At 41.1% G+C, this 57671-nt stretch carries 62 protein-coding genes and 3 pseudogenes (2 of these 65 cut by a window edge); 49 read left to right on the top strand and 16 right to left on the bottom strand.

What is annotated here, in order from left to right; translation table 11 throughout:
• The 6 genes from BLL40_RS00525 to BLL40_RS00500 all read left to right on the top strand — a co-directional run.
• Window positions 1–2106, top strand: partial view of a dynamin family protein gene (locus BLL40_RS00525; RefSeq protein WP_073709962.1) — the 3' portion only. The gene continues 1524 nt to the left of window position 1, outside the view; only the last 2106 of its 3630 coding nucleotides appear in the window; the start codon falls outside the window, past its left edge; it ends in the stop codon at window positions 2104–2106.
• Window positions 2084–2299 carry a hypothetical protein gene (locus BLL40_RS00520; protein WP_245797868.1) on the top strand — a complete coding sequence of 72 codons (216 nt, stop codon included), beginning with the start codon at window positions 2084–2086 and terminating at the stop codon, window positions 2297–2299. The genes BLL40_RS00525 and BLL40_RS00520 overlap by 23 nt, the downstream gene beginning before the upstream one ends.
• Window positions 2277–3125, top strand: a complete 849-nt coding sequence (locus BLL40_RS00515) for a sulfurtransferase (protein ID WP_073709961.1) — start codon at window positions 2277–2279, stop codon at window positions 3123–3125. Before BLL40_RS00520 ends, BLL40_RS00515 begins: the two co-directional genes overlap by 23 nt.
• A gap of 170 nt (window positions 3126–3295) precedes the next feature.
• A complete protein-coding gene (locus tag BLL40_RS00510) occupies window positions 3296–3619 on the top strand; it encodes a metal-sensitive transcriptional regulator (protein WP_073710360.1) in 324 nt (107 codons plus the stop codon).
• A 28-nt stretch (window positions 3620–3647) separates the two neighbouring features.
• A complete protein-coding gene (gene copZ, locus BLL40_RS00505) occupies window positions 3648–3854 on the top strand; it encodes a copper chaperone CopZ (protein ID WP_073709960.1) in 207 nt (68 codons plus the stop codon).
• A gap of 208 nt (window positions 3855–4062) precedes the next feature.
• Complete coding sequence (locus tag BLL40_RS00500; protein WP_245797874.1) at window positions 4063–6468, top strand: heavy metal translocating P-type ATPase; 2406 nt, start codon at window positions 4063–4065, stop codon at window positions 6466–6468.
• 186 nt (window positions 6469–6654) lie between these two features.
• Here BLL40_RS00500 and BLL40_RS00495 read toward each other — a convergent pair whose 3' ends face one another.
• Window positions 6655–7629 (bottom strand): aromatic ring-hydroxylating oxygenase subunit alpha, encoded by a 975-nt coding sequence (locus BLL40_RS00495; RefSeq protein ID WP_073709958.1) that lies wholly within the window; start codon window positions 7627–7629, stop codon window positions 6655–6657.
• A gap of 186 nt (window positions 7630–7815) precedes the next feature.
• Between BLL40_RS00495 and BLL40_RS00490 the strand changes: the two genes are divergently transcribed.
• From BLL40_RS00490 to arsC, 4 genes are all read left to right on the top strand, one after another.
• Window positions 7816–9123 carry a uracil-xanthine permease family protein gene (locus BLL40_RS00490; RefSeq protein WP_073709957.1) on the top strand — a complete coding sequence of 436 codons (1308 nt, stop codon included), beginning with the start codon at window positions 7816–7818 and terminating at the stop codon, window positions 9121–9123.
• 665 nt (window positions 9124–9788) lie between these two features.
• Window positions 9789–10136 carry an ArsR/SmtB family transcription factor gene (locus tag BLL40_RS00485; RefSeq protein WP_073709956.1) on the top strand — a complete coding sequence of 116 codons (348 nt, stop codon included), beginning with the start codon at window positions 9789–9791 and terminating at the stop codon, window positions 10134–10136.
• A 15-nt stretch (window positions 10137–10151) separates the two neighbouring features.
• The gene (locus tag BLL40_RS00480) at window positions 10152–11450 is read left to right on the top strand and encodes an arsenic transporter (protein ID WP_073709955.1); all 1299 of its coding nucleotides are present in this window, start codon (window positions 10152–10154) and stop codon (window positions 11448–11450) included.
• Window positions 11451–11491: 41 nt separating this feature from the next.
• Window positions 11492–11911, top strand: coding sequence for an arsenate reductase (thioredoxin) (gene arsC / locus BLL40_RS00475; protein WP_073709954.1), 420 nt, complete (start codon window positions 11492–11494; stop codon window positions 11909–11911).
• A gap of 82 nt (window positions 11912–11993) precedes the next feature.
• Here the strand turns inward: arsC and BLL40_RS00470 are convergent, their stop codons facing one another.
• The 3 genes from BLL40_RS00470 to BLL40_RS00460 form a co-directional block, all read right to left on the bottom strand.
• On the bottom strand, window positions 11994–14105 hold the full coding sequence (locus tag BLL40_RS00470; RefSeq protein WP_073709953.1) for a heavy metal translocating P-type ATPase: 2112 nt from the start codon (window positions 14103–14105) through the stop codon (window positions 11994–11996).
• Between the two features lie 5 nt (window positions 14106–14110).
• The gene (locus tag BLL40_RS00465; protein ID WP_073709952.1) at window positions 14111–14482 is read right to left on the bottom strand and encodes an ArsR/SmtB family transcription factor; all 372 of its coding nucleotides are present in this window, start codon (window positions 14480–14482) and stop codon (window positions 14111–14113) included.
• Window positions 14483–14702: 220 nt separating this feature from the next.
• Window positions 14703–15338, bottom strand: a complete 636-nt coding sequence (locus tag BLL40_RS00460; RefSeq protein ID WP_073709951.1) for a ZIP family metal transporter — start codon at window positions 15336–15338, stop codon at window positions 14703–14705.
• Between the two features lie 112 nt (window positions 15339–15450).
• On the opposite strand from BLL40_RS00460, the gene BLL40_RS00455 reads away from it, so the two are divergent.
• Genes BLL40_RS00455 through BLL40_RS00445 form a run of 3 tightly spaced genes read left to right on the top strand, consistent with a single transcriptional unit; the run spans window position 15451 to window position 17631 of the window.
• Window positions 15451–16500, top strand: coding sequence for a flavin-containing monooxygenase (locus tag BLL40_RS00455; RefSeq protein ID WP_073709950.1), 1050 nt, complete (start codon window positions 15451–15453; stop codon window positions 16498–16500).
• Window positions 16497–17189, top strand: a complete 693-nt coding sequence (locus tag BLL40_RS00450; RefSeq protein ID WP_073709949.1) for a DsbA family protein — start codon at window positions 16497–16499, stop codon at window positions 17187–17189. The genes BLL40_RS00455 and BLL40_RS00450 overlap by 4 nt, the downstream gene beginning before the upstream one ends.
• Window positions 17179–17631, top strand: coding sequence for a disulfide oxidoreductase (locus BLL40_RS00445; RefSeq protein ID WP_073709948.1), 453 nt, complete (start codon window positions 17179–17181; stop codon window positions 17629–17631). The genes BLL40_RS00450 and BLL40_RS00445 overlap by 11 nt, the downstream gene beginning before the upstream one ends.
• A 176-nt stretch (window positions 17632–17807) precedes the next feature.
• Here the strand turns inward: BLL40_RS00445 and BLL40_RS00440 are convergent.
• Both BLL40_RS00440 and BLL40_RS00435 read right to left on the bottom strand, forming a co-directional pair.
• Window positions 17808–17915: pseudogene (locus BLL40_RS00440) on the bottom strand (twin-arginine translocase TatA/TatE family subunit); the annotation flags it as partial.
• A complete protein-coding gene (locus BLL40_RS00435; RefSeq protein WP_245797867.1) occupies window positions 17894–18118 on the bottom strand; it encodes a ZIP family metal transporter in 225 nt (74 codons plus the stop codon). The gene BLL40_RS00435 and the pseudogene BLL40_RS00440, both read right to left, overlap by 22 nt.
• Window positions 18119–18611: 493 nt before the next feature.
• On the opposite strand from BLL40_RS00435, the gene BLL40_RS00430 reads away from it, so the two are divergent.
• Window positions 18612–18938, top strand: a complete 327-nt coding sequence (locus BLL40_RS00430; RefSeq protein ID WP_073709946.1) for a YnfA family protein — start codon at window positions 18612–18614, stop codon at window positions 18936–18938.
• A 56-nt stretch (window positions 18939–18994) separates the two neighbouring features.
• Here BLL40_RS00430 and modB read toward each other — a convergent pair whose 3' ends face one another.
• Window positions 18995–19675 carry a molybdate ABC transporter permease subunit gene (modB, locus tag BLL40_RS00425; protein ID WP_083566143.1) on the bottom strand — a complete coding sequence of 227 codons (681 nt, stop codon included), beginning with the start codon at window positions 19673–19675 and terminating at the stop codon, window positions 18995–18997.
• Window positions 19656–20474, bottom strand: coding sequence for a molybdate ABC transporter substrate-binding protein (gene modA, locus BLL40_RS00420; protein WP_073709945.1), 819 nt, complete (start codon window positions 20472–20474; stop codon window positions 19656–19658). The genes modB and modA overlap by 20 nt, the downstream gene beginning before the upstream one ends.
• Window positions 20475–20696: 222 nt before the next feature.
• On the opposite strand from modA, the gene tnpA reads away from it, so the two are divergent.
• The 3 genes from tnpA (at window position 20697) to BLL40_RS00405 (ending at window position 23605) form a co-directional block, all read left to right on the top strand.
• Complete coding sequence (gene tnpA, locus BLL40_RS00415; RefSeq protein WP_073709944.1) at window positions 20697–21095, top strand: IS200/IS605 family transposase; 399 nt, start codon at window positions 20697–20699, stop codon at window positions 21093–21095.
• 11 nt (window positions 21096–21106) lie between these two features.
• Entirely contained in the window at window positions 21107–22219 is a 1113-nt protein-coding gene (locus BLL40_RS00410) for an RNA-guided endonuclease TnpB family protein (RefSeq protein WP_073709943.1), read from the top strand.
• Between the two features lie 621 nt (window positions 22220–22840).
• Window positions 22841–23605 (top strand): carbon-nitrogen hydrolase family protein, encoded by a 765-nt coding sequence (locus tag BLL40_RS00405; protein WP_073709942.1) that lies wholly within the window; start codon window positions 22841–22843, stop codon window positions 23603–23605.
• Between the two features lie 273 nt (window positions 23606–23878).
• On the opposite strand, the gene BLL40_RS00400 is transcribed toward BLL40_RS00405, so the two are convergent.
• Entirely contained in the window at window positions 23879–25144 is a 1266-nt protein-coding gene (locus tag BLL40_RS00400; RefSeq protein WP_073709941.1) for a cation:dicarboxylate symporter family transporter, read from the bottom strand.
• A 308-nt stretch (window positions 25145–25452) separates the two neighbouring features.
• On the opposite strand from BLL40_RS00400, the gene BLL40_RS00395 reads away from it, so the two are divergent.
• The 4 genes from BLL40_RS00395 to BLL40_RS00380 all read left to right on the top strand — a co-directional run bounded on the left by BLL40_RS00395 (window position 25453) and on the right by BLL40_RS00380 (window position 29548).
• On the top strand, window positions 25453–26682 hold the full coding sequence (locus tag BLL40_RS00395) for a sensor histidine kinase (protein ID WP_073710358.1): 1230 nt from the start codon (window positions 25453–25455) through the stop codon (window positions 26680–26682).
• A gap of 4 nt (window positions 26683–26686) precedes the next feature.
• Window positions 26687–27613, top strand: a complete 927-nt coding sequence (locus BLL40_RS00390; protein WP_073709940.1) for a response regulator — start codon at window positions 26687–26689, stop codon at window positions 27611–27613.
• A gap of 153 nt (window positions 27614–27766) precedes the next feature.
• Window positions 27767–29029 (top strand): DUF445 domain-containing protein, encoded by a 1263-nt coding sequence (locus BLL40_RS00385; protein WP_073709939.1) that lies wholly within the window; start codon window positions 27767–27769, stop codon window positions 29027–29029.
• Between the two features lie 168 nt (window positions 29030–29197).
• Window positions 29198–29548 carry a YhjD family protein gene (locus tag BLL40_RS00380; protein WP_073709938.1) on the top strand — a complete coding sequence of 117 codons (351 nt, stop codon included), beginning with the start codon at window positions 29198–29200 and terminating at the stop codon, window positions 29546–29548.
• Window positions 29549–29553: 5 nt separating this feature from the next.
• Here BLL40_RS00380 and BLL40_RS00375 read toward each other — a convergent pair whose 3' ends face one another.
• A complete protein-coding gene (locus tag BLL40_RS00375; RefSeq protein WP_073709937.1) occupies window positions 29554–30435 on the bottom strand; it encodes a 5'-3' exonuclease in 882 nt (293 codons plus the stop codon).
• Between the two features lie 407 nt (window positions 30436–30842).
• Between BLL40_RS00375 and BLL40_RS00370 the strand changes: the two are divergent.
• Window positions 30843–30989 (top strand): annotated as a pseudogene (locus tag BLL40_RS00370) (GGDEF domain-containing protein); the annotation flags it as partial.
• A gap of 191 nt (window positions 30990–31180) precedes the next feature.
• On the opposite strand, the gene BLL40_RS00365 reads toward BLL40_RS00370, so the two are convergent.
• On the bottom strand, window positions 31181–31567 hold the full coding sequence (locus BLL40_RS00365) for a ribonuclease HI family protein (RefSeq protein ID WP_073709936.1): 387 nt from the start codon (window positions 31565–31567) through the stop codon (window positions 31181–31183).
• 48 nt (window positions 31568–31615) lie between these two features.
• On the opposite strand from BLL40_RS00365, the gene BLL40_RS00360 reads away from it, so the two are divergent.
• The 12 genes from BLL40_RS00360 to BLL40_RS00305 all read left to right on the top strand — a co-directional run bounded on the left by BLL40_RS00360 (window position 31616) and on the right by BLL40_RS00305 (window position 40847).
• Window positions 31616–32272, top strand: coding sequence for a reverse transcriptase-like protein (locus BLL40_RS00360; protein ID WP_073709935.1), 657 nt, complete (start codon window positions 31616–31618; stop codon window positions 32270–32272).
• 20 nt (window positions 32273–32292) lie between these two features.
• Complete coding sequence (locus BLL40_RS00355) at window positions 32293–32469, top strand: zinc-finger domain-containing protein (protein ID WP_073709934.1); 177 nt, start codon at window positions 32293–32295, stop codon at window positions 32467–32469.
• Between the two features lie 90 nt (window positions 32470–32559).
• Entirely contained in the window at window positions 32560–32979 is a 420-nt protein-coding gene (gene mntR, locus BLL40_RS00350; RefSeq protein WP_073709933.1) for a transcriptional regulator MntR, read from the top strand.
• A 50-nt stretch (window positions 32980–33029) separates the two neighbouring features.
• Window positions 33030–34154, top strand: coding sequence for a conserved virulence factor C family protein (locus tag BLL40_RS00345; protein WP_073709932.1), 1125 nt, complete (start codon window positions 33030–33032; stop codon window positions 34152–34154).
• 19 nt (window positions 34155–34173) lie between these two features.
• Window positions 34174–34605, top strand: coding sequence for a BrxA/BrxB family bacilliredoxin (locus BLL40_RS00340; protein WP_073709931.1), 432 nt, complete (start codon window positions 34174–34176; stop codon window positions 34603–34605).
• On the top strand, window positions 34602–35387 hold the full coding sequence (locus BLL40_RS00335) for a class I SAM-dependent methyltransferase (protein ID WP_073709930.1): 786 nt from the start codon (window positions 34602–34604) through the stop codon (window positions 35385–35387). Before BLL40_RS00340 ends, BLL40_RS00335 begins: the two co-directional genes overlap by 4 nt.
• Window positions 35380–36333, top strand: coding sequence for a thymidylate synthase (locus BLL40_RS00330; RefSeq protein ID WP_073709929.1), 954 nt, complete (start codon window positions 35380–35382; stop codon window positions 36331–36333). Before BLL40_RS00335 ends, BLL40_RS00330 begins: the two co-directional genes overlap by 8 nt.
• A gap of 14 nt (window positions 36334–36347) precedes the next feature.
• Entirely contained in the window at window positions 36348–36833 is a 486-nt protein-coding gene (locus BLL40_RS00325; protein ID WP_073709928.1) for a dihydrofolate reductase, read from the top strand.
• Window positions 36834–37125: 292 nt separating this feature from the next.
• Window positions 37126–38106 (top strand): ABC transporter substrate-binding protein, encoded by a 981-nt coding sequence (locus BLL40_RS00320; RefSeq protein ID WP_073709927.1) that lies wholly within the window; start codon window positions 37126–37128, stop codon window positions 38104–38106.
• A 53-nt stretch (window positions 38107–38159) separates the two neighbouring features.
• The gene (locus tag BLL40_RS00315; RefSeq protein WP_073709926.1) at window positions 38160–39086 is read left to right on the top strand and encodes an ABC transporter permease; all 927 of its coding nucleotides are present in this window, start codon (window positions 38160–38162) and stop codon (window positions 39084–39086) included.
• A 1-nt stretch (window position 39087) separates the two neighbouring features.
• The gene (locus tag BLL40_RS00310) at window positions 39088–39873 is read left to right on the top strand and encodes an ABC transporter ATP-binding protein (protein WP_425429387.1); all 786 of its coding nucleotides are present in this window, start codon (window positions 39088–39090) and stop codon (window positions 39871–39873) included.
• A gap of 125 nt (window positions 39874–39998) precedes the next feature.
• Window positions 39999–40847 (top strand): DegV family protein, encoded by an 849-nt coding sequence (locus BLL40_RS00305; RefSeq protein ID WP_073709924.1) that lies wholly within the window; start codon window positions 39999–40001, stop codon window positions 40845–40847.
• Window positions 40848–40949: 102 nt separating this feature from the next.
• On the opposite strand, the gene BLL40_RS00300 is transcribed toward BLL40_RS00305, so the two are convergent.
• On the bottom strand, window positions 40950–41438 hold the full coding sequence (locus tag BLL40_RS00300) for a PCYCGC motif-containing (lipo)protein (protein WP_073709923.1): 489 nt from the start codon (window positions 41436–41438) through the stop codon (window positions 40950–40952).
• Window positions 41439–41565: 127 nt separating this feature from the next.
• Between BLL40_RS00300 and BLL40_RS00295 the strand changes: the two genes are divergently transcribed.
• The 14 genes and pseudogenes from BLL40_RS00295 (at window position 41566) to BLL40_RS00230 (ending at window position 51708) form a co-directional block, all read left to right on the top strand.
• Window positions 41566–42342, top strand: a complete 777-nt coding sequence (locus tag BLL40_RS00295) for an SGNH/GDSL hydrolase family protein (RefSeq protein ID WP_073709922.1) — start codon at window positions 41566–41568, stop codon at window positions 42340–42342.
• Window positions 42339–42917, top strand: a complete 579-nt coding sequence (locus tag BLL40_RS00290) for a YpmS family protein (protein WP_159434162.1) — start codon at window positions 42339–42341, stop codon at window positions 42915–42917. The genes BLL40_RS00295 and BLL40_RS00290 overlap by 4 nt, the downstream gene beginning before the upstream one ends.
• Before the next feature lie 11 nt (window positions 42918–42928).
• On the top strand, window positions 42929–43453 hold the full coding sequence (gene msrA / locus BLL40_RS00285) for a peptide-methionine (S)-S-oxide reductase MsrA (RefSeq protein ID WP_073709920.1): 525 nt from the start codon (window positions 42929–42931) through the stop codon (window positions 43451–43453).
• On the top strand, window positions 43450–43875 hold the full coding sequence (gene msrB, locus BLL40_RS00280) for a peptide-methionine (R)-S-oxide reductase MsrB (RefSeq protein ID WP_073709919.1): 426 nt from the start codon (window positions 43450–43452) through the stop codon (window positions 43873–43875). The genes msrA and msrB overlap by 4 nt, the downstream gene beginning before the upstream one ends.
• Before the next feature lie 24 nt (window positions 43876–43899).
• Window positions 43900–44127: a YozE family protein gene (locus BLL40_RS00275; protein ID WP_073709918.1), complete on the top strand. Its 228-nt coding sequence runs from the start codon at window positions 43900–43902 to the stop codon at window positions 44125–44127.
• 60 nt (window positions 44128–44187) lie between these two features.
• Entirely contained in the window at window positions 44188–44949 is a 762-nt protein-coding gene (locus BLL40_RS00270) for a sporulation protein (protein WP_073709917.1), read from the top strand.
• 67 nt (window positions 44950–45016) lie between these two features.
• Window positions 45017–45724 carry a purine-nucleoside phosphorylase gene (gene deoD / locus BLL40_RS00265; RefSeq protein WP_073709916.1) on the top strand — a complete coding sequence of 236 codons (708 nt, stop codon included), beginning with the start codon at window positions 45017–45019 and terminating at the stop codon, window positions 45722–45724.
• Complete coding sequence (locus BLL40_RS00260) at window positions 45721–46485, top strand: M15 family metallopeptidase (protein WP_073709915.1); 765 nt, start codon at window positions 45721–45723, stop codon at window positions 46483–46485. The genes deoD and BLL40_RS00260 overlap by 4 nt, the downstream gene beginning before the upstream one ends.
• Before the next feature lie 136 nt (window positions 46486–46621).
• Window positions 46622–48070, top strand: a complete 1449-nt coding sequence (locus BLL40_RS00255) for a lmo1851 family serine protease (RefSeq protein ID WP_073709914.1) — start codon at window positions 46622–46624, stop codon at window positions 48068–48070.
• Window positions 48071–48310: 240 nt separating this feature from the next.
• Window positions 48311–48553 carry a hypothetical protein gene (locus BLL40_RS00250; protein WP_073709913.1) on the top strand — a complete coding sequence of 81 codons (243 nt, stop codon included), beginning with the start codon at window positions 48311–48313 and terminating at the stop codon, window positions 48551–48553.
• A 47-nt stretch (window positions 48554–48600) separates the two neighbouring features.
• Window positions 48601–48936, top strand: coding sequence for a rhodanese-like domain-containing protein (locus tag BLL40_RS00245; RefSeq protein ID WP_073709912.1), 336 nt, complete (start codon window positions 48601–48603; stop codon window positions 48934–48936).
• A 94-nt stretch (window positions 48937–49030) separates the two neighbouring features.
• The gene (locus BLL40_RS00240) at window positions 49031–49801 is read left to right on the top strand and encodes an SDR family oxidoreductase (protein ID WP_073709911.1); all 771 of its coding nucleotides are present in this window, start codon (window positions 49031–49033) and stop codon (window positions 49799–49801) included.
• A gap of 252 nt (window positions 49802–50053) precedes the next feature.
• A pseudogene (locus tag BLL40_RS17675) lies at window positions 50054–50334 on the top strand (transposase); the annotation flags it as partial.
• Between the two features lie 57 nt (window positions 50335–50391).
• The gene (locus tag BLL40_RS00230; protein ID WP_073709909.1) at window positions 50392–51708 is read left to right on the top strand and encodes a TrkH family potassium uptake protein; all 1317 of its coding nucleotides are present in this window, start codon (window positions 50392–50394) and stop codon (window positions 51706–51708) included.
• A 103-nt stretch (window positions 51709–51811) separates the two neighbouring features.
• On the opposite strand, the gene BLL40_RS00225 is transcribed toward BLL40_RS00230, so the two are convergent.
• On the bottom strand, window positions 51812–53167 hold the full coding sequence (locus BLL40_RS00225; protein WP_073709908.1) for an MATE family efflux transporter: 1356 nt from the start codon (window positions 53165–53167) through the stop codon (window positions 51812–51814).
• Window positions 53168–53370: 203 nt separating this feature from the next.
• Here BLL40_RS00225 and BLL40_RS00220 point away from each other — a divergent pair, with 203 nt between their 5' ends.
• Window positions 53371–54585 carry a polysaccharide deacetylase family protein gene (locus BLL40_RS00220; RefSeq protein WP_073709907.1) on the top strand — a complete coding sequence of 405 codons (1215 nt, stop codon included), beginning with the start codon at window positions 53371–53373 and terminating at the stop codon, window positions 54583–54585.
• Between the two features lie 92 nt (window positions 54586–54677).
• Here the strand turns inward: BLL40_RS00220 and BLL40_RS00215 are convergent, their stop codons facing one another.
• The 3 genes from BLL40_RS00215 to BLL40_RS00205 all read right to left on the bottom strand — a co-directional run.
• Window positions 54678–56006 carry a globin-coupled sensor protein gene (locus BLL40_RS00215; RefSeq protein ID WP_073709906.1) on the bottom strand — a complete coding sequence of 443 codons (1329 nt, stop codon included), beginning with the start codon at window positions 56004–56006 and terminating at the stop codon, window positions 54678–54680.
• Between the two features lie 253 nt (window positions 56007–56259).
• Entirely contained in the window at window positions 56260–56997 is a 738-nt protein-coding gene (locus BLL40_RS00210) for a YwqG family protein (protein WP_073709905.1), read from the bottom strand.
• 435 nt (window positions 56998–57432) lie between these two features.
• On the bottom strand, window positions 57433–57671 hold the end of the coding sequence (locus tag BLL40_RS00205; protein ID WP_245797866.1) for a hypothetical protein. The gene runs 394 nt beyond the window's last position; the window shows 239 of its 633 coding nt (coding positions 395–633); the start codon falls outside the window, past its right edge; it ends in the stop codon at window positions 57433–57435.

Here is a 57671-nt window from a genome sequence, read left to right as displayed (position 1 = left end):
GCAAAAGAAAAACTTGCATCGCTTGAATTTGCGCGCAATATACGTGAAAATGAGCTGAAAGAAACATTGCTCATAGAAGATACGGATATCCCGCCTGTGATGGATGAGCTAATAGAAAAATGGCAGGTGGAGGCAGAAAATATAGCAGTTTACACGGGGCAGGAAGATATGGAAGAAGTGCGAAAAGAAGAGCAGCAGGCTATTGATATGGAACCGGTACAGGAGACGGCATTTATGGATGCAGCTTCTACGGTGAAAAGGCTGCGTCATCTTGCAGGCCGTTTAAACGGTGTGCCCGGTTTTGGCCGGTTTATTGAAGGAGCGATACAAAAAGCGGAGCGTCTTGAAAACAGAACGTATACAATTGCGCTATTCGGCGCGTTTTCAGCAGGTAAATCGTCGTTTGCGAATGCGCTGCTTGGCGAAAAAGTACTGCCAGTATCACCGAATCCAACGACAGCTGCCGTTAACCGGATTCATCCCGTAGCAGAAGGGAAAAAACATCGCACGGCAGATGTCCATTTAAAGACGGGCTTCATGATGCTTGCTGATGTGAACGTGTCACTTGGACTGTTTGGCCTCAGTGCGTCTTCGCTTCGTGAAGCATATCAAATGGTGCCAGGTGTGTTGGATTCGAATGAAGGTGAAGGGAAAGAAAAAATACATTTATCTTTTTTACGTGCATTTTATGCGGGCTTCCATGATTACGAAAGCCAGTCAGATGAGACGATAAATGTTGATCTGACAACATTTAAACAATATGTCGCCAATGAACAAAAAAGCTGTTTTGTGGATTCGATTGATTTGTATTACGACTGTGATTTTACCCGTCTAGGCATTACACTTGTGGACACACCGGGAGCTGATTCGATTAACGCCCGCCATACGGGTGTCGCATTTGAATACATTAAAAATTCCGATGCGATTTTGTTTGTCACGTATTACAATCATGCGTTTTCAAAAGCAGACCGGGAATTTCTTATCCAGCTAGGCCGTGTAAAAGAGGCGTTTGAGCTAGACAAAATGTTCTTTATTATTAACGCGATTGACTTAGCGGCAAATGAAGACGAACTGAATGAAGTGAAATCGTATGTACGTGAGCAGCTGCTTCAATATGGCATCCGTTTCCCGCGTCTTCATGGCGTATCAAGTATGCTTGCGGTCGAAGAAGCGACGCGCGGTGAATGGAGTCACCCACAGTCGGGCATGAAGCAATTTAAAGAACCGTTTCACGCATTTTTATTAAATGACCTTGCGTCAATGGCGGTTCAGTCGGCGGAAGCGGAAGTGGAACGGGGCGTCTTGCAGTTAGAAAAATTAATTGAAACAGCGAAAGACAACCGTGATAATCGAACGCAAAAGAAAGCGGAACTGGAAGACAAGTGGAGCCGGATGGCTGTTGCAATCGACAGTGAGAATACAGATGTCGAGAAAAAGCGGATGACCCAGGAACTCGATGAACTTGTGTATTACATTAAACAGCGTGTCTTTTATCGTTTCTCCGACTTTTTCAAAGAATCATTTAATCCGGCTACGTTGAGTGGACAGGGCGATGTAAAAGGGTCTTTGCAAAAAGCGTTGGAAGAACTGCTTGAATCCGTTGGGTATGATCTTGCTCAAGAAATGCGGGCGACCTCCATTCGCGTTGAAAATCACGGTGTGAAATTGCTTCATGAAAAGCAGGCGCGTTTAGTGAATAAAGCATCGTTGATTGAGCCGGAATTGCTTTTATCCCATTTGGATGCACAGAAACTCGCCGTGCCGGATTTTGATCCAGCCTTTACAGAGGTATCGCGAGAACCTTTTGCAAAGCCGCTTTCATTATTTAAAAATGCTCGTGCGTTTTTTGAAAAAAATGAGAAGCAGGTGATGATGAAGGAACTGCAAACAATGATCGAAGAACTGGCAGATCTGTATTTAGCCAGTCAAAAAAATGCGCTTCAAACGAGTGCATTCTTGTTCATGGAGAAGGGAACAGATGAAGTGAAAAAAGCCGCTTCATTAGACGTGAATGAACAGTTTACAGCGTGGCTTGATGTGCTAGAACATAGTGAAAATATTGAGGAGTGGGAGCGGATTTTACGTGACATCCAATCTGCTTCATAATACACGCTTTCATGCATGTGCAACGTGTTGTCATTTCGAGGCGGTGAAAACACCTGCCAATATGATGTATAGATGCCGCCGGCTCGGGTTCGAAACGAATCCGAGCTACCGGTTTAACTGCTGGGATCCAAAAGACAATGTGAGGAAATTAATGGAAAAGGAACAGGTGAATGAACATGATCGTAACGGCTGAATGGCTCCACGAACAGCTTGAAAATAGAAATGTTATCCTTTTTGACTGCCGGTTCAACCTGGCAGATCCGGCGGAAGGAGCGGAATTATATGAACGAAGCCACGTGCCAGGTGCTTTTTATGCACATCTTGACGATCGCCTCTCTGGAGAAAAAGGAGCAGAAGGAGGGCGTCATCCATTACCGGATATGAGCGAATTTACACTTTTTTTAGAAAACTGTGGTGTGTCTAATGACTCCACCGTTGTGGCATATGACGACGGCGTGTCGATGTTCGCTGGCCGTCTCTGGTGGCTGCTTAAATACGCGGGTCATGACGATGTACATATTTTAGACGGTGGATTTTCCGAATGGGTAGAAAAAGGGTACCAAATCACGACGGAAATGCCGATCCGACGCCCGGCTTCGTTTCAATTAAACGTGCAGGATGGCATGCGTGCATCCATTGAAGAAGTAAAACATGCATCTGAAACAGGTTCATCCTTACTGATTGATTCCCGTGCTCCAGAGCGTTACCTCGGTGAAATAGAACCGCTTGATCGTGTACCAGGCCATATTCCCGGCGCGATCAACCGTTTTTTTGCGGAAGGATTGGAAGGGACAAAGTGGAAAACGAAAGAAGAGCAGGCATCCCGATTTGAACATATTCGTAAAGATGAACCAGTTATTGTATACTGCGGCTCAGGTGTTTCAGCAACACCGAATGTACTAGCTTTGCAAATGGCAGGGTATAAGAATGTTAAATTGTATCCAGGGAGCTACAGTGAATGGTCAAGCGATACGTCACGTCCAGTTGAGACAAAAGAAAGAGGCATTGTTGATAAATAAAAAAGCAAATTTTAACCGTTCAGGTTTATTGGACGGTTCTTTTGTATATAGTAGTAAAAATAATAAATTTTTATCATCTAAAAAATCTGCGATAAATTTAAACAAAATACTATATATACATTAGGGGGGTATGGTAAACTATATGTAAGGGAGGTGGCAACGTGAAAGTAATGGAGATTCAAAATTGTGATAGGCCCCGCATGACTGGTTCTGATCGAAAGAGCCACCATTCTGAAAAAATAAAAAAAAATTTAGTGACGCGGCTCAATCGGATAGAAGGACAAATTCGTGGAATTAAAGGCCTTATCGAAAAGGATGCTTATTGTGATGACATCATTACACAAATTTCCGCGACGCAGGCGGCGTTAAATAGTGTGGCTAAAATTCTTCTCGAAGGACATATGAAAAACTGTATCGCCGAGCGTATTCAAGAAGGCGATTGTGAAGTAGTGGATGAACTGCTTATCACGATTCAAAAATTGATGAAAAAGTAAATACGTAAAATGGAAGGAAGATAAACTAGTGGAACAAACAACATTAACTGTACAAGGCATGTCTTGCGGACACTGTATACAATCCATTGAAGGCAGTGTAGGGGAACTGGACGGTGTGAACTCAGTGAAAGTTCATTTGCAAGAACACACAGTAGATGTAGAATATGATAGGCAGCAAGTATCTTTGGATAAAATTAAAGAAGCCATTGATGAACAAGGATATGAAGTGGCATAAGGTGAAACATCTATAGGGGATATAGACGGTACTATCTAGGGTCTGGCTTCTCCTTCGTTAGTTTCTCCAATTCCTGAAGTGGGGTCTTACTGCCCGTTAATCTATGATAAAATATATAAATAAGGCGTGCTGATTTTTCAGCACGTTCTTTCCGGCAAAAAATATACCCCATGTGGGTATGAGGAGTGATGAGGTGAACAATCAAGCGATGGAAACGAGCTTTCAAATTTCTGGCATGACGTGTGCCGCTTGTGCCGTAAGGATTGAAAGAGGGTTAAATAAACTGGATGGTGTAGAAAAGGCTACAGTAAACTTAGCTTTAGAAAAATCCAAAGTAAAATATGATCCAACCAAAATAAAGGAAGAAGAGATTCAACAAAAAATTAACCATCTTGGTTATGGTGTGATCGTGGAAAAGAACGAATTTTTAATTTCCGGCATGACGTGTGCCGCGTGTGCGATAAGAATTGAAAAAGGATTAAATAAACTGAACGGTGTGTCAAGTGCAAGTGTCAATCTGGCTCTTGAGAGAGCGGTGGTTGAATACAACCCATCCACTTTGTCAAAAGCAGAAGTCATTAAAAAAGTGGAATCACTTGGGTATAGCGCTGTTTTGAAAGAAGAAGACAGCAGCAAAGCGAGCATGGATCACCGGCAAAAAGAAATTGAAACACAGACGAGGAAATTGATCTTTTCAGCCATTCTTTCTATGCCTCTCTTATGGGCGATGTTTGGGCATTTTGAATTTACTTCATCGCTCTATGTACCGGTCGTGTTTATGAATCCGTGGGTGCAATTAGCGCTCGCGACACCTGTACAATTCATCATCGGAAAACAGTTCTACATAGGAGCTTATAAAGCGCTGAAAAATAAAAGTGCCAATATGGATGTGCTCGTTGCGCTAGGAACATCAGCTGCTTACTTTTACAGTTTGTATTTATCATTTGAGTCGATCGGCCATTCTGGTCATATGGTCGAACTGTATTATGAAACGAGTTCAATTCTTATTACATTGATTCTTTTAGGGAAATTGTTTGAAGTAAAAGCAAAAGGCCGTTCTTCCGAAGCCATTAAAAAGTTAATGGGTTTGCAGGCGAAAACAGCTGTCACCGAACGAGATGGACAAGAGATAGAAATTCCGCTTGAAGATGTGCTTGCTGGGGATATACTTCATGTGAAGCCGGGTGAAAAAGTTCCCGTAGACGGCATGATTTTGGAAGGGCTATCCGCTGTTGATGAATCGATGCTGACAGGCGAAAGCCTGCCAACAGATAAAAAACCGGGTGATGAAGTTATTGGTGCAACGATCAATAAACACGGATTTTTGAAAATGAGAGCGACGAAAGTAGGCAGAGAGACGACTTTGTCGCAAATCATTAAAGTCGTAGAAGAAGCCCAAGGATCAAAAGCGCCGATTCAACGGTTAGCGGATCAAATTTCCGGTATTTTTGTACCGATTGTCGTTGGAATAGCTGTTGTCACATTTTTAATCTGGTTTATTTGGGTGACGCCAGGAAACTTCGCTGAAGCACTTGAAAAACTGATAGCTGTTTTAGTTATTGCCTGTCCTTGTGCACTTGGACTTGCGACGCCAACGTCCATTATGGCGGGATCAGGACGCGCTGCAGAGTACGGTATTTTGTTTAAAGGTGGAGAGCATCTAGAAACAACGTATGGCATTGACACTGTCATTCTTGATAAAACAGGGACCATCACGAATGGGACGCCTGTATTAACGGACGTATTCGTGCATAAATCCGTTGATCAAGCAGAATTTCTCGCGTTCGTTGGAACCGCAGAAAAACAGTCAGAGCATCCACTGGCTCAGGCGATTGTACAAGGGGTTAAAGACAAAGGGATTTCATTAAAAGAAACAGACCAATTTGAAGCGATCCCGGGTTTCGGTATTAAGGCCATGATTGAAGAAAAAGAATTACTCATAGGGACACGTAAACTTATGAAGCAGTACAATGTGAATACAATAGATGCCCATGCGAATATGGTGAAGATGGAGAAAGAAGGGAAAACGGCGATGCTAGTAGCGATCAATGGTGAGTATACAGGAATTGTCGCCGTTGCAGACACGATTAAGGAAACATCTATAGCGGCTATCAGCCGTCTAAAAGAGATGGGCCTTGAAGTCATTATGATGACAGGTGATAACAAACAGACAGCGCAGCTGATTGCCGGACAGGTGGATGTTGACCGTGTGATCGCAGACGTTCTTCCAGAAGGAAAAGCAGATGAAGTAAGGAAGCTGCAGGCACAGGGGAAAAAAGTCGCGATGGTTGGCGATGGAATCAATGATGCACCGGCACTAGCAACGGCCGATATTGGGATGGCAATGGGAACAGGAACCGATGTGGCATTAGAAGCAGCCGATATAACCTTAATCAGAGGAGATCTGAACAGTATTGTCGATGCGATCTTTATGAGTAAGATGACAATCCGAAATGTTAAACAAAACTTGTTCTGGGCATTCGGCTACAACACAATTGGCATTCCGGTTGCTGCATTAGGCTTCCTAGCACCATGGCTCGCAGGCGCTGCCATGGCATTCAGCTCGGTTTCTGTTGTCCTCAATGCACTTCGATTGCAAAAAATAAAATTATAATGACAATAAAGTTGTTCTAATAAAGAAACGTAGGCCTGGCTTTCAGAGTCTAAACAGCGTTCCAAGTTAAAAAATTAATTACTTTCTTATCTTTTTAAAAAAACACCTTTCTAAATGGATTTTCATTTAAGAAAGGTGTTTTTTTGAGTATTTAGTGAGGGTGATAAAGACCGTAAAGCCGGTGTGTCAAGCTGTCCCTAACACAACACCAAGTTTTTTCAAGTACTGTCTATAAGCAATACTCATGCGATCACAGACGAGTGACAACTCAACTTGTAAATCAAGCGGCAGTTCTTCGGGCTTTTGGTTTTCAACAATCGGTTTGTCTTGCGCAAATATGTCATCTTGGAACTTTATTATCGATTCATCTGACAATCCAGTTGCATAGTTGAAAGATAAGATGCCATATGCAACAGATGTTTCATTGTCTACAGGGCGAACGGTTAACAATATCGTCATTAATTTATTATTTTCACGGTCTTTCTTTGTAAAGCTTACTGTGAAAGGCCGATGAATTTCATACGTGTAATAGACGTATTTTGGAATACCTGATCCATCTGGGTCAGGTTGAAAAATAGCGATTTCATCTGAAAAAATTCGGTTTCCTTCATGGTTCACGTTGTAATCTTGAATATCCCGATGGCTTTCTGTACCTAAAGAACCTTCGTGTACAATAGCTAGATGACCCACATCGAGAAAGTTTTCGATAATACGTGGTGGTTTTGCGACAACTTCTTGTGGCCCCCAAATAACATTATGATAGTCGGTGCCATCCATTTGTGGATAGTTGAAGAGTTCCGGTGCATTTCCAGCAAAATTGACCCAAATGAAACCGTACTTCTCAATACAAGAATAAGAAGTGGCTTTGGCTTTTTTAGGGATGGCTTTCCCCTCGGGTAACTGTGGAATTGTGATGCATGCGCCGCTATCATTGTATTCCCAAGCATGGTATGGACAAACTAAGCAATCATTTTTCACTTCACCTAACGATAACGCTGCTCCTCTATGGATACATAGATCTTTAAATACATGTACGCCCTTACTATTTCTAAAAATGGCGAGGCGTTCGCCCATTAAAGTAATTTGAATTGGTTTTTCTTTTACATCGTTTGAGCGGCAAGCAACAAGCCAATCTTCTAACAATACCTTATCTTGTAACATATATTTAGCCTCCCGACTTGATTTCGTACTCCCATTTTAAACAAATTAACACGAATGCGTCAACCCTAAACACGAACTAAGTTGGTAATAAATACAAAAATGTTCGGTTTATATATACAAATCTATGTTTATTATTTATAATGCAATTGAAAAGTAGTTATTCTACAGAAAGAGGTGAATTCAGGAATGAGTGAAAAAACAGAAAACAACCTGATTATAGGTGTAAACGAGAAGGTAAGTTACCCTAAAGCGTTCCTTCTAGGTTTGCAGCATGTACTGGCAATGGATTTATATATTGCACCGATTATTATTGCCGGACTTCTATCATTGACTGTCGAAAATACCGCGTTCTTTGTCCAAATGTGTTTTTTGGCAACAGGTATTGCAACGATAATCCAAACAGGCGCGGGAATTAAACTACCTGTAGTCCAAGGACCGTCATATGTCCCTATTGGCACGATTGCTGTAATTGGCGGGAAATTCGGGCTTGGCGCGATTGCCGGAAGCTTAATTCCAGGCGCGATTATTATAGCTCTCTTGGGTTACCCATTAAAATGGTTTGCAAAAGTGGTCAGTAAAGTAATCCCGCCTCTCGTTGGAGGCACCGTGATCATTATCATCGGGATTGCACTAATGCCAATCGGACTAAATAATATTTATCAAGCTGAAGGTAATATAGGTGAAAATATTGTTGTTGCCTCTGTTTCTGCGAGCGTGGTCATAATATGTATGCTTCTTGGCCGTAAGTTTGGTGGCCTAGGTGCGTTTTTCCGGTTAGTATCGGTCATTCTAGCAATTATCGTCGGAATATTAACAGCAAGTTTATTTGGAAGCGTAGATTTTTCTCCGGTTAAAGATGCAAGTTGGTTCTCTTTCCCATCGTTTCTTCCCTTTGGACAACCTGTTTTTAATGTAGGAGCCATCATCTCTATGGTATTCGTCTATTTAATTATTTTAATTGAAACGACTGGAACATGGTTTGTCATTTCCTCTGTGACCGGAGAAGAACTTGATGAAAAACGATTAAATCGGGCTTCAGTCGGTGAAGGACTTGGTTGTCTCGCCAGTTCGCTTTTAGGCAGTACACCGATGACAGGTTATTCATCGAATGCCGGTCTACTTGCCATTACCGGTGTCGCAAGTAGAATGGTGATTATCGTTAGTGGAATTATTCTTATCTGCCTTGGACTTGTACCAAAGCTTTCCACTGCCATTACTTGTATTCCTGAGCCTGTCATCAATGGGATCTTTGGAATTGTGTGTGTTGCAATTGTTACGAATGGTATGAAAGTTATCCAGCCAATTATCATTGATGATCGCAATATGATGGTTATTGGGGTTCCCATCTTGTTAACGATTGCCGTCACAGTTTTGCCGAAAGACGTTTTATATAGTGTTCCCGACTGGGCTAATTATATTTTGTCTTCCGGCATTACCGTTGGAGCACTTGCAACAGTGCTTCTAAATTTAGCAATACCAGAGGGGAAAAAGTAGGTATTCATACGAAGAAATCGGTCTGAAGAAATAAATTTCATTTATGAGCAACTTAAAAAAACTGATGTCTGAACTGACATAGCGATTTGAGACACGCATAAAACACCTATTTTAGGCTGCTGCACGCCCAAACTCTGTGGGTGTGCAGCAGCCTAATTTTTTTGAATACGCTCTTCGTTGTAATGATCCAGCTCATCCACGTCTTATTCAAAATGGAATGGAAATGAATTCATCCACATGAAAAGACTTTTCTTCTTAGGGAAAAGAATAGTAGTGCGGGGCATTTAGGTGTTATCTTTGCGCAAAAGATATCAAATTTATCTTCCCGAAGTGGCTGACAAAAGTTCCTCATATGCTGGTTGACATCATAGATTTGGTGGACGACAATGACGGCACTTTTAGCACGGTGACGTTTAAAAAATATGATAACCTACCATATTTTTTCCGTGATATAATTATCAATCAAGCCGTTTAATTATTCAACCGACACTATTCGCTAATAAACTGAAAGTATAAAAGATTTTTTGCTCTTGGGGGTGAATTAGGGTGAAAGTAGCTATTGTATAATAGATTATTGGACAAAGAAAAGATTGTAATGGGCAAAAAGAAAGCATTTACTTATATAATTAAATTATTATATACTAATATTGAAAGGGGGATAATACATGAGTGTTGATCGAAAACTTGATATGCAAGAAGTGTCACAAATACTGAAATTGCTCGGAGATAAGACACGTCTTACGATGATGAAATTGCTTCAATCGCATGACTGCTGTGTATGTGAATTTGTCGCCATATTCAACATGAGTCAGCCTGGAATTAGTCAACATCTACGCAAATTAAAAGATGCTAGTTTGGTAAAAGAAACACGCAGAGGACAATGGATATTCTATTCGCTGAATCGGGATCATGACTATGCCCTTTTAATTGATGATTTATTAAACTATCTTCCGGATCAGAATGAAAGATTCATTGAACTGGAAGCACAGGGATTACGCATTTCCTGTGACTAGAGAGGAGTAAGACATTTGTTTTCTGTTATTGCAGCAACATCCATTTTTCTTGTAACGCTTATCTTTGTTATTTGGCAGCCAAGAAATTTGTCCATTGGCTGGTCAGCTTGTGTAGGGGCAGTGGTTGCCTTGCTGGCAGGGGTGGTAGACTTTGGTGATGTCATCGATGTAACATCGATTGTTTGGAATGCCACATTAGCATTTATAGCCATCATCATTATTTCTCTTATCTTGGATGAGATTGGTTTCTTTGAATGGTCGGCTCTACATATGGCCCGTATGGCCAAAGGAAATGGCGTCAAAATGTTTGTGTATGTGTCCATACTGGGGGCTTTAGTCGCTGCCTTTTTTGCGAATGATGGAGCTGCACTGATTTTAACGCCGATTGTTCTGGCGATGGTCCGAAACTTGAAATTTGAAGAACAAATGGTTTTTCCTTTTATTATCGCAAGTGGATTTATCGCAGATACAACAGCACTGCCATTAATCGTCAGTAACCTGGTGAATATCGTTTCCGCCGACTACTTTGACATTGGATTTCTGGAATATGCGTCCCGGATGATTGTACCGAATTTATTTTCATTAGTGGCTAGTATTACTGTGCTCTATCTTTACTTCCGCAAAAGCATTCCGAAACAGTATGACATGTCGATGTTAAAAGTACCGGATGAAGCGATCAAAGACCATAAGATGTTTCGTTTGTCTTGGCTTGTACTCGGAATCTTGCTGATTGGTTATTTCGTCAGTGAATTCCTGAGCGTTCCTGTTTCCATTATTGCCAGTATCGTCGCGTTATTCTTTTTGGTGATGGCCCGAAAAAGTCCGGCTGTTCACACGAAAAACGTCATCAAAGGGGCGCCGTGGGCGATTGTGTTCTTCTCCATCGGTATGTATGTCGTTGTATATGGTCTGCGTAATGCCGGATTAACATCGGTTCTCGCTGATGTCATTCAGGGAGCAGCGGAACAGGGATTATTTGCTGCAACAATCGGTATGGGCTTTATTGCTGCTATTTTATCGTCGATTATGAATAACATGCCAACGGTGATGATCAACGCACTGGCAATTTCAGATACGGCTACATCGCCTGTAGTCAGGGAAGCCTTAATTTACGCGAACGTCGTTGGATCGGATTTAGGTCCAAAGATTACGCCAATTGGATCGCTTGCTACTTTATTGTGGCTTCACGTCCTTCGTTTAAAGGGGGTTAAGATTTCATGGAGCACGTACTTTAAAACAGGAATCATCTTAACCATTCCGACCTTGTTTATCACGTTAGTCGGGCTGTATCTATGGTTACTGCTTATTCATTAATAATAAAACATCAAAATGGAGTGTAAAAGGAGACTGCTGTTATGTTAAAAAAAACAATTTATTTCTTATGTACGGGAAATTCTTGCCGTAGCCAGATCGCTGAGGGCTGGGCAAAGAAATACTTGGGTGAAGAATGGGAAGTACTGAGTGCAGGTATCGAAGCACATGGCTTAAACCCGAATGCGGTAAAAGTGATGAAAGAAGAGGGCATTGATATTTCAAATCAGACATCGGATATCATTGATCCAGAAATCTTAAATAATGCAACGTTGGCTGTGACACTCTGTGGCGATGCAGCGGATAAATGCCCCATCACACCACCTTCCGTTCGCCGTGAACACTGGGGATTTGACGATCCAGCCAAAGCAGAAGGAACAGAAGAAGAAAAATGGACGGTTTTTAGACGTGTACGTGATGAAATTGGTGAACGCATCGAACATTTCGCTAAAACGGGCGAATAATACGCCTTTATTTAAGGCGTGAGGTATCTGTATCTGTTTTAGTCCCCCTTCATATTAAGTGAAGGGGGACTGTTAGTACTTGTTAATGGTATTTCGTTTTCAATAAACGCAGTGAGTTGAGTACAACAATTAATGTGGCACCCATATCAGCGAAGATCGCCATCCATAGGGTCAGCCATCCTGGAATGATCAAAAGCAAGGCCAGCAATTTTAATCCGAACGCAAACGTGACATTTTGTTTAATTACATTGAGTGTTTTGCGGCTTAGTGCGATCGTATAAGGTAATTTTTCAAGGTCATCAGCCATTAAGGCGATATCGGCTGTTTCTAACGCTGTATCGGTACCAGCACCTCCCATCGCGATCCCAATTGTGGCACTTGCAAGAGCAGGCGCATCGTTGATCCCATCGCCCACCATGGCTACTTTTCCATACTGTTCCCTGAGTGACTTAATGGCTTCGAGTTTATCTTGAGGCATTAAATCAGCTTTTACTTCACTTAACCCTAATTGTTTTCCTATCGCTTTTCCAGTCGATTGATTATCGCCAGTCAGCATGACGGTTTTTTCAATCCCTAGTTTTTGCAATTTTTGAATAATGGATAAGCTGCTTTCCCGTACTTGATCGGCTACGGCTACATAACCTTTAATTTCTTCCTCTGTCCCGATTAGCATCACCGTTTTTCCTTGCTGTTGAAGGGCAATAATCTCATATTGAATTTTTTCGGGAATGGCTTTCATTTCATCAAACAATGTCGGACTGCCAATAAAATAGGTCGTTTCGTTCAAAATGGCTTTTGCACCTTGTCCCGTAATTGATTGGAAGTCGTCAGCTATATATTCTTCTACATTCTCTTTTGCTGCTTTCCGGAGAATAGCAGAAGCCAAAGGATGCTGTGAAAATTTCTCAATGGCTGAAGCAACAGCCAAAATGTCTTTTTCACTCAGATCAGATAAAGAAACAACGTTGGTCACATCTGGTTTTCCTTCTGTTAACGTGCCTGTTTTATCAAACGCAATGACATTTAGGCGGCCTGTTTCTTCTAAATGAATCCCGCCTTTGATTAAAACACCATTTTTCGCTGCATTGCCAATAGCGGTGACAATCGCCACCGGCGTGGAAATAACGAGCGCACACGGACAGCCAACAACAAGGACAGCAAGACCGCGATAAATCCATTCCGACCAGTCAGCTCCTATAAAAAAAGGTGGAAGGATGGCAACAAAGAGGGCGATCATCATAATAGCCGGCGTATAATACTTAGCGAATTGATCAACAAATTGTTGTGAAGGGGCACGCTCAGATTGTGCTTCTTCCACTAAATGAATGATTTTTGCGATCGTCGTGTCTTCTGTACGCTTCGTCACACGAGCTTCTAAAAAGCCTTCTTCATTTAAAGATCCGGCGAATACTTCATCACCCGCCTGCTTATGAACAGGAATCGATTCGCCTGTAATAGCGGCTTGGTTAATGGAGGACTGACCATTTAGCACTTCTCCGTCCATTGCTACTTTTTGGCCGGGTTTAATGACCATAACATCTCCGACTTGAATGTCTTCTACATCGACTTCAAACTCATTTTTTCCCCGTTTAATAATGGCAGTATCAGGTGCGATATCCATTAAAGAGCGGATCGATTGGCGTGCTTTCTCCATTGAATAGCTTTCAAGTGCTTCGCTTACGGCGAAAAGAAAGACAACGACCGCACCTTCGCCCCATTCGCCAATAATCGCTGCCCCAATAATGGCCACAGTCATGAGCGTTTTCATATCAAATTGAAGTTTAGTCAAGTTTTTCAATCCGACTTTAAATAAATGAAATCCGCCAATTAAAATCGACAAGGCAAAAATCAATATAGTAGCCGGGCTGTCTTCCCCGATTGTGAGACTAGAAGCATAACCAAAGATCAAAAAGGCGAGAGAGACCATCGAGTTTTTATTTTCGCGTTTGTGCAAAAAGGGAATTTTTTCTTCTTTTCGTTTTTCGTTTGCCGGATAGACTTTAATGCCATCAAACGCACCGGCTGCTTCTAGCTGCTCGATGGACGCTTCCCCAACGATGGCAATTTTAGAGGCGCCAAAATTCAGCTGGACATCTTCAACAGTCTGAATATCTCGTATATTCTTTTCGAACTTCGCGGCACAACTTGTGCAGGATAATCCTTGCAGGCGATACTCATTTTTTGTTTCGCTCATCGTGATCAGTCCTCCCGAGAATGTTCAAGTGCAATGCTGACTAACTGGTGAACATGTTCATCTTTTACGGAGTAATACACCAGTTTGCCTTCTTTCCGGTATTTTGCTAGCCCCATATTTCGAAGCAGCCGTAAATGATGGGATGCGGTAGCCGTTGTAGATCCGATGATATGAGCTACATCGCACACACACAATTCTTTTTCGAGCGTTAAGGCGTACACAATTTTCAATCGTGTTGCATCGGACAAGGCTTTGAAAAGTAGTTCAACACCGTTCACATCGTTTATTTTCGGCTGCACACGTTCTACAACTACCTCGTTAAAACAAGGCGATTCGCACGTATCAGTGGCTTGTTTGAGCTTTGTATTTTCTGACATCCGTATCCTCCTTATTCAAATGCTTGTTTGATTGTCTATTTTTAGTGTATGATGAGTTTGCAAAATTGTCAATTATACATTCAAATGATTATTTAATTATGAGGCGGTGCTTGGTACAATTAAAGCGAAATAACAAGGTGGTCAAAATCCACCTTGATAGTAGTCAAGTGGACGAAAAGACGCTTTTTGGAACGATGGAAGAACCGCTAGAAAGTAATGATCAGCTGTGCTTTTTGAATAAAAATTCCCATACAGCTGTGAAGAGTAAAAAACCGATTGCTATTCCTAAAATCAGCCCGTTTAATTTGATTGGCAGCGCTAAAGAATGTCCTAGGATCGAAAAGAAAAAGAAAATGCCAGATAAAAGAACGCTGAAGAGGAAAAAAACAAGAATGGAAAGTCGCTTCCTGTCTGAAAGCAGTAAGGAAGCCATAATCGCCAAACCTTCCGGGATTTGATGAATCATCATGGCCGCAATAAATGAAGTGGATAAAATCGGATGATCCACTGTTGAACCGATGGCTAAGCCTGTAGGAATATTGTGAACGGCAATGGATGCAATTAAAAAGAACGCCGGCCGATATGTCGGAGACGATTTACCTTCCATTACGTCATGAAGGCCCATACAAATCAGCACACCCAGAGAAGCACCAAAGGCAACACTTATAAAACCGTATTCCTTCAGAGCATGTGGAATGAGTTCTAAAACAAGTAATGCTGTTAAAACAAGACCGCAAAGAAGGTATAAATGCGGCGCCTTGATCTTAGGGATTTTGTAAAGAATACATGCGACAAGCGCTCCGACATTCGTTCCAAGAAAAAGATAAAAGCTGAGCAAGTACGATACTGTGTGCATAGTTACACTCCTATTCCCCTGAGATCGTTCATTTATATTCATGAGGGCAAACAAATAGTAAACAAGGAAAGTCTATTTATCCCTATCCAAGACAGTGACAGGAGGTGTTGATATGTATCAAACTATCATCATAGGGGCCGGGCAAGCGGGGCTGGCCATGGGGTATTATTTGAAGGAAATGAATCAGTCGTTCCTTATTTTAGATAAAAATCAGGAAATCGGGGATGAGTGGAGAAATCGGTATGATTCATTGGTGCTATTTACGCCAAGAATGTACAGTTCTTTACCCGGCCTGTCCTTAACCGGTGATCCGCAAGGGTTTCCGATGAAGGATGAAATCGCAAACTATTTGGAATATTATTCAAATCATTTTGAGCTCCCGGTTCAATTAAGAACGGAAGTACTCGTTGTCCGAAAAGAAATGGACCATTTTTTTATCAAAACGGAAGACCGTGAATATAAGGCGGAGAACATTGTAGTGGCATCCGGACCTTTCCAGAAACCAAACATACCTTTATTCGCAAAGAGTTTGTCATCGGATGTTTTACAGATCCATTCTTCGCAGTATAAAAATCCACAGCAGTTGCGTTCTGGCAATGTGCTAGTTGTAGGCGGGGGCAACAGCGGGGCTCAGATTGCCGTGGAATTGTCCAACGAACGGAAAACGTACTTATCGATCAGTCAAAAAATCAAGTTTTTCCCGTTGGAAATAGGAAATAAAAGTATCTTTTGGTGGTTTGACAAGGCGGGCATATTGAAGGCTCCTCGTCATTCGTGGATTGCGAAAAAGATACAGGCAAGCGGAGATCCTATTTTCGGTTCGGAATTAAAAGGTGCATTGGCAAGTCAGGCAGTGGTTCAAAAGAGCAGGGCCGTAGATGGAGAAGACACAAAGATCCGGTTTCAGGATCAGTCTATGCTTGAAGTCCACAACATTGTGTGGTCCACCGGTTTTGTTTGGGATTACAGCTGGCTGGAAGTGAATGGAGTGTTAAATTATGAAGGGCGTCCCATACACAAAAGAGGCATAACACAAACATCAGGACTATATTTTTTAGGGCTGCCGTGGCAGTACCGGCGCGGTTCCACACTACTGCAAGGGGTGGGAGAAGATGCTAAATATATTGCTGAACACATACAAAAAAGTGGAGGTACTTTATGAAAAACAGTAAAAAAATTGTGATTTCGACGCTTATTCTGTTTGCCGCGATCGTTGGACTTGTGTTGTTTTTTAATAGAGAAGATGAAATAGCACAGGAAACAGATCAAACGACGAATAGAAAAGGGCATCCTTCTATTGACGGACAGCCGACTTTAGGGAATGCGGATGCACCTGTTTCCATTGTCGAGTTTGGCGATTATAAGTGCCCATCGTGCAAACAGTGGGGCGAAACGGTATACCCTAAATTGGTGGAAGACTATGTAGACACTGGAAAAGTGAAATTTTCATATATCAATGTGCTATTTCATGGAGAAGAGTCCATTCTCGCAGCACTGGCTTCTGAATCCATCTACAAACAAGATCCGGAATCATTCTGGACATTTCATAAAGCAGTATTTGATGCACAGCCTACTACACAGGAACACGACAATCCATGGGTGACAGTAGATAAATTAAAAGAAATAGCAGTCAAAACAGCACCGAAAGTAGATGTGGCGCAGTTGGAAGCTGATTTGAATGCAGAAGCAACGTCTGTAGCGGAACAAGTGAGTACAGATGACGGTTTGGTAAAAGAATTTAATGTTCCATATACCCCGACGATTATCGTTAATGGCGTCATGCTGGAAGACCCATTTGACTATGAAAGAATCGTGTCTTTAATTAAAGAGGAATCAGCGGCTGATGAATAATTCATCAAAAGAGTCATTTATTCAAAAATATGCATTGTATGCGGCATGGATCGTTTCGGTCATCGCTACGCTTGGCAGCCTTTACTTCAGTCAAATAAAAGGATTTGTTCCATGTGAGCTATGCTGGATTCAGCGAATCTTTATGTATCCTTTGGCCATTATTTTAGGAATTGCGGCATTTTACAACGAAATTCATCTAAAGAAATATGTGCTTCCGTTGTCCCTTATTGGCGGATCGATCTCTATCTACCATTATCTTGTGCAGAAGGTGCCCGGCTTTGCAGAGGTGAAGCCTTGTATTCAGGGAGTTCCATGTAATATGAATTACATTAATTGGTTTGGCTTTGTCACGATCCCTTTTTTAGCCTTAACAGCATTTACGTTGATCAGCATTTTCATGGTGCTATTGCATATGAATGTTCGGAAAAACAAAAGCAAATAATACGGTTGATGAAAAGGTCTCTGTCGGCTTACTTTACATGTTAAATGGCTTGAAAATACAAGAAAGAGAGTGAATAGTAAAGGTGAAAACCAGCTCCGTAAACCGGGGCTGGTTTGATATTAGTTAGTGTGTTTGTTATCGTCATCCATTAACCCGTGTATGGACTGTTTAAATTATCTTAGTGTCGTCGTTCCAACGGACTTCCCTAGCTCAGGCAATTTTGAAGGCTCAAATATAATAAGAGCAATGATTTTTGTTAAAGCTATACTTCCTGGCCCCACCATGAAAAACCCCCTCTTTGTGCAACAGATCCTAGAGAAAAAGAAGATCCAATAGCAAGACCATCACCAAAATTATGAAGACCAATTCCAGTAGCCATTAAAAGAGATAATCGAAATGTGGAATACCCCTTAGCTTCTTGCTTCCGACGCTGGTATTGATCAAACGCAATCAGTAATAAAAAGGTTAGCGCTGCTCCAATCATCACGACCATGTTTCCTTGTAAAATGGAGGGCGCTTCTGCACCGATTTCAAACCCATCAGCTAAAGTACCAATGAATAAAAATAATAAAGTAAAACTTCATTCAGTGGGGGTTTTCTTCATCCCCCACTGAATAAAAAAAGAACTCAGGTAAAGAGCACCGCATCCTGCGGCAATACCTGAGTGACCGGCTTCAGCCGGCCCGAACCAATCGGGCTTTTACGGGCGGTTGATCCCCCGCTTATCCTCCTTTTCTTTTCGATGGCTTGAAGCGGGGGTCTTACTGCCCGTTAATGCGGGATAAAAGGCAGACTGTCAAGGCAAGAATCCTATTGATCCATTTCCGGTTAAACCGTTTCACGAAGGGGTACCACATTAATCCTAAAGAAAATTGAAATAAATGAAAACCTTCTGATGCTTTTTCTGTAAAGGTTATGAAAGCTTAGAATACTGTATAATTTATTATCAACATAGACGATGGAGAAGTAGGGGGATTATTATCATATACACGATTGGTTTATTTATTCTTGCGGGTTTAGCGGAAATTGGTGGGGGATATCTGATTTGGCTATGGATAAGAGAAGGGAAACCGTTTTATTGGGGAATCGTTGGAGGAGTGGCTTTAGCTTTTTACGGAGTGATTGCGACCTTTCAAACGTTCCCTACATTCGGTCGCGTTTATGCCGCTTACGGAGGAGTGTTTATCATTCTTTCAGTCTTATGGGGATGGGGAGTAGATAAAAAAGCACCAGATTTGTATGATTGGATTGGTGCGGCCATTTGTTTGGCCGGTGTTTCTGTCATACTATGGGGACCGAGACATTAAGTATAATACTTAAATAAAAAGAAAAGCAGAGCGTTATTTCAGCCAAGCTTTTCTTTTCATTTTTGTCTTATTTGGACAGTAAGAAGCATCATAAAAGAGATCATCACGATAGAAATCACCCATAGCCAAGCCATTGTCATATTACCAGAATCAATGGCTACATAAATCGCAGTAGGAATAGTTTGAGTTTTCCCTGGAATATTACCAGCAAACATTAAAGTAGCACCAAATTCGCCTAATGCTCGAGCAAAGCTTAATATACTGCCTGAAATAAGAGCACTGGAAGCTAGGGGAATAGAAATAAAACAGAAAATTTTCCATTCATTCGCTCCGTCTACTCTAGCAGCTTCTTCAACCTCCGTATTTACTCCTTGAAATCCTGATTTAGCGGACTGGTACATAAGTGGGAACGCGACAATTGCTGAAGCAATGACAGCCGCCCACCAAGTAAAAATAATGGGCTGTTTAAAAAGCCATTCAATCGCTTGCCCAGCTATGCTATTCTTTCCAAAGATAACAATAAGAAGGAATCCGACGACTGTAGGAGGAAGAACCATTGGCAGCATAAGAATGGTTTCCAAAATGGCTTTTCCCTTAAAAGTTTTTCTGGCCATAAGCCGTCCTATCAATGTTCCTATTATAATGGCGACAAAGCCTGACACAATTGCTATTTTCAAAGACAACCAAATGGGACTCAAAAATTCTTGCATGAAAGCTTCATTCAGTAGTAAATCCATAATCTCTAAAAACCTTCATCGCTTCGTCGCTTTGTAGATAGCTATAAAAATCTTTTGCTTCTTTGTAGTAGTTAGAGTCTTTGATAATGCCGACTGGATAAATAATAGGTGTATGGGTTTCGGGATTGGCTGTTGCGATGATGTTTACTTTGTTGGAAATGAACGCATCTGTTTTGTACACGATTCCAGCATCAACATTCCCTGTTTCTACATAAGATAATACTTGACGTACATCCTTCGCATATACGACTTTTGACTCAACACTACTCCATACCTTCATCTTTTTAAGGGACTCCTGTGCGTATTTCCCGGCTGGTACTGATTCAGGAGTTCCAATTGACATTTTATTCACCTCTTCTTTTGCAAGGTCATGAAAACTTGCAATGATGGACTGTTCCTCCTTTGGGACAACGAGTACTAGTTCATTGCCAACAAGACCCACTCCGTCTTCTTTTGCAATGTCCCCACTCTCTACCAATTGGTCAAACTTATCTTCCGCAGCCGAGAAAAAGAGATCAACAGGTGCGCCTTGGGAAATCTGCTGCTGCAAGGCACCAGACCCCCCATAGTTAAATTTTAATTCCACTTCAGGATGTTCTTTTTTATACGCACTTTGAATAGCTGTCATGGCATCCTTCAAACTAGCTGCAGCTGAAACAGTTAATTCTACTTTTTCCGTATTATCTGATGCTGTTTCTTTTTTGTCAGAAGATTGATCTGTTCCTTGGTTATTAGAGCATGCCATTATAAACATAAGTAAAGGTAAGAGAGTAATGACTAATATCAACTTTTTTTGCAAGTTCCTCACCTCTTCATTTAAAATATAATTAGATATAAGTAATTATATCCTATTTAACGAATTTCCCGAAAGAATTCTCCTTCCTCAAGCGTGTGCAGGGCGATAGCCCAACGGTAGGTGGGAGATGAATGTCGGTTTGGCGTAGCCAAAAAGCACTTAACTGTGCTTTTTATTTTTTCTATGATATAATCAGTCGTATATTACATAAAGGTTGGTATATCAGTGAAATTAGATAGTAATAATCATTCAGTATTATTGTTGTATTATCATCTTGTATTGGTCGTAAAATATAGAAGAAATGTATTTGATGATGATCTGTCAGACTATGCACAAGACATGTTTGTACGATTATCTGAGAACTACAATATAACGTTGGTGGAATGGAATCATGATGTTGACCATGTACATATCTTGTTCAAGGCACATCCTAATACAGAAATGACAAAATTCATTAATGCCTACAAAAGTGCAAGTTCTCGACTAATAAAAAGAGACTTTCCACAAGTGAAAAAGAAACTTTGGAAAGAGATGTTTTGGTCAAGAAGTTTTTGCTTACTAACTACTGGTGGTTCACCAATAGACGTAGTAGAGAAATATATTGAAAATCAAGGTGAAAAGTGAGGTGAAATCATATGACAAAGCATAACAAGGCATATAAATTCCGTTTGTATCCAACAGAAGAACAAGCATATCTTATGCGTAAAACCTTCGGCTGTGTACGTTTCGTGTATAACAAAATGTTAGCTGAACGGAAAGAAGTGTATGAGAAATACAAAGACGATAAAGAACAACTAAAGAAACAAAAGATTCCAACGCCTGCAAAATACAAAGCAGAATTTGAGTGGCTAAAAGAAGTTGATTCATTAGCTCTAGCGAATGCTCAACTAAATTTGCAAACTGCCTATAAGAATTTCTTTAGTGGTCAAAATGACTTTCCAACATTCAAAAGTAAAAAAGACAGAAAGTCTTATACAACGAATGTCGTAAACGGAAATATTATGTTGCTTAATGGTCATATCAAATTGCCAAAACTGAAAATGGTACGCATCAAACAACATAGAGAAATACCGCAAGACCATATTATCAAGTCATGTACGATTTCCATGACACCTACTGGTAAATACTATGTGTCCATCTTGACTGAATACGAAAAAGAGATTGTACAAAAAGAAGTAGAAACAGTTGTTGGTTTAGACTTTGCAATGGATGGGCTATACGTTAGTTCGGAGGATAAGAAAGCCAATTATCCTAAGTTCTATCGTAAAATGGTAGACCAATTAGCAAAGGCACAACGAGTACTATCAAGACGTACCAAAGGCTCAGAGCGTTGGAACAAACAACGTATTCGTGTAGCGAAGCTACATGAAAAAGTAGCTAACCAACGTAATAATTTCCTTCATCATAAGTCTAAAGAGTTAGTTACTACTTTTGATGTAATAGCTATTGAAGACCTAAATATGAAGGGAATGTCACAAGCACTTCATTTCGGAAAGAGTGTCGCTGATAATGGTTGGGGTATGTTCACTTCTTTTTTAGCTTATAAACTACAAGAACAAGGCAAACAACTTGTGAAAATAGACAAATGGTTTCCTTCTACAAAAACATGTAGCCATTGTGGAAATGTGAAAGATATGTCATTGTCTGAACGAGTGTACTCTTGTGTATGTGGTGTACATCTCGATAGAGATTATAATTCAGCTATCAATATCAAAAATGAAGCAATACGCTTATTAGCATTGGCATAAATGACAATAAAATAACCTTTGGAACAAGGGAGTTAGCTCGGCTGTCTTAGGACAAATTCGTTAGCTATCAAAAGGAACGACTAACCGAGAAGCCCCCACTTCAAACAGTCCGTAAGGACGTTAAGTGGCGGGTAAGTTCACGAGTATATAATGGCAGTTTAAACAGTCTAATTTCAATGTATAACGGAGAATATGATGTGGAGTGTCCATGGCGACACGGATGAATACAATATCCTTTATGTTAAGCATATGAGGTGTAATTAAATGAAAAATAAAGGCGAGTTCTTCTTTAACTAATGAAGTGGTTTACTCTTTAAGAAGATTTTATTAATAAAGTGTGTATGGTAGGCTTTGAATTAATAAAGTGAAACTTCATTCAGTGGGGGTTTTCTTCATCCTCCACTGAATAAAAAGGAACTCAGGTAAAGAGCGCCGCGTCCTGCGGCAATACCTGAGTGACCGGCTTCGGCCGGCCCGAACCAATCGGGCTTTTACGGGCAGTTGATCCCCCACTTATCCTTCTTTTCTTTTCGACGTCTTGAAGTAGGGGTCTTACTACCCGTTAATGCGGGATAAATTAAAAGCTTAGGTGGTAAATAAATATTGGGAAGGAGTGTATTGGTGAGAAAGATAAGAATTGCTTTATTACACTTAAACCCTATTGCTGGAGATATTAAATACAATCAATCCCTTATTGAAAAAGCGGTTAAGCATGCAGCAGAAAAAGAAGTAGATTGGATGATAACACCAGAATTAGCTACTAGCGGATTACAGTTTACTCATCTCATTGGAACGGATTGGATTAAACAACAGCCTGATAAATGGATGATTAAGTTTCAAAACATTGTTGAGTCGATAAAAACAACTGTATTTCTTGGTTGTGCAGAAAAATCAAAACAAGATGATAAACTATACAATTCAGTTTTTGTGATTAATCAGAATGGGGAATTAATAGGAAAACAAAAAAAGATCACAAGGGTAGATAATTGGTCTACAGAAGGCGAGTTCATCGAACCAATAGATTTGGGTTATATAAAAGTTGGTGTGTTGATATGTGCAGATGCCTATACAAAAAATCTTGCAGAAGCATTATTGACCAAAGGGGCAGAAATCCTAGTTGCTCCTTCGTCATGGGGACCAGGTTTACATGGACCGAATGGTGAGTGGGAACAGAGATCCATTGATACTGGATTGCCTATATTTGTGTGTAATCGTACTGGAGAAGATAAGACTGTTTCCTTTTGGGAGGCAGAAAGCTTGGTTATTAAGAATGGTAAACGACTTCTATCACATAAATCTGAACAATCGGCCATTTTAATTTTTGAATGGAATTTGGATGATATGCATTTAATTTCTACTAATTTTGAAATTAATTATATCCACTGACTTTTTATCGCAGATTAACGGGCAGTAAGATCCCCCACTTCAAGTCTTAGAGAAATCGAAAAAGGATAAGTGGGGGATAAACTGCCCGTAAAGGCCCGATTGGTTCATCTAACCATCAGCGGGGGATGAAAGAAAACCCCCGCTGATAGCAGATTCACTTTATTGACAAGTCTAATAAAAGAACGAACCTATTAGACATATCTAATAGGTTCGTTCTTTTTGTTTTCACATGTTTGCCTTATCTATCCTACATATAGGAATTTGTCTGCTTTTTTATGCTGATTTTTGTATATCCTCTAAATATTGCTTTGCCTTTATAGGATTATATTGGCCTTCCCATTTAGACAAAACAATGGCTGCTAAAGAGTTTCCGACAACATTGACAACGGTACGAGCCATATCGAGAATACGGTCAATTCCAGCGATGAAAGCGAGCCCTTCAGCAGGTATACCGACACTTCCTAGCGTAGCGAGTAATACGACAAATGATACGCCAGGAACCCCGGCAATTCCTTTAGATGTCACCATTAATACGAGCAATAATGATAGTTGATCAGCGATAGATAAATCAATTCCGTACATTTGTGCGATAAAAAGAGCTGCTATCGCCTGATAGAGAGTAGATCCATCTAAGTTAAAGGAATACCCTGTCGGAATAACAAAGGAAACAATGGCTTTAGGACAGCCGAATTTCTCCATTTTCTCCATTAACTTTGGCAGAACGGTTTCTGAACTTGCTGTCGAATAAGCGAGGATTAACTCATCTTTCAATATTTTAAACAAGTGGAAAATATTTACCCCTACAAGCTTTGCTACTAACCCTAGTACGATTACAATGAAGAAGAACATGGAACCGTAAACTAAAATGACGAGCTTACTAAGAGGAATGAGTGAAGCTAGTCCAAATTTGGATACAGTCACACCGATGAGAGCAAATACACCAAACGGAGCAAATTTCATAATTTGATTGGTAACAAAAAACATTGCGTCGGCTGTACCCTGGAAAAATTGGAGAACCGGTTTTCCTTTTTCTCCGATCGCAGCTACGCCAAGACCAAAGATAACTGAAAAGAAAATAATGGCTAACATATCACCTTTAGCAAGCGATTCAAATAGATTTGCAGGGACAATGTGAACAAACGTATCAGCGAAACTGTGATTTTGTACTTCTTCTGCTGTATTGACATAACTATCAATATTTCCTTTATCTAAGGAATTCATATCGAGACCGGCACCCGGCTGAAAAATATTTGCAGCAAATAAACCGATAATGATCGCAAATGTTGTAATAATCTCAAAGTATAGAAGTGTTTTTCCACCTAGTTTACCTAACTTTTTAATATCACCTACACCTGCTACCCCGATGATGAGGCTTGCAACGACGATCGGAATGACAATCATTTTAATCAATCGAATAAATAGATCACCAATAGGCTGTAAATAGGTTTGAACAGCAGGATTTCCATAAAAGATCGCACCTACCGCAATACCTATTATTAAACCAATCAATATTTGCCAAGCTAAACTAACCTTTTTCATACAATCAGTCCTTTCGATTATTTAATAGGGATTTGAACAACACTTTCTATTGATAAGACAGATGACTATACTTATCCCTTAAAATATTAAGCGCTTTCAAAGAGCGTTGTTGGTATTGTATAAATGTAAAACAGTACCTACAGAATCATACAAATACCTACAAAAGAAGCTGATTTTTTTGAAAAAGTAAACGATGTTGTTTTAATAGTGAAGGGATTGTATACTGATTTTCAGTTAAATAAAAGAGGTGAGAAGTGATCTTTCATCTTCGTTCATTAATACAGAAGGATATCTATATCACTATACTCATGATCGTCACGGTGCCGCTTGCGGGGGAACTGAAGTTTTATCCGTTCAATGAAACGTTCCGTATCGGTTTCGGCGCTCCCACCATGTTTTTCTTTTTATTGTTGCTGCAAAAAGTGCCTTTTATTATACCGGGTTTTTTTACAGCTGCATCAGTTGTTCTTTTTCGTGTTACCATTGATCTAGTTACAGGGAATATGGAAAGTGCGGTGCTGTCTTTTCAACATCATTTTCCAGCATTTTTCTTTTATTTTACGTACGCTTGCTTATTTCAACTAGTAGACGTAAAACGATTTCGCAATTGGTCGCTCTTAATCGGGCTCATTGGTCTTTTGACAGAACTAGTATCCAATGGGACAGAGCTGCTTCTTGAATATTACTTATTGAAATCGACCATTTCATTTGTTGAAGTGATTGAAATGGTGAAGATCGCATTTGTTCGTTGTTTTATTGTCGTGAGTTTTTTTAATATGGTAAAACTATATGAAGCACAATCAAGGGAAAGGCAAATAAGGAAACAAAATGAGCACATGCTGATGCTTATTTCCAATTTGTATGAAGAAGCGGTCTATTTGAATAAAACATTAAAAAATGCAGAAACAGTGACAAAAGAATCATATGATGTATATCGTGCTTTAAAAGGAATTGACAATGAAATGAGCCAGAGAGCACTACGAATCGCCGGGGAAATACATGAAATTAAAAAAGATAATCAACGAATTTTCGCAGGAATTTCGAAATTAATTACCAATGAAAGCTATAAAGATTACATGAGTGTGGCGGAATTAATTCAATTAATTATCCATAGTAACGAAAAATATTCACATTCACTTGGAAAACATATTGTCTTTACGTATTCGATTAAAGGAAACCATTCAAATTATCATGTTTACACGGTTTTGTCACTCGTTAATAATTTAGTGGCCAATGCAGTAGAGGCTATAACGGAGAGTGGAACCATCCATGTCGGGTTACTTGAACAGGATGAAATGGTTGAATTTAACGTTTATAACAGTGGTTCTGTTATTCCTAAGAAATACGAAAAGGTTATATTTGAACCAGGTTTTACATCAAAATATGATGAACATGGAAATCCATCTACAGGTATTGGACTAGCTTATGTGAAAGAAGCTGTCACAAACATTGGCGGAGACATTATTTTTAAAAACCAAAAAGATGGGGTCGTATTTTCGATAAAATTGCCAACCCATCAGCTGATTCAGAAAGGTTGATTTTATGCGTTTTTTTATTGTGGATGATGATGATGCCATTCGATCCATCTTAAGTCAAATTATTGAAGATGGGGATTTAGGTGAAGTAGTTGGAGAAGCATTGGATGGTGATCAATTAACAGGTCCTTTTTTGAATATGCAAAAGGTAGACATTCTTTTTGTTGATTTGTTGATGCCTGTTAGGGATGGAATTGAGACGATACGCCATCTTGAGCAATTCAAAGGGAAAATGATCATGATCTCCCAAGTGGAATCAAAGGAATTAATCAGCGAGGCTTACGCACTTGGAGTGGAGTATTATATCATGAAGCCCATTAATCGAATTGAAATTGTCACGGTCATTCGAAAAGTGATGGAACGAATTCAACTTGAGAAATCGATTCAAGAAATAAAAACATCTCTAAGCAGCCTATTAAATTTAGAGGATCAAACTATACAGTCAACTGAGGTTAACGAAAAAAGCATTGCAAACATCGGTGAGTTTTTATTAGCGGAGCTTGGTATTGTTGGGGAGAATGGGTCGAGGGATTTAATCGATATTCTTGAATGCTTATTTTCGTACGAACGTGTGATGGCCTCTGAACAAAGTTTTCCATCTTTAAAAGAGATATTCAAACAAGTTGCTCAAAAAAAGCTCGGATCGTCTGCTTCAGAAATGGATATAAACAGGGAAATGAAAGCTTCTGAACAGCGAATACGAAGAGCTATTGCACATTCGCTCATTCATTTTGCTTCTCTTGGTTTGACGGATTACACCAATCCAAAGTTTGAGAACTATGCATCGAAATTCTTTGATTTTATGGCCGTTCGTCAAAAAATGAGGGAACTTCAGGAAGATTCAGCGACTTCTTTTACGCCTACAAAAGTAAATACGAAGAAGTTTATCCAAGTCTTCTTTTTTGAAGCTAAACGGTTATACAAAGACATATGAAGCTAAACGTTATTCTGATCAGGGATCCAAACAGGTCATTGTAATTCTAAAGCAGAAAGATTATGATATTGTATTCAAATAAAAAATTATTAAAATAATAAGTATTTTTTCATCTATGTATAGAAAATCTATTTTGTAAAGGGAAAAGGAAATATGACTTCTAAAAAATCAACACAATCAAAGCACTTAGCTAGTTTTTCATTGGCTGTTATGGGGACTGGTTTTGCAGTAACAATTCCATTTCAAGGGTCATCGTGGGTGAATGTTGTGCACGGAGGATTTGAAGCGGGTCTGGTCGGTGGATTAGCCGATTGGTTTGCCGTCACGGCTTTATTCCGCCATCCACTGGGGATACCGGTTCCACATACAGCTCTTTTGCCTAAAAACCGTAACAAAATGATTAAAGCACTTGTTTCTACGCTTGAAAATGACTGGCTTTCAAAAGAAAGTATTCAAGAGAAACTAAAAAAAATTCAATTTACCGAAAAACTTTTTCCAATTTTAGAAAGGGAGCTTCATTCTGAATCTGCAAGAAAAGGAATGGTCTCACTTGCAGATCAACTAATTCGTTCTATTCAAGTGGAGAAGATAGCACCTTTTATCGAAAAGGAATTAAAGTATTCTCTTTCTTCTATTGAAGTCAGTGGGGTCCTTCAATCTGTCGTGGATCAAGTGCTGATTCATGAATATGACGAGAAGGTATTCGATTATGTTCTCAGTGAAGCGGAACAATGGGCAAAAAAAGAGAACACAGCTCATCAACTAGGCAGTGTGGCGATGCGTGCACTTAAAAACATCGAGTTAGACGGTTTCATGCAGTTTGCCTTAAAGTCTGTTCAAAATTTATTGGATGAAGAAAAACTAGGCACTATACTGCAAAATCTTCTCCTTAATGTTGTAAGCCATTTGCGCCAGACGGATGATGCGAATAGAAAAGCTTTTCTTTTACATGTACGCACAAAGTTACGAAGTATAGAAGACAAGAAAGAATGGATAGAAGAAATCGAAAATTGGAAGCAACATCTGCTAGCTAAGTGGGAGCCGGCTGAAAAAATAACTGAAATCTTGCAGCGAATTCAGCAAAAAGCATTAGACTTTATTCAAAGTAGCAAGTTTATGGATACGTACGTTCTTCCACTTTTAACGGACTTATTAAATAATCTAAAAGAAGATCCAATTAAAAACAGCATGATTGAAAAGGGGATACAAAAGCAAATCGCCAATCTCGTTGAGGATAATCATTCTAAGATCGGGAAGCTCGTGCAGGAAAACCTGGATAAGTTAGATAATGACACGCTTGTCTACATGATGGAAAACAACATTGGAAAAGACTTGCAGTGGATTCGGGTGAATGGAGCCGTTTGTGGTTTTATGATCGGGATCATATTATCAGGAATCAAAGCATTCATTTATTAAAAAGCAAAGACCTTATCAGCATTACGTTGACAAGGTCTTTTGTTTTCCAAAAATCTATTTATTTGAAAGGAATATCGCTTTTAAAGAAGAAATGTTAAGTTATGAAAAAGTTGCTTAAATAATGGGGGATTTTCGTTGATGAATCTGCAATGAATAAGGGGGATATACATGGCGGCCATTACAGATGAAGACAGAAAAATTGTTTACAACTATATCATACATAATTTGACGATACGACTACTGCAAAGTGAATTAAAGGAGAATGAAAAATCAACGATAAAAATGAAACGAGTGTATTTATCAGCCAATCAATATCAAGAAAGCCAAGCGCTCAAACAGTTAAAAGAATTAAGAAAAGAGATGAGCACGCGAGGATTAAGAATAGTGGGGGAACACACGCTTGATAACGATATGACTGAATTCCGTTATTTATGTCGTGGTGTTCCATTGACTATACACTTTGAAGATAAGGAGCTTTATAAACTCATCGAAGAAAATCGCTTCGAATTGCTGCGCTGAGCAGCTTAGTATTTAATAGTAAATTCCAATTCGTTTAATTCTGCAATCAAATTCGTTCTTTCTATATTTACTTGCAAATCGTCAAAAAGAAACTCATTTAACTCATGAATATCGCATATGATGGCTGATAATTCTTTACTAATGAGTGCCAAGTTTTGTCCTTCAATTAGCTTTTTCTTGTAACGATTAAATTTCGGATCCAGCGTGTCTATTTGTTCGAAAATATTTTCTAAAGAGCCGTAAAGTTGAATGAGCGGCAAAGCTGATTTTTCGCCAATTCCCGGACAGCCAGGAATATTATCGCTTTTATCGCCTAGAAGTGCCTTCACATCAATCCATTGCTCAGAGGTAATATGATAATCATCTTGAAAGTGATTGAATGAGTAAACGATATCTCCTTTTTTCCCCCCAATAAGTTGAGAGATATTTTTGCTAAGAAGCTGATATAAATCCTTGTCATTACTATAAATATAACAATGGCCATACTCATTTGAACACCACGTTTTCGCTAAGGTGCCAATGACATCATCCGCTTCATATGAAGGGACGGATACTTGTTGAATGCCTATGCTTCTAAGTGCGTCTTTACACACTTCAAATTGTTGAATTAACGCTTCAGGCAAGTCGGAGCGGGTTGCTTTATAAAAATCATGTTTTAATCTTCTCGTTGTTTCATTTTTTTTAACATCCCACACGACAGCGAGGTGGGTAACTTCATATTGGGAAATAAGGTTAAATGTTTTTTGGAAAAATATTCTTAATGCATTTGTATAAACACCTTTGCTGCTCTTCGTCAATTGCTCTAATTCTTTCCCGTAAGATGTAGCAAAGTACCCACGGCTTAACAAATTAAACCCATCTATTAATAGCAATGTTTGGTTTTTCATCACGATGATCTCCTTGTTATATGTACTATTCACAGATTAAGTTATTAATCGAGTAAAATCAATTACAATGTACATAGCAAGGAAGAAGATCTATATAGTCTTTTGTAAAGGATAAAACGAAATAAGCTGGACCATATAAGTCATAATAAAGAAAAAATGCTCGGTATTTTTTGCGATTTTGTGATTCACTGGTCGATTTTTTAAGCATTGTGTACAACTGTCTAAAATATGAAGAAGTGCTGGGTAAGCTTTAAAAAAATGACGGTTGTGGATGAGCTGACGGGTTGGTATAATCGCCGTTATTTTGAAGAAGATATGGATACGTCAATAACATGAAGCAGACAGACAAATGTGACCTTACTGCTTATTTTGTTGGATATCGACCATGTTAAACAAATCTTAATGATACGTACAGTCATGTTTGTGGAGATATCATTTTGAAAAAAGTGGCGGAGACGATCCGGCAAAATGCAGGTGAGAAGGATCCCGTTTTACGGATCGGCGGTGAAGAGTTTGCAATCTTATGCAAGAATACAATGCGAGCAGATGGATAGAAGGTTGCTGAACAAATTATTTACCGCGTGGAGCAGTTGCTGCGTATTGTCTACAAAGGACAAGACGTGCCAGTCCCCATTAGCGCAAGTATGAGTTAATATAAAGGTGAATGGATCGACGGATTTTTTGAGAAAACAGATCAAGCATTGTATGAAGCGAGACGAACAGGGAGAAACCGGCTTGTCATCGTTTAACGATTCGCTCGGATTGCCTTTTTTGCTTCTAAGTCTGCTTTATTTTGTTTGGATGGAATCCATTTGACGAAAAAAAGCGGAAACTCTTTTGATAATGTTAAAATAGCGGCTAAGAGCGGTTTGTACGGTTGTTTATGTATATATTCTTTTTCAATTGCTGAAACGACTGTTTGTGAATCACTGCGGAGCGATATGGTATCTGCACCCATTTCTTTGCATAACTCAAGTGCTTTAATGACTGCCATGAACTCTGCCTCGTGCGTATCACATTCTCCGAGTGGAATGGAAAACCGTTCTGTTTTTCCATTATGACGAATGACAATACCGGCACCAGCGAGACCTGGATCGCCAGTGGATGCGCCGTCTGTGTACACCTCAAACATATGGAACCCCCCAATCTTGTTACTATTTTAGAGGAAAGAGGCTGGATTATGCAAATGAAAATTTGTTTTTTATATCATTTTAAAGGTATTCAAATGATGTTTGAATCCCAACTGGTTGACCGGGATCTCGTCTTGAAAACAGCTGATGACTTGCTGAGAACCGGCCGTACAAAAGAAGTAATGATTATCGATGAATTAGGTCAGGAGTGGACACTGAAAGAATTTAAAAAGCTGAACGAAAAGCTGAATGAAGAACCAGAAAAGGTGACTGTCTTGTTTGACGGCAGCTACGATGTAGATTCAAACCGTGCTGGCGTTGGAACAGCCATTTATTATTCAAAAGGCGGCAAGCGATACCGCCTGCGTGAAAATGTACCATTGGATGCAATTCAATCAAATAATGAAGCAGAATATGCAGCGCTCTCTTTTGCAGTAGGAAAGCTTGAAGAACTTGGTGTGATCAGTCAGCCGGTGACAATTTCGGGCGACTCATTAACGGTGTTGAATCAGTTGAGCGGCGAATGGCCGTGCTATGAAGAAAACCACGCGCGCTGGCTTGTGCGCATTGAAGAAAAATTAGATAAACTAAGAATTAAGCCGCTTTACAAACCGGTCGATAGAAGGCACAATAAAGAAGCTGACCAGCTTGCCCGGCAGGCACTTGAAGGTGTTGAGATACAGAGTCACGCCGAAATCGGGACGTAATCGAAAGGTGGCATGTGAACTTGAGCCGAATAGATATATTTATTGAAGTGGAAGAGCTTCTAAATAAGTATTGCAAAGACTGCCTCGTTAAAGCTGCGTTGCGTAAAGAAAAAGGCAAGACTGCAGCGCATAAGTTTTGCATTACGGAATGCTCTGTTGGAGAAAAATTAAAGAAATATGGAATGAAGTTGTCATAAGCCGGAATACATATCCCGGCTTTTTCCTTGTTCGTACTGCTTGTATATAGTAAACTTTTAACGATGAGTAATGTCAGGAGGAATATCCACGTGCCGACACCGAGTATGGAGGATTACATAGAACAAATTTATTTGCTGATTGATAAGAAAGGATACGCACGTGTATCCGATATTGCAGATGCACTTTCTGTTCACCCGTCAAGCGTCACAAAAATGGTGCAAAAGCTTGATAAAGATGAATATCTCGTGTATGAGCGGTACCGCGGGCTCGTCTTGACGGTGAAAGGACAAAGAATGGGTCAGCGTTTAGTCGCACGTCATGATTTGCTTGAACGGTTTTTGTCAATAATTGGGGTGAAAGAGGAACACATTTATGAAGATGTGGAAGGGATTGAACATCATTTAAGCTGGGATTCCATTAACCGCATTGCAGATTTAATCGAATTTATTGAAGAAGATCCGGCTCGAATGGCTGCATTAAAAGAAGTCAACGAACGAAATAAAGAATAATCCGTCCGCAGTACGGGCGGATTTTTTCGCAAAATGGAGGCGTATTTTTGATGAAAATTTTAAAAATAGAACCGACACCAAGCCCGAATACGATGAAAGTCATTTTGGATGAAGAACTGGCTGCAGGACAAAGTACGAATTACAAGCGAGAAACAGCCGAACAGGCACCAGATGTGATTAAAGCAATTTTGATGATTGAAGGAATTAAAGGCGTGTATCATGTTGCTGATTTTATTGCACTTGAACGAAATGGACGGTATGACTGGCAGGAGATTTTACCAAAAGTGCGGGCGGCTTTCGGGGAAGGTGATAGCGAGTCAGGAGCAGTACGTACAGAATTGGATCATTTCGGTGAAGTGGAAACATTTATACAAGTGTATAAAGGCGTTCCAATTCAGTTAAAGCTAGTATCAGCGGAAGGAGAAAAACGGGTGGCACTGCCAGATTACTGTCAGGAAGCTTTTCAAAAATTAATACAAGATGGCGACAACTATATTTTAGAACGAAAATGGCAGGAGTTTGGCATTCGCTACGGTGAACTGGAAGAAATAGCGCCTGAACTGCTTGAAGAAGTAATGGCCGCTTATCCGAAAGAGCGTATTGACCGCATTGTCGAAGCTGAAGGACGTGGAGGCCCGCTTATTCAGCATAAAGAGCACGGTGTTAAACCAGGTGCTAAAGAGTGGCTGGCAGAGTCAGACTGGCGGACACGGTATCAGCAATTAGAACAAATGCCTGATCCGGATTTAACGGATATGCCGCTTCTTGATGCGGCATTAAATGATGACAAAGCGGCGATTCGCCGGCTTGCTGTTGTATATGCTGGCATGATTGAAGATACACGCATTTTGCCTGTTTTGTACAAAGCATTGAAAGATTCGGCTGTGACGGTGCGACGGACTGCAGGTGACTGTTTGTCTGATCTTGGTTTTGCCGAAGCGGTGCCGGAAATGATTCATGCATTAAAAGATAAAAGCAAAATTGTCCGTTGGCGGGCGGCAATGTTTTTATATGAAACAGCGGATGAATTCGCGTTGCCTGCTTTAAAAGAAGCCGCAGACGATCCGGAATTTGAAGTGAAGATGCAAATTTTAATGGCGATTGAACGGATTGAAGGTGGAGAAGAAGCGAAAGGCTCTGTGTGGAAGCAAATGACAGAGTCACGTCAACAATAATAAAGAGGAGGAATTTTTAATGAATGCTTATGAAGATTACATGAAGCAAATGGTTTTGCCGATGCGCGCAGAATTAACAAATGCAGGATTTGATGAGTTGATGACAGAAGAAGAAGTAAATGAATTTATGGAGTCGGCAGAAGGAACGACTCTTGTTGTCATCAATTCTGTTTGTGGATGCGCAGCAGGTCTAGCCCGCCCGGCAGCAGTACAGGCGTCGATGAATGAGCATGCGCCTGATCGTCTTGTGACAGTATTTGCTGGTCAAGACCGTGAAGCGACAGCGGCGATGCGTGCGTGGATGCCTGAATTTGAGCCATCTTCACCATCAATGGCGTTGTTAAAGGGCAATAAAGTCGTTCATTTCGTGCCGCGTCATGAAATTGAAGGACAGGATCTTGGCACGATTATCGGCCATTTAACTGCAGCATTTGACGTGCATTGCCAGTGATCGTGACGACATCACAGCGGGCAGGGATGGACGTGAAAAAACGTGCGGCAGCAGAAGCGAACGTATTGGGTGCCCGCTACGTAGAGCGTGGCAAGCTGTCGATTGCCAAAATGACAAATTTCCACAATTGTCCGGTCTTACTCGTGACGGAAGAACGGATGGAACTGCATGACATGAACGGCGCTTCGCCGTTCTTTTTTCATCCTGGATCGGCCATGTTCCGGGTGAAAAGGCTTTTAAATGGAGAGCCGGATGCGTTTGTAGATGCATGCAGGCTCCAGTCTGGCATGTCGTTTTTAGATTGCACGATGGGACCTGCTGCAGACAGTATGACAGCTTCCGTTGCTGTTGGTCCAAAAGGCTATGTAAAGTCGATTGAAGCCAATCATGTTGTTGCACGTATTGTGGAAACTGGATTGTCAAATTGGACAGAAGGACCGAGCGAATTATTGAAATCGATGCGCTGCATTCATGTGACGGCGGCAAATTACCATACCTATTTACAAACGGTTCCAGATGATTCGTTTGATGTTGTATATTTTGATCCGATGTTTGAGAAAAGGATTGACTCAACAGGTATTGAACCACTCCGCCCGTTTGCATCGTATTCTGATTTGACGATTGATGCGGTGAAAGAAGCAAAGCGAATTGCCAAGTATCGTGTAGTGCTTAAGGATCATTTTCGTTCGGAGCGGTTTGCGAAATTTGAATTTAAGCAGCATATTCGTAAGACGTCGAAATTTCATTTTGGCACGATAGAAAGTAGGAGTGTACATGAGTAAAAGTGAGCAGCAGTATGTAGAATTATGCCGTGATGTTTTAGAAAATGGACATAAAAAAGAAGATCGGACGGGGACAGGAACCCTGTCAGTTTTTGGCCGGCAAATGCGGTTTAATATAGCAGACGGTTTTCCGCTTTTAACGACGAAGCGTGTACCATTTAAGCTCATTGCATCTGAAATGCTCTGGTTTTTAAAAGGGGACACGAACATTAGGTATTTACTGGAAAGTAATAATAACATTTGGAATGAATGGGCGTTTAAACGATGGGTAGAAAGTTTGGACTATACAGGTCCTAATATGAGCGATTTTGGCCGACGTGCGTTGAAAGACGAAGCGTTTGCAAAAGACTACAACGAACAGATGAAGTTGTTTACACAACGCGTTTTGAAAGACGATGATTTTGCATCGAAATACGGAGAGCTCGGTGATGTGTACGGCCGGCAGTGGCGTGCGTGGAAAACGTCACAAGGGGAGACGATTGACCAGATTGCGGATGTGATGGAGATGATTAAAAAAACGCCGGATTCACGCCGGTTAATCGTGTCAGCATGGAATCCGGAAGACGTGCCTTCAATGGCTTTGCCGCCGTGTCATACGATGTTCCAGTTTTATGTAGCGGATGGGCAGTTGTCGTGCCAGCTTTATCAAAGATCATGCGACATTTTTCTTGGTGGGCCTTTTAATATTGCAGGTTATGCATTATTGACACATTTAATGGCAAATGAATGCGGTCTTGGGGTTGGTGAATTTGTTCATACGATTGGTGATGCACACATTTACCAAAACCATGTAGAACAAGTAAAAACACAGCTGGCACGCGAACCAAAATCGTTGCCAGAGCTGACGTTAACACAGGGGAAATCATTGTTTGAGATGGAATTATCAGATATGACGTTAACGGGATATGATCCACACCCGGCGATTAAAGCACCAGTTGCGGTTTAAAAGGAGTGGGAAGAATGATTTCATTTATTTGGGCTCAAGATGAGAATGGTCTCATTGGCAAAGAGAACAGCCTGCCGTGGCATTTGCCGGAAGACTTGAAGTTTTTTAAGAACACGACGCTAGGACACAAGATTGTGATGGGCCGAAAAACGTATGAATCAATCGGCCGTCCTTTACCGGGGCGGGAAAATATTATTTTGACGACTGATTCATCATTTCAAGCAGAAGGCTGTGCAGTCGTTCATTCAGTAAACGACATACTGCTCAAAGCGGAAAAAGAAGAAGTATTTGTCACAGGTGGAGCAGCTGTATTTCAAGCATTTTTGCCGCACGTAAGCCGATTGTATGTGACACGTATTCATCATGTCTTTGAAGGCAATACGTTATTTAATGCTATTGATTGGAATGAATTTACACTTGAAAGCTGCACACCGGGTGTTAAAAATGAGAAAAATCCATATGACTATGAATTTTGCTTGTATAAACGGGTGAACAAATGATTTGGGTTAGTGTCTTTTTCATTTAAAGGAAGTGTTAAAGTGTTTACAGAGGAGGTGAAAATAAAAAGTGAATGGCTGCGTGTACTGATGGTGTCGTACTTACGCGATTTATGTCGAATGATCTTGTCGATGCTGATTTAAAGAAGACGGCTGCAATGGTGCAAAAAATGACTTAACCGGAGTTTATCCGGTTTTTTTTGAGCGAAAAAACCTTGCTTTTCTGTTATTATTCAACGATAATAAAAGCGACTTTACACATAAAAGCGGTTATGCGCGAATAGGGGGCATATTGATGAATAAGTGGACAAAAGGGTGGTTAATCTCGGGTACTGCAGTGCTAATGCTAGCGGGCTGCGGAGGCGGAGAAGAAACGAACGAATCAGGTGAGGAAACGTATAAAATTGGTGTGTCACAAATTGTCGAACACCCATCGCTTGATAAAGCTTACGAAGGCTTTAAAAAAGGCTTGGAAGAAGAAGGTGTTGCAGCTGAATTTAATGAACAAATCGCCCAGGGCGATCAAAATAATAACCAAACCATTGCGAACAATTTTGTGAGCGATGACGTTGATTTAATTTTCGCGAACTCGACACCGAGTGCGACAGCTGCATTAAATGCAACGAAAGACATTCCGATCGTGTTTACATCGGTAACCGATCCCGTTGCGGCAGGACTTGTGAAAGATACTGAAAAACCGGGCGGAAATGTAACAGGAACAATTGATTTGCATCCAGATGCGATCACGAATACGGTGAAGTTTATGGCAGATCAATTTGAAGGTAAAAATGTGGGCGTCATTTACAATGCCGGTGAACAAAACTCCGTTGCTCAAGCTGAAGCGGTTGAAAAAGTGTTGACGGATAACGGTTTGAAAATGGTACCGGTCACCGTGTCAACTTCATCTGAAGTAAAACAGGCGACAGAATCATTAATTGGCAAAGTGGATATGTTCTATGTTTTCACTGATAACACAGTTGTCTCAGCACTTGAGTCTGTCGTTCAGGTTGCGAACAAGGAAGATTTACCACTGTTTGTTGGAGAGAAGGATTCCGTTGCTCGCGGCGGCTTTGCAGCATATGGATTTGACTATGAAGACATTGGTATGGAAGCAGGAAAAATGGCTGCTCAAATTTTAAAAGGTGAGAAAAAAGCAGGCGATTTGCCAGTTTTACCCCCACAAAATTTGAAATTGGTTATTAATGAAACAGCCGCAAAAGAAATGAATATCGAGATTAAAGAAGAATGGAAAGCGGAAGCTGAGCTTGTGAAATAACGAAAAAGTGCGCCTTTCATAATAGGCGCTCTTTTCGTGAGGAGGATTTTTTTATGATGACAGCCATGTTTGGCGCCGTGGAATCCGGCGTCATTTATGCGATAATGGCACTCGGTGTGTACTTGTCATTTCGTGTGCTTGATTTTCCCGATTTGACAGTCGACGGCAGTTTTGTTACAGGTGGAGCGGTTGCATCGATTATGATCGTGAACGGATACGATCCCTTTATCGCTACGATTTTCGCTCTTTTTGCCGGCTTTTTAGCAGGGTGTATGACAGGTCTTTTGCATACGAAAGGCGGGATTAATCCCCTTCTTTCCGGGATTTTAATGATGATTGCTCTTTATTCTATTAATCTGCGCATAATGGGGAAACCGAATGTGCCGCTTTTAGCAGAAGAAACAGTGATAACGAAAATAGAATCATGGTTTGCATCAGATTGGAGTATTTTTCTGTTTATGCTCATTGTGACACTCATGATTAAAGTATTGTCGGACTTATTTTTAAAAACAGAAGTTGGATTAAGCTTACGCGCAGTTGGAGACAACGAAGGTATGGTCCGCAGCTTTTCAGCGAACACTGGCTGGATGAAAGTGCTTGGCCTTGGTTTATCCAATGCGCTCGTCGCCTTTTCAGGTGCATTAGTGGCGCAATATAATGGATTCAGCGATGTCGGGATGGGAATCGGAATGATTGTTATTGGGCTTGCTTCCGTTATTATTGGGGAAGCAGTCATCGGCAATTCAAGTATTGCCCGTGCGACACTGGCTGTTGTCATCGGTGCGGTTTTGTACCGTATTATTGTGACGCTGGCACTTCGTATCGAATTTTTAGATACAGGAGATATGAAACTGATTACAGCCATTATCGTCATCATCGCACTTATTATGCCGAAAGTGCTCGATAAACAAAAAGCAGCCGCTCGGAAGAAAAAACGGCTGGTGCAGTTGAACGGAGAGGGAGGTGGCCCTGTTGCTTGAAATGACTCAAATTTTTAAAGTGTTTTATGAAGGGACACCGGATGAAAAAATTGCGCTCAATAAAGTCGATTTATCGATGCGGCCTGGTGATTTTGTAACGGTGATCGGCAGTAATGGTGCCGGGAAATCGACACTTATGAATGTCATATCGGGTAAATTAGTGCCGGATGTAGGGACGGTTATGATTGATGGTGGAAATATGACATCCCTTCCTGAGCATAAGCGAGCCGTGAAAATTGGGCGCGTATTTCAGGATCCTATGGCGGGTACTGCCCCTACGATGACAATTGAAGAAAATTTGGCGATTGCGTACAATCGGACGAAAAAGCGCTCACTGGGCTTCGGTGTGACGAAAAAACGACGTGATTTTTACCGGGAAAAGCTCGAAATGCTGCATCTTGGCCTCGAAGACCGCTTGCAGGCAAAAGTAGGCTTGCTATCCGGTGGAGAACGGCAAGCACTGTCCTTGCTAATGGCAACATTTACAGATCCGAAAATTTTGTTGCTAGATGAGCATACAGCGGCGCTTGACCCGGCTCGTGCTGAGTTGATCACAAATTTGACGAAAGAAATTGTCCGTAAACTCGGGTTGACGACGCTCATGGTGACGCACAATATGCAGCAAGCACTTGATCTCGGCAACCGTTTGATTATGATGGACAAAGGGCAGATCATATTTGAGGCAGATGAGCAAGAAAAACAGGAATTAACGATAGAAAAATTGCTAGCAGAATTTCAGAAGATTAAAGGCGGGGGCGGACTGAGCGACCGATCGCTATTATCATAAAAAGAAGAGGACCTAGGGTCTTCTTCTTTTTATGTATAAATACGTTAATGAGATAGGAAGAATGGACAAAGAATAGTAATATGAATGAAGAAGCATTTGCAAGGGTGGGAAAGAAGGGACATAAGATGAATAAAATTAAAATTGTTACAGATTCAGCACTTGATATGACGAGTGCGGAATTGACTCAGTTAAACATTACGATGGTACCATTGACTGTCTTAGTGGATGGCCAAACCTATTTGGACAATGTGGACCTTTCAGCGGAAGAATTTTTAGAAAAGATGGCGCATACGAAAGAGATCCCGAAAACATCACAGCCGCCGGTTGGACGTTTTTTAGAAGTGTATGATGAACTTGGAGAGGATGGCAGCCAGATTATTTCCATTCATATGACTGGCAGCATGAGCGGTACGTATCAATCGGCAAAACAAGCAGCGGAAATGTCGAAATCAGATGTGACGGTTATCGATTCACGCTACATTTCAAAAGCACTTTCTTATCAGGTTTTGGAAGCGGCACGTCTGGCAGAGTCGGGTCATACGGTAGAAGAAATTGTGAAGCGGCTTGATGAAGTGCGTTCAGAGACAAAATTGTATATTATGATTGATACGCTTGAAAATTTGATAAAGGGCGGCCGTATCGGCAAAGCGCAGGGATTTATCGGTTCACTGCTCAATATTAAACCAATTGCGAACCTTGATGTCGGTGAGCTGTTACCTGTAACGAAAGTGCGTTCTCACGCAAAAGCGATTACATTTTTAGTTGACCAAATTAGTGAGGAAGTAAAAGGACGCGAACTTGTTCGCTTTTCGATCGTTCACGCGGGCCGCAATAGCTTTACGTTTTCAGAAAACTTACGCGCAAAGATAACGGAAGCAACTGGGTTTAAGGATATCGACATTTGCGTTACAACACCGATCATATCTGCACATGCGGGCCCCGGCGCTGTAGGCATTATGTATTGGGCGAAGTAAGATGGATACATCGGTTGAAGAATTTTCCATGCGAAAAATGCGGTGAAAGGTCAGAAAATGTGATGAGCGAGCAGAAAAACCGGATCACATGAAGTGACCCGGTTAGGCGCCTGGAAGCGGCGTTGGTGTTGGTTCAGCGTAGCCTTCGCTGTATGTGTCGTCAATCCATGTGCGAATCTCATCAACAGATTTGCCTTTTTCGGTCATAACGGCTGCTGTTGCGGCGATTTCAAGACAGACACCGCATCGTGTGCCATGGTCGTCCCACACAACTTCATTTTCACTTTTTTCTGCGATAAAGCAGTTTAAATTGCTCATGTGACCGGCTGAGTCACCGCATCCGCAATAGCATGGCATTTGCTGGATGACATCTGCATGTTTAGCAGCAGCTAAATAAATGGCCCGCATATTTTCATCTTTATCATCCAAAAAAGCTGGTAAGTCGGTGATGGAAGCAGTCGCCTCTTGCAAATCGCCATTAGGTGCTACCTGTGTATGTCCTTCATGATTGTCATGTACTCCGTCATTTCCACAGGCAGCCGCAAATAGAATCGCTATCGTTAACACGATTGCAGATAATGGTTTTTTCAATTGTTAAAGCTCCTTTCAATGAAAAGAAATAATGTATGGCATGCTATAATCATATATTGAAAACATATCACTTTCAACTTGAAAGAGAACGTGATACGATTTTATAAAGAAGAATGGGGTGACCGCATTGAAGCGAACGCTGGCGGGTCTCTTCTTAGTTGCAAGTATGACGGGATGTGGAAATACAGCGGAAGAAACCGTAGTACCTGTTCCGCAAAATATAAAAATTGTCTCTGTTGGTGATTCACTTACAGAAGGTGTGGGCGACAGCACGGGCAGTGGGGGTTATGTCCCTTATTTGGAAAGAAAGCTTGAATCCCTCCATGAAATTAAAGATGTTAAATTTTCAAATTATGGTAAAAAAGGCAATCGAACAGATCAATTACTTAAAGAGGTCCAAAAAGACGAAATGAAAGCGGATATTGCAGAAGCAGATATCGTCATGATCACAATTGGCGGCAATGATGTCGTCAAAGTGGTGAAAGAAAATTGGTCTCATTTAACAATCGATAATTTTGAGGAAGAAGAAGCAGGATATGGGAAGAGAATACGTGCTATTTTAGCAGAAATAAGGAAACAAAATGAAGATGCAGGTATTGTGCTCGTCGGTATTTATAATCCGTTTGGCAAAATATTTGTCGAAACAGAGGATGATGAGGAAATTATCAGCTCGTGGAATGAAACGGGCAAATTGGCTGCAGCTCGATTTGATCGGACAACATTTGTTAGCATCGAAAATATTTTTTCAAAAGGCAGTGAGGAATTATTTTTCGAGGATCAGTTTCATCCAAATGATCTTGGGTATAAACAAATAGCAGACCGTATTTTTGACACAATCAAAGGTGAGGAATTGGAACAATTAACGAATCAGAAAATGGTTTTTACGAATGAGGGATCCCATTGAGAAAATGGAAAGTGGCCTTTTTTCTGTTGTTTTTTACGGTTATAGCAGCAATAGGATTCATTTTAATCATGCTTTTCATCCCATCTAATGCAGAAAAACCGGCTATGACAGAGACGGAAGGCGAAACCGCGTTTCATGTTACAGCAACAAAAGCCGAATTAAATAAGTTTGTGTCGTACTATTTACAAAAAGAAGCAGGCAGTGTCCCATTTGATTATGACGTCTACATTGGCAATGAAGTGGAACTATACGGGTCGATTCCTGTCTTTGCGACTGACATTGACTACCATATGACGTTTGAACCAGAAGCACAAGCAGACGGTAATATCATACTTCGCCAGAGTGGCCTGCGTGTCGGTTTGCTTGACGTACCCGCTTCATACGTGCTAAAAACAGCAGAAAAGGCCGGTGCGTTCCCGGACTGGGTACGAGTTGTACCAAATGAAGAACTGATTTATGTATCACTTGGCGATATGGAACTTGATAATGGTATGGGAGTAAAAGTAGAGGAATTTAATTTAGAAAAAGATGATATTAAATTCGCTGTATTATTCAATGAAGAGGCAGCGCCATAGGAGACTGAGCAATGGAAAAAGCAATATTCGCTGGCGGCTGTTTTTGGTGTATGGTCAAACCATTTGACGAGCAGCCTGGCATTCAATCTGTGATCTCGGGATATACAGCCGGTCACACCGAAAATCCGACGTACGAACAAGTATGCTCCGGTACCACTGGTCATGTGGAAGCAGTGGAAATTACCTTTAACCCAGATGTGTTCCCGTACGAAAAACTGCTTGAGGTGTACTGGATGCAAATCGATCCGACAGATGGTGGTGGTCAATTTCATGATCGTGGCCGTTCGTATATGCCGGCTATTTTCTACACAACAGACGAACAAAAAGTGTTGGCAGAAAGGTCAAAGCAATTACTTGATGCAAGTGGGCGATTCAATCGCCCAATCGCTGTTCAAGTTTTGCCTGCAGAACATTTTTTTGAAGCAGAAGAGTATCATCAGCAGTATTACCGGAAAAACCGGCTCCATTATGAAGCGTACCAAGCACGATCCGGACGTGCTGGATTTATTCAATCAAACTGGAGGGATATTATATGAACAAAGAAGAATTGAAACAAAAATTAACACCGATACAATATACTGTCACACAAGAAAATGGCACAGAACCGCCCTTTCATAATGAATTCTGGAATGAATTTGCGGATGGTATTTATGTCGATATCGTTTCAGGAAGACCATTGTTTTCATCGAAAGATAAATACGACGCAGGATGCGGATGGCCGAGCTTCACAAAGCCGCTAGCAGCCGTTGAAATGGTAGAAAAACGAGACATCACACATGGCATGATCCGAACAGAAGTCCGAAGCAAAACAGCTGATGCTCATTTGGGCCATGTATTTCCAGACGGCCCGTCCCATGCTGGGGGCTTACGTTACTGCATTAATTCGGCGTCGCTCCGTTTTATCCGGAAAGAAGATTTGGATAAAGAAGGATACGGCGAATTTAAAGACCTTTTTTAAGGTCTTTTTTTTGGAGGAAAGAATATGCATAAATCTTTTTATCACTATTTAATGAAATATCGAGAAGAATCTCCGCGGGATGAGATGGCTGCTTTTGCAAACCATGCTTTTATGGATCATTCATTTCCAAAAGGTGCAGATGAGTATGATACATTAAGCCGTTATTTAGAAATGGATGTTGATTATTTGCCGTCTATGTCCGTGTTTGATATGGCATGGGGGAAATATGAACAGGATGAATTAATGTTTTGAAACTTATTCTGCGAGTATTGCGTAAATGAAATAAAAATGAATAATGGAGAGTGATTGCTGATGACTTTTTTTAATAAAGTACTGGCAAGTGTTGGGATCGGAAATGCGCAGGTAGATACGAAGCTTGAGAGATCGGTTTATACAGCGGGACAACTCATGCGTGGTGTGGTCTGGGTAAAAGGCGGCAATGTTGAACAGCACATTGACTCGATCTATTTGATGGTGTACGCGACATATGTACGCGAATCAGATGATAAAAAGGTGACAGATCAGGCGGCGGTATTGAAGCGTAAATTGAATGAACCGTTTACGATTGGTGTGGGTGAAACGCGTGAAATTCCGCTTGAATTGGAACTGCCATATGACACGCCTATTACACAAGGAAAAACACGTGTATGGGTGGAGACAGGGCTTGACATTAAGCAGGCGGTTGATCCTGGTGATAAAGATTACATCGAAGTAAAGGCGACACCGATTGGTGAAGCAGTGCTTGATACCGTTAGGGCACTCGGTTTCCGTTTGCGTGAAGTAGAGTGTCAGCATGCACGAGGCCAAAAGTATCCATTCTTGCAGGAGTTTGAGTTCGTGCCTGTGAGAGGAGCGTATAAAGGGAAACTGGATGAGCTTGAAGTAACGTTTTTGGAGCAATCCGCCGATGAAGTGACGATACTTCTTCAAGTGGACAAGCGTGCGCGTGGCCTCAGTGGCTTCTTATCTGAAGCAATGGGCATGGATGAAACAAATGTCCATCTTCGTGTTAGCAAGAATGATGTGGATTTCCTAGAGTCAAAACTAAACGCAACGATCAGCCGCTTTTGCTGACGGTTGCAGGATAAATGAAAAAGGCCTAAAATAATGGATGGATATTGGCTGAATTGGAGGAATAGATATGAGTGTACACATTGGCGCAAAGGCAGATGACATTGCAGAAACGGTCTTGCTTCCCGGTGATCCGCTTCGCGCAAAATATATAGCTGAAACATTTTTAGAAAATCCGTTCTGCTATAACGAGGTACGTGGTATGCTCGGTTTTACAGGAACATATAAAGGGAAAAAAGTGTCAGTGCAAGGAACAGGTATGGGTGTGCCGTCTATTTCGATTTACATTAATGAGTTGATGCAAAGCTATCATGTGCAAAATTTGATCCGTGTCGGTACGTGCGGCGCGATTCAAAAAGACGTGAATGTACGAGATGTCATTTTAGCAATGACGTCATCAACAGATTCGAGCATGAACCGCCAGACGTTTAATGGCATTGACTACGCACCGACCGCAAACTGGGAGCTGCTTAAAAGAGCCTTTGATGCAGGAACAGAAAAAGGATTGCCATTAAAAGTCGGAAATGTGTTTACAGCGGATCAATTTTACAATGATCATGCAGATCATGAGAAATGGGCACAGTATGGCATTCTAGCCATTGAAATGGAAACGGCAGCCCTTTATACGCTGGCTGCGAAATATGGCTGCCGCGCACTGTCTGTTTTAACGGTCAGTGATCACATCATCACGGGTGAAGAAACGACGTCAGACGAACGTCAGACGACGTTTAACGAAATGATCGAAGTGGCATTAGAAACGGCGGTTCAATCGAAATGAAAAAGTTAGCTACATGGTTGATGACAGGATCTGTATTCCTTGGCGCCTGTTCGTCAGCGGAAGAACCCGTCAAGGAGAAAGAAGAAATAACCGCACCGGCAAAAGAAACAGGCCCTGTATTGGACGCATCTTATTTTAATGAGGTGGAAGAGATCGAAGGCATTCAAGTTATTCAAAATCCGGAAAACCCGTTGGTACTTGTCAATAAAGAGTTTGCCTTTCCATCGGATTATACGCCGCCAGATCTTGTTCGCCCGAATGTGACGTTTTCATTTGGCGATCAAGATATTGAGAAAAGTTATATGAGGAAAGAAGCGGCCGGTGCGCTTGAGCAATTATTTGCTGGCGCAAAAGAAAATGGTTTGTTTTTGTTTGCTGTATCAGGCTATCGCTCCTATGATCGGCAACAAGAAATTTTAGCGGCTGGAGCGGCGGCAAGTAATGAAGCAAAAGCACTTGAATCGATTGCACCGCCAGGTATGAGTGAACATCAATCCGGTCTTGCGATGGACATTTCATCAGAAAGCAACGGCTTTGAGTTGAATCAAGACTTTGAATCGACTGAAGAAGGCCAGTGGCTGAGAGAACATGCACATGAATATGGCTTTATTTTGCGTTATCCAAAAGGAAAAGAAGACATTACACGCTATATATACGAGCCGTGGCATTTCCGTTATGTCGGCAAGGAAGCGGCTGCAGAGATAAAGGAAAATAAATGGACGCTTGAAGAATATTTTAATAATGTAAAACCGGCGGAATAATCGCCGGTTTTTTTATTATTCACAGTGAAATAAACCTTGTCGTTAACGAGGTGAGGTTTTTGTTTTCAAATACTGATAAAAACTGATAGAATGAATAAATCAATCAATGTACAAAGAGTAGAAGGCGGGGAACAGCATGGAAGAGGAAAAACCAGAACAGGGTCATCACATTAAGATAAAACGATTTCAATTTATTATGATTGTTTTTGCACTCGTGTTCGTGACAGCTGCGGTGACAACTATTACGCTCGCTTTCGGTGATGAGAAAGCAGTCGAAGTCGGCGCGCCTGCGCGAGCCGAATTTAATAAATTGTACGAAGCGTATGACAAAATTGAAAGTGGCTATTACAAGGAGGTCGATCAAGATACTCTCGTAAATGGCGCGATTAACGGGATGATTGATGCACTTGAAGATCCGTATTCAGACTACATGAACAAAGAGGAAGCTTCACAGTTCCATGAAGGTGTATCCAGTTCGTTTGAAGGAATTGGCGCAGAAATTCAAGAGCAGGATGGTTTTATTATGATCGTCTCACCGATTAAAGGGTCACCTGCAGAAAAAGCTGGATTGAAGCCGAACGATATGGTTATGTCTGTTGACGGTAAAAGCATTCAAGGAATGAGTGCGTCTGAAGCGGTTCTGTTAATACGTGGTGAAAAAGGCACAAAAGTGAAACTTGAAGTAAAGCGTAATGGATTAGACAAAACACAGGAAATGATCATCGTCCGCGATAAAATTCCAATTGAAACGGTTTATGTGGAAGTAGATGAAAATAAAATTGCACACATTCAAATTACTAGTTTTTCCGAACATACAGCCGAAGAACTAAACACGGCACTTGCGGATATGGAAAAGAAAGAGGTAAAAGGCATTGTTCTTGATCTTCGTCAAAATCCAGGTGGTCTGCTTGATCAAGCGATTAAAATGGCTAATTACTTCGTGCCGGAAGGGAAAAATATTGTACAGATAGAAAGCAACGATGGCAAGGTGCAGGCATATAAAGCAGAAGGCGGCAATAAAGTCGATCTTCCAACCGCCGTCTTAATTGACAGTGGCAGTGCGAGTGCGTCTGAAATTTTAGCAGCTGCACTACATGAATCAGCTGCTATCCCGTTGATCGGTGAAAAGTCGTTTGGGAAAGGAACCGTTCAGTCAGCTGAAGATTTCAGTGATGAATCCAATTTGAAGTTAACAACGGCGAAGTGGCTGACACCAAACGGTACGTGGATCCACGAAAAAGGTATTGAACCGGATACAGCGGTTAATCTCCCAGATTACGCAAGCCTTTCGTACATTAATCCAGAATCCGAGTTGAAATTGGAAGTGTTATCTGACGAAGTAAAAACAGCTGAGCAAATGTTAACTGCACTTGGCTATGATCCAGGTAAAGTAGATGGCTACTTTGATGAAAGTACAAAAAACGCTGTTGAAGAATTTCAAAAAGCATCAGACATCGAATCAAATGGTATTTTAACCGGAGCAGCAACGACGAAGTTAATGGAAGAACTGCGCCTTAAGCTGCAAGAAAATGATACACAGCTAAACAAAGCGATTGAATCAGTGAAAGCGAAAGTGAAACAATGAAAAAGCTGATCCGGTTTATGCCGGATCAGCTTTTTTGATCGTTGCGGTTAGGAGGGGGCTAAACAAAGCGTGCCGGAGCATGTTGTTCAAGCACGGATTTCAACATATTTCCATTCGGTTTCGTCAAAGTCACGCCATACTTATGAAACTAGTGTTTGTATCTGTTCAAAAAGCAAATTTCGTCATAAAATGATAAAGTAAATGTCCATCTGTAGGAATCAGGGCAAAAGGAGGGGTTTTATGGCGAACTGGCACAAATCGTATGGGCGAATTTGGAAAGGTCGGACATTTGACGATATGGATGAAGCGATGGAACATGAATTACTTGATAAACTCACTCACCCAAGACTCCGAAAAAAGGCGGAGGTTAAGTTTTTTGAATCGGTAAGGCGGGTAAACGAGTCGGATCTATCAGATGCCGAAAAGGTACAACTTATCGATGCATACATAGACTGTTTTGAGCAATTGCAACAAAAAGATTAAATATAACCTTTATCTTAATAAGGTGCAAATGGAAAGAGGAATGAAATGTGTATTTTTTTATCACTTTAGCAATCGTATTAGCAGCAGCTTTGCTTATTGGGTATAAACGGTACTGGCCGGTAAATGTAAAGCGTATTTCTCCTGAGGAAGCAGACGGTCACCCTGTTATTGATGTACGTGACTGGCAGGAAGCGAATCATGTCCCGCTTATTGGTGCGGTACATATTCCGTGCGGCTACATTTCACGCCGTGCCAGTGAATATGGCGGACAGGAAGTATACATTGCGGCAACAACAGCAGTGGAACGAAATTTTGCAGTGCGTTTATTAAAGAAATATGGTATTCATGTAAAGGGATTCATTTGCATGGGTAAAGCATGTTAAGCCGGTGCCCTCGTGCCGGCTTTTAAATTTGCATTCGGATCGGGCTCTGATTAACATAAGAAAGAGGGTTTGTTTTAGAGGGGGAACAGTATATATGGCAAAAACGGCACTTATTACAGGTGGATCAAAAGGAATAGGACGAAAAACAGCAGAATCGCTTGCAGCGGCAGGCTGCAGAATCGTCATCAATTACCGTTCAGATCGAGCGCAAGCAGAGCAATTTGCAAGCGAGTTGTCAGCTAAGTTTGGTGTTACGGCTGAGGCAATTTGCGGTGATGTATCATCAAAGGAAGATTGTGAGCATATCGCATCATTCGTACTGCGGGAATTTGGCGGTGCGGATATAGTGGTTCATAATGCCGGTCCATACATACATGAACGAAAGACGATGGCGGAGTATTCATGGGATGAGTGGTCTATGATTATGAATGGTAATATGACAGCTGTTTTTTATTTAACGAAATTATTATTACCATCGATGAAAGAAAATGGCTGGGGACGCATTATTACGTTCGGGTTTGACCGAGTGGAAACCGCACCGGGCTGGTTCTACCGATCTGCTTTCGCGGCGGCAAAAACAGGGCTAGCGTCATTAACGAAAACGATTGCAATGGAGGAAGCGGCAAGCGGTATAACAGCGAATATGGTGTGCCCAGGCGATATTACAGAAGGTTGGAAAGAGAAGAATGTGATCGATGCATGTAGTATTGATTCAACCCATGTCCCTGTAGGACGGCCGGGCACAGGAGAAGATATTGCGCGCATTGTGGCATTTTTAGTATCAGAGGAGTCGTCATTTATTACAGGCGCAATCATTCCAGTTACAGGTGGACAGGATGTGCTGGGGAAACATTTCCGTAAATAAAAAGGTTCTTTATCGACTTTCAGGTAAGAATACTCCTATCTTCAAATATGCGAAGGGCGTAGCCCGGTATTAAATGGGGGATGAATTGCAATTGCCTTCGGACAAGGGATCGATCGCTTTAGCGGTCTCGATTGTCCGATTGTTCAAGCGCTATTTGCAATAAATGAAAAATAGCTTGTGTTGTGTACAAATACCAAAGCCCTTTTGTTCTTTGTATGTGTCCACTCTATTTAAAAGAGTTTTGGGGAATCGAAAACAGGTTCCTTCATTGGTGTCGATATGGGACTAAAGGACTTCGCTATTTTGTCAAATGGAAAAGTATATAAGAATCAAACGTTTTCTGTTCATTCGAAAAGAAATTGGCGAAAGAGCAACGTATTCTTTCAAGAAGAAAAGAAATTGCCATCAGACAAACGTGTAAACTGTCTGCATCAAAAAATGATCAAGAACAGCGCATAAAAGTCGCTCGTCTTCACGAACGCATAGCAAATGCACGTATCGACTATCTGCATAAAGTTTCAACCGAAATCATCAATATGAGAAGCTAGACGTAAAATAAGTCCATTCTCTCCTGAAAGAAGGAACTGACAATGAAAAAAATGCATCTTGAACCAGCGGCTTTTCTGCTTTTGCTTTACATAAGTGCGATTTTAATTGGAACGCTCTTACTGAAACTGCCGGTATCCGAACTAGCGCCGTTATCATGGATGGATGCATTATTTACAGCGACATCGGCCTTTACAGTGACGGGACTCGCAGTTGTTGATACGGGTCTTGAATTTACAATTTATGGTGAATTGGTCATTTTGATGCTTATTCAGATGGGCGGCCTTGGAATTATGTCGTTTGCCGTTATTGTATTTGTCATGCTCGGTAAACGAATTGGGATAAAGCAACGAATCGTCATACAGCAGGCACTCGGTCAACTTCATTTTGGCGGTGTTGTGAAGCTTGTAAGAAATTTATTATTATTTTCGATTGCCATTGAATGGGTTGTGGCGTGTTTTATGGCAATTAAATGGGTGCCGGAGTACGGATTTGTAAAAGGGATGTACTATAGTTTTTTTCATGCGGTTTCGGCGTTTAATAATGCTGGATTCGGATTGTGGCCGGATAATATGTCTCAATATGCAGGCAGTGCTATTATTACGATTGGGATTACGTCGCTTATTATTTTGGGTGGACTCGGGTTTACAGTGCTTCTTGATTTGTATGAACACAGATCTTTTTGGAAATGGTCACTCCATACGAAAATTATGGTGATTGCGACTGCTGCATTGAATGTGATTGCTTTTATCGCGTTTTATTTGCTTGAGCACGCGAACAGCGGCACGATCGGCGACAAACCGTTCATAGATCAGCTGCTTGCTTCTTGGTTTCAGGGCGTGACGACGAGGACAGCAGGATTTAACTCGGTTGACATCGGTGAACTAAACAGTCAGACAGCATTTTTCATGATGATGCTCATGTTTATCGGTGCAGGGAGTGGATCGACCGCCGGCGGAATTAAGCTGACAACATTTGTCGTCATGGCCGCAGCAATGATCACATACATACAAGGGAAAAAGGACATTCACTTGTTCCGCCGTACGATCCGTCCGGAATATGTGATGCGTGTATTGTCGATTACGATGATCGCCTTTTTTACAATCATTGCGGGGACGTTCGCGCTTAATGTGGTGGAAGATTTGCCGTTTTTGCCGCTTATGTTTGAAGCGGTCTCGGCCTTTGCAACGGTCGGATTATCGATGAATTTAACACCGTCATTGTCGGATCCAGGAAAATTCATCGTTATTTTGTTAATGATCACTGGGAAAGTCGGCCCGCTGTCGATTGCGTATATGTTTGCTAAAAGAGGAGGAGACCCTCATTATAAATATCCATCAGAAGACGTGCTGACCGGATGATCCTTCTTTATATTATAGCGGAGCGGATGGAAATGTGGGCAGATTGGTTGGAAGCATGGCTAAGTGATCAAAAAAACAGAATCTCAAAAAAGCATCACCCCGCTTAGGCGGAGAGTGATGCTTTTCTTTTTTGAAAAAGTTTCAATCGAATTGATAATGTGATGGCCCCGCACGTTAGTCCAGTGATTAATCCAATCCAGTAACCGTATGGACCCCAATCGGTAAATCGGGCGAGTGCCCAGCCGAGTGGGAGACCGATCACCCAGTAACTAATCATCGTCATAATAAATGTTACATTTACGTCTTTGTATCCGCGCAACGCTCCTTGCACAGGTGCCTGAATTGCATCGGATAGCTGGAATAACGCTGCAAATAGCAAAAAATTAGCTGTCAGTTTCAGCACTTCTCTGTCTGTTGAGTACAAATACGCAACCTGATCGCGGAAAAAGAAAATACCTGCTGTACATAGTAACGAGATGCTGACGGCTATCATGACGCCAATCAAACTGTAACGCCGGGCGTCTGCCCACCGATGAGCCCCCGCTTCAAATCCGATCACGATCGTGAGCGCCATTGACACGCTCAGTGGAATCATATATGTCAAGGAGGCGAAATTGAGTGCCGCTTGATGGGCCGCAATCACATTCGTGCTATATTCACTCATGAGCAATGTGACAGCGGAAAAAATGCTCGTTTCAAAAAAGATGGATAAACCGATCGGTAAACCTAATAACAAAATTTCTTTCCATTTGGCCAATGAGGCGTGGGGCACTGCATAAAACAATCGGTACGTCGCAAAAGGCGACTGCCGATGAACGATCCAGACGGACAAAAAGAAAATGAGCCAGTACGTAATCGAAGAGGCATAACCCGATCCGACACCGCCAAGTTCAGGAAATCCCCATTTTCCGTAAATAAACACATAGTTAAAGAAGATATTAAGCGGCAACGATAGTAATATAATGATCATCGACGTGCGCGTCATGCCAAGTGCGTCAATAAATCCGCGCAGAACAGCTGTTAAAAAGAGTGGAATAATTCCGAATGAAAGGCCAATTACATATTCAATTGCAATGCGCCGAACATTTTCTTCCAGATTCATCGTATTCATAATCGGCATTAACAGCAAAAGTCCAATCACATACGTCATCGCTGCAATGACGAGCGATACATAAACACCTTGCATCACCGAGAACGCTACTTTTTTTTGCTCACCAGCGCCAATTAAATGGCCGACAATCGGTGTGATCGACATTAAAATGCCGGCAAGCCCCATATAGACGGGCATCCAGAGTGACGATCCGACCGCTACACCAGCGAGATCATCCGCGCTATAACGGCCAGACATAATCGTGTCGAAAAACGTCATCGAGAACATCGCCAGCTGTGTAATTAAAATAGGAACTAAAATATATAAAAACTGACGTACTTTTGCGCGTGTTGTCAACGTTTCAATCAAGCTCTTCATCTCCTCCAATCTAAAAGTATACCATAATTAACAGGTCAGCTTAGAAAAAAGAATGACGAGACAATGAAGGAAATAAAGGGGTATATATGAAAAATATCCTTGTTTTGGATCATATTGAAATGTTGTCACATCTAATTTAGAAAAAACCTGGTACAATAGACCTTATAGTAAAAAAGATACAGAGGGGTTTTAATATGAACGAGAGAGAGAAAAAGAAGCGGGTTTTTGGCGCAATTGCGTCGTTATGCATAGCAGGAATTTTCATGATGGAAACGAAAGCATCGGCTGATCAGGTGATGCTTCATGAAACATTGCCTGTATATGAAACGATTAACAATCAGCAAGTGTGGATCGGTGCGTTAATGAAAGGCGTTGTATATGCGGCAGCAAACGGTACACGCGAAGTGGAATTTGGCAACAGCAAAGTAACGATTAGTCTGGATGGAGGGACCGTGACCGCGTCTTCAGCGCCTGCTGAATTAGAAGCAGACGATACGATCATTACAAAAAAACAGCAATTTATTTTTAATCGTATGAGTACCGACCGCGAACCGATGGCCATTTTAAATCGAAATGTCCGTTTCCCAGTTACGGGTAAAACAGGAGGCTGGTATACGGTGAACGTCGGCGGACAAGAAGGATACATTCATCAGCAATCTGTGGAAGAAGATAACGGTATACCCGTTTTAATGTACCACCATATGCTTGAGAGTCCGGAGAACACGGTCTTTTATAATAATTCAATGGTTATCAAAGTAGCTGAATTTCAAAAGCAGATGGACTATTTAAAGCAAAAAGGCTATCGGACGATTACGATGCAGGAATTAGAAAGCTATTTACGCCATAAGAAAAATATGGTTGGTAAAGCAGTAGTCATCACATTTGACGATGGTAACATATCGACAGTGAAATATGCGTACCCGATCTTAAAAGAATATGGCATGAAAGCAACGCAGTTTTTAATCGGTGGTCAGCTTAATCAAAAGAGCAGACCGTGGGATGAAAATACGCTGCAATACATTGGATTCGATGAAGCGGCTGTAACGTCCGATGTGTACGATTATCAAAATCATACACTCGGCATGCATTTGCGTGAACCGATCGGCGGCCTGCCGTATTTACAAACGAAAACGTATGAGGAGATTAAAAACGATTTCCTTGCTGCGGGGGAGCGGATCGGCCGCATTTATGATGGAGATTCGGCCCGTGTTAAATATTTAGCGTATCCATGGGGACAATCTAGCCCGCAAGCTATTCAAGCTGCACGTGACACAGGCATGACAATGGCGTTTACAACAGAAACAGGCAACGTCAAACTTGGCGATGATCCGTATTTGCTGAAGCGCCAAGGGGTTGCCCCGCGCCACACAATGGAAGACTTCGCTGCTAAGCTTGATGGAACCTATTAACAATAAAGCCGCCTTATGTGGGCGGCTTTTTAGCTTAAGTGGGATCAAGAAATTAGGATAGACAGTATAACTGTTTGTCTTGAACACGTTTCTTATAGTAAAGGAGAGAGTGATTCTTCACGTAGATATTCTTCAGTAAAATGATTTAATGTGATAACAGATTGCGCGACTTCATTGGATGCGGTCTCAATTTCGCTAATAATTGAAAATAATTTTTGTAAAGAAAGTTCGATCGCGTGATTTTTAGATTTCGTGTTGTCGATTAAAGAAAGAAGGCTATTCATCTCGTCGGCCGTCACGTTCATTGTATTCCGGCTGGACGTGACGAGGTCATTTACATTTTTGATGGAATGAGTGACGTTTATAATAAGTTCATTTGTTTTTGTAATGTGCGTTGAAACGTTGGTAGCCGACGTTTTTGTTTGGTCAGAAAGCTTCCGTATTTCTTCTGCGACGACTGCGAAGCCTTTTCCATGATCACCGACACGTGCTGCTTCTATAGAGGCGTTAATTGCAAGTAAATTTGTTTGATCCGCAATTTTTCCGACAATGTTGATGACATCTGTAATGTCTACAGAGATGCTGTTCAATTCAACTGAAAAGGATTGAATATCATGAACGGCGTGTTGAATGTCAGCTAGTTTTTCGCCTTGTATGCTCAATTGCTGCTGGCCGAAGTGGGAACTTTCGGACGATTGATCTGCAAGGATCAATCCATCTTTTGCGGTGTTTAAAATTGATTTAGATTCTAAACTAAGCATGTGGAGAGAGTCCCTCGTCTCTTCTGATATGACACCAAGCTCTTGTGCAATGGTGTATACTTTGTCCGTTAAAATCTCTTTTTTGCGCAAATTTAATTTTTGTTTCAGTTCTTGTTCATGCTCTCTATACGCTTCTAGGACGATCTGCTGTTCTAGGCTCAATATTTTTGTTACGGCGTTTATTAGCTTCGCCTGCTCAGTATGACTCATTTGAAGATTACTAATGGTGGCAATAAAAGAAGAAAGCAAATCTTGAAAAGCGGCTAAATACCATTTTGGTTCAAGTCCGATTTGGACATGTACATGGGCGATTGTCAGCCGCTTTTGTAAAAAGGAATCGTCAATGATGCCGTCAAAAAGCTCCTGAATATGAAGAGTCAATGTCTTTTTGAGCCGCTCAATACTGCTATGTTTTTCGATGATCGATACTAAATTTCCTTTTTTAGCGATAAGTTCATAAAATGAATCAATAATTGTGACAATTTGTTTTTCAATTTCCGGCTTTAATGACTTTAGTAAAAGAAGGTCTTGTTTTGTTAAGTTGATCATTTGAATTTGACGATCGAGATCGGTTCCTTTGGAAATAGATAATTTGACATCTTTTTCAGTGAAAGAAGGAAGGTGTGATTCAACTCTTTTTTTCTTAAAAAATAGTCCCAATTAGAAAGCCTCCTATAGTCCTATAACATAGTATAATCTTATCTCATTTTGGGATGTTACGCTACAAATTAATAGAAAATTCTGTATATTAAATGTTTTGCAAGGTGTATATAAAGTTTAATAAGAAATTTTTCCTAGTCATTTAAGGAAACGCATATAAGTGATGCAAGCATAAAAAATCTGGACAGACAGTATAACTGTTTGTCCAGATTGTCTATAAGTAATAAGTATTATAAACTTGGAAAACAAAGAATCAATAGCACTGCATACTGAACCATGTTTTCTCAAAACGCTTTGATGCCAGGGCGCGCGCACCAATCACATAATACAGCATGCCCATGTCACCCCACATCATGTCAAGCTTATTATCTGTGTCAACCTGAAATAGTAGAACCGGCTTGCCATCTATATGCTCGGCCGTTTCTTCAAAGACTTCACCCTGTATGGACATGGGTATACCGAGCAGTTGATGATCAAGACGATTATCAAGCTGATCCATTAATTTCTCAAATTTCTGATCATCCTCATCCTGTTCAAAATAAAGGAATTCGAGCTTCTCCGCCTTCTTAAAAAGCATGCGGCGCTCCGGATAGGATGCCGCTCCCTGTGCGCTCATGCCGCTTGTATCATCGGTATAGAGGACACGCCACCCATCTCTATGTTCGGGTTCACCGTACACAGATACCTCATCACTATTATAATAGAAAAAGGATAACATGCCGGACATCGGCAACGGGTTGTGCTTCAAACGGAGCGCAGACACTTCGGTTAAGTTAATTTGTCCGATAAACGAAAGTGGCGTGCCATTAAACGAAGGATACGCGGTCTCAGCGGGTAAATCCGCCACACCGCCAAATTTTGACGCACCGCCAGGAAGCCTTTCTGCCGGTGCACTTGAAATCGAGACACATTCATAAACGGCACTCAAAATATCAGCTCGTACATGGTCAAGAGTAAATTCTGTAATCAACTGCTGTAATCGTTCACTCATCGAAACCACTCCTTTAGATGGGATATGAAAAGAAGATTTTTCATGTGATCATATAGCAAAAAACTCGATCCTGACATCTATATTTCTTGTTGCCATAATAGGTTCAATTCGACCAACGTGAAAGAAAATGATCCGAACGAACACTTGTACTTTCCAGGGTTTTCACACACATAGCAAGCGAAAAGGCTAATTTAATCAAGTAATCTGATCATTAGAGGGAAGCGGAGCGAGTTTGAAATAGTTAAAGAGACTGATTAAATCCGACAGCATTGGCTGTTGCAACCGCTTACAAAAAGGATTACTTATGCTAACGTGAAGTTTTGTCACTATTATTGCAGTAACCTACTTGGTGGGGCGCGTCAATCTCCGCAACTTCACATAGGGACGTTGCGGAGATTGACGATAGAAACAGGAAGCCCTGCTCGAGGCATACGGTCAACGCGCTGGTTCTTCTATTCGTTCGATCATCGACGATACGATAAAATTGTCCATCACAAACTCACGTTTCACTTCACCAAAGCCATCCACAAAATAACTGCGCACGGTTGCTCCATCTTCACCGATTTTCTCCAAAACAACAGCGTGATCAAACGTTTGAAGTGGGGTCTCGACCGAAGACGAGTCATCGGTCACTGTCCAGCCGTCAAACGACTGTCCTGCTTTAAGCGGCAGCT

It is taken from the genome of Domibacillus mangrovi (genome assembly GCF_001906925.1).
Taxonomy (GTDB): Bacteria; Bacillota; Bacilli; order Bacillales; family Domibacillaceae; genus Domibacillus; species Domibacillus mangrovi.
This window is presented reverse-complemented; position numbering and strand designations above follow the sequence as displayed.

Bases quoted from the DNA above. Each gene is read 5' to 3' on its own strand.
- BLL40_RS00330 (WP_073709929.1), top strand. From the start codon at position 35,380: ATGAGTAAAAGTGAGCAGCAGTATGTAGAATTATGCCGTGATGTTTTA.
- BLL40_RS00400 (WP_073709941.1), bottom strand. From the start codon at position 25,144: ATGAAAAAGGTTAGTTTAGCTTGGCAAATATTGATTGGTTTAATAATA.
- BLL40_RS00230 (WP_073709909.1), top strand. From the start codon at position 50,392: ATGAAAAAAATGCATCTTGAACCAGCGGCTTTTCTGCTTTTGCTTTAC.
- BLL40_RS00490 (WP_073709957.1), top strand. From the start codon at position 7,816: ATGAGTGAAAAAACAGAAAACAACCTGATTATAGGTGTAAACGAGAAG.
- BLL40_RS00255 (WP_073709914.1), top strand. From the start codon at position 46,622: ATGGAAGAGGAAAAACCAGAACAGGGTCATCACATTAAGATAAAACGA.
- BLL40_RS00515 (WP_073709961.1), top strand. From the start codon at position 2,277: ATGAACATGATCGTAACGGCTGAATGGCTCCACGAACAGCTTGAAAAT.
- BLL40_RS00320 (WP_073709927.1), top strand. From the start codon at position 37,126: ATGAATAAGTGGACAAAAGGGTGGTTAATCTCGGGTACTGCAGTGCTA.
- BLL40_RS00260 (WP_073709915.1), top strand. From the start codon at position 45,721: ATGAAAAAGTTAGCTACATGGTTGATGACAGGATCTGTATTCCTTGGC.
- BLL40_RS00470 (WP_073709953.1), bottom strand. From the start codon at position 14,105: ATGAGCGAAACAAAAAATGAGTATCGCCTGCAAGGATTATCCTGCACA.
- BLL40_RS00395 (WP_073710358.1), top strand. From the start codon at position 25,453: ATGATCGTCACGGTGCCGCTTGCGGGGGAACTGAAGTTTTATCCGTTC.
- BLL40_RS00360 (WP_073709935.1), top strand. From the start codon at position 31,616: ATGCAAATGAAAATTTGTTTTTTATATCATTTTAAAGGTATTCAAATG.
- BLL40_RS00410 (WP_073709943.1), top strand. From the start codon at position 21,107: ATGACAAAGCATAACAAGGCATATAAATTCCGTTTGTATCCAACAGAA.
- BLL40_RS00305 (WP_073709924.1), top strand. From the start codon at position 39,999: ATGAATAAAATTAAAATTGTTACAGATTCAGCACTTGATATGACGAGT.
- BLL40_RS00220 (WP_073709907.1), top strand. From the start codon at position 53,371: ATGAACGAGAGAGAGAAAAAGAAGCGGGTTTTTGGCGCAATTGCGTCG.
- BLL40_RS00275 (WP_073709918.1), top strand. From the start codon at position 43,900: ATGCATAAATCTTTTTATCACTATTTAATGAAATATCGAGAAGAATCT.
- msrA (WP_073709920.1), top strand. From the start codon at position 42,929: ATGGAAAAAGCAATATTCGCTGGCGGCTGTTTTTGGTGTATGGTCAAA.
- BLL40_RS00345 (WP_073709932.1), top strand. From the start codon at position 33,030: ATGAAAATTTTAAAAATAGAACCGACACCAAGCCCGAATACGATGAAA.
- msrB (WP_073709919.1), top strand. From the start codon at position 43,450: ATGAACAAAGAAGAATTGAAACAAAAATTAACACCGATACAATATACT.
- deoD (WP_073709916.1), top strand. From the start codon at position 45,017: ATGAGTGTACACATTGGCGCAAAGGCAGATGACATTGCAGAAACGGTC.
- BLL40_RS00315 (WP_073709926.1), top strand. From the start codon at position 38,160: ATGATGACAGCCATGTTTGGCGCCGTGGAATCCGGCGTCATTTATGCG.
- BLL40_RS00495 (WP_073709958.1), bottom strand. From the start codon at position 7,629: ATGTTACAAGATAAGGTATTGTTAGAAGATTGGCTTGTTGCTTGCCGC.
- BLL40_RS00390 (WP_073709940.1), top strand. From the start codon at position 26,687: ATGCGTTTTTTTATTGTGGATGATGATGATGCCATTCGATCCATCTTA.
- BLL40_RS00385 (WP_073709939.1), top strand. From the start codon at position 27,767: ATGACTTCTAAAAAATCAACACAATCAAAGCACTTAGCTAGTTTTTCA.
- modB (WP_083566143.1), bottom strand. From the start codon at position 19,675: ATGGATTTACTACTGAATGAAGCTTTCATGCAAGAATTTTTGAGTCCC.
- BLL40_RS00240 (WP_073709911.1), top strand. From the start codon at position 49,031: ATGGCAAAAACGGCACTTATTACAGGTGGATCAAAAGGAATAGGACGA.
- BLL40_RS00460 (WP_073709951.1), bottom strand. From the start codon at position 15,338: ATGCACACAGTATCGTACTTGCTCAGCTTTTATCTTTTTCTTGGAACG.
- BLL40_RS00210 (WP_073709905.1), bottom strand. From the start codon at position 56,997: ATGAGTGAACGATTACAGCAGTTGATTACAGAATTTACTCTTGACCAT.
- BLL40_RS00500 (WP_245797874.1), top strand. From the start codon at position 4,063: ATGGAAACGAGCTTTCAAATTTCTGGCATGACGTGTGCCGCTTGTGCC.
- BLL40_RS00455 (WP_073709950.1), top strand. From the start codon at position 15,451: ATGTATCAAACTATCATCATAGGGGCCGGGCAAGCGGGGCTGGCCATG.
- BLL40_RS00380 (WP_073709938.1), top strand. From the start codon at position 29,198: ATGGCGGCCATTACAGATGAAGACAGAAAAATTGTTTACAACTATATC.
- BLL40_RS00450 (WP_073709949.1), top strand. From the start codon at position 16,497: ATGAAAAACAGTAAAAAAATTGTGATTTCGACGCTTATTCTGTTTGCC.
- BLL40_RS00510 (WP_073710360.1), top strand. From the start codon at position 3,296: ATGGAGATTCAAAATTGTGATAGGCCCCGCATGACTGGTTCTGATCGA.
- BLL40_RS00310 (WP_425429387.1), top strand. From the start codon at position 39,088: ATGACTCAAATTTTTAAAGTGTTTTATGAAGGGACACCGGATGAAAAA.
- BLL40_RS00250 (WP_073709913.1), top strand. From the start codon at position 48,311: ATGGCGAACTGGCACAAATCGTATGGGCGAATTTGGAAAGGTCGGACA.
- BLL40_RS00375 (WP_073709937.1), bottom strand. From the start codon at position 30,435: ATGAAAAACCAAACATTGCTATTAATAGATGGGTTTAATTTGTTAAGC.
- BLL40_RS00340 (WP_073709931.1), top strand. From the start codon at position 34,174: ATGAATGCTTATGAAGATTACATGAAGCAAATGGTTTTGCCGATGCGC.
- BLL40_RS00365 (WP_073709936.1), bottom strand. From the start codon at position 31,567: ATGTTTGAGGTGTACACAGACGGCGCATCCACTGGCGATCCAGGTCTC.
- BLL40_RS00465 (WP_073709952.1), bottom strand. From the start codon at position 14,482: ATGTCAGAAAATACAAAGCTCAAACAAGCCACTGATACGTGCGAATCG.
- BLL40_RS00485 (WP_073709956.1), top strand. From the start codon at position 9,789: ATGAGTGTTGATCGAAAACTTGATATGCAAGAAGTGTCACAAATACTG.
- BLL40_RS00325 (WP_073709928.1), top strand. From the start codon at position 36,348: ATGATTTCATTTATTTGGGCTCAAGATGAGAATGGTCTCATTGGCAAA.
- arsC (WP_073709954.1), top strand. From the start codon at position 11,492: ATGTTAAAAAAAACAATTTATTTCTTATGTACGGGAAATTCTTGCCGT.
- BLL40_RS00270 (WP_073709917.1), top strand. From the start codon at position 44,188: ATGACTTTTTTTAATAAAGTACTGGCAAGTGTTGGGATCGGAAATGCG.